The organism is Rhizobium sp. SRDI943, from assembly GCF_057653695.1.
Genome location: NZ_CM172787.1, coordinates 392,650 through 450,320 on the forward strand (window position 1 = coordinate 392,650; position 57,671 = coordinate 450,320).

Consider the following 57,671-nt stretch of genomic DNA (forward strand, 5'->3'; position numbering starts at 1 on the left):
CGGGCCGAATTCTCACTTTCTGTTAAAGATCGGCTGCTACCTTTTCCCTGTCAATTTATGAGGGGGATAAGCAGGTGGCCGCTTCCAATCCGTCACAGCCAAAATCTCATTTCCTGAGCAAGGAAGAATCCTTCATGTATGACCGCGAGGCGCGGTTCAAGATGGAGGACACCATGAACGCCGCGCGCATCGAATATACGGAAAAGGGCGTCATGCACGCGGCTTCGCGCCGCTGCGACATTGTCCGGATCTCGATGAGCAGCGCGACGCTCGCGATCCTGACCCAGTTCAGCCTGCCGAAGCAGTTCTATCTGGATATTCCGGATGCCCGCATCACCAAGGTCGGATGCCTGCTGATGAAGGTCAACGCCAACAACACAGTGGAAGTTCGCTTCTTGCGCCTGCTGACGCAGAAAGAGCTGAACAAGATCTTCGTCTACAGCACCCATCCGGCGCACCGCGACTACGTGCTCGATATTCGAGCCTAAAGTCGCGCGTTCACCAGGACGCATTGAAATCAAAACCCGTGGGCGCTTCAGGCTCCCGCGGGTTTTTGTTTGCCAGAAGCCACCCGCTCAGTGGTGGAAGAGCACGCTCGCACCCTGGTCCGAAGGCCCGACGGCGCGGCGGAACGGCGCGAAGAGCTCGCGGCCCATGCCGAATTCATTGTCGGAGAGATCGACGACGACAGGTTCACGCTCGGCCATGTCGGCCGCATCGACGAGCACCTCGAGCGTGCCCTTGATCGCGTCGAGGCGAATGATGTCGCCCTCGCGAATACGGGCGATCGGACCGCCGTCGACCGCTTCCGGCGTGACGTGAATCGCGGCCGGCACCTTGCCGGATGCGCCGGACATGCGCCCGTCGGTGAGCAGCGCCACGCGGAAGCCGCGGTCCTGCAGCACGCCGAGCGGTGGCGTCAGCTTGTGCAGTTCCGGCATGCCGTTCGCCTTCGGGCCCTGGAAGCGCACGACGGCGATGAAATCTCGGTTGAGCTTGCCATCCTTGAAGGCATCCTGCAGCGCCTGCTGGCTATGGAAGATGATCGCCGGCGCCTCGATGATGTGGCGCTCCGGCTTGACGGCGGATATCTTGATGACCGCCTTGCCGAGATTGCCGCGCAGCATCTTCAACCCGCCATTCGCCTGGAACGGCGTCTCGATGCTGGAAAGCACTTTGGGATCGACGCTTTTTTCCGGCGACGGCTCGCGCATGACGGCGCCGTTTTCGCCGAGACGGGCATCCACCGTATAGGCTGCGAGGCCCTGGCCGAAGACTGTGCGCACGTCGTCATGCACCAGGCCGTGCTTCAAGAGTTCCTTGATGAGGAAACCCATGCCACCGGCCGCCTGGAAATGGTTCACGTCGGCGAGCCCGTTCGGATAGACGCGGGCAAGCAGTGGGACGATTTCCGAGAGCTCGGCAATGTCCTGCCAGGTAAGATGGATGCCGGCCGCCCGCGCCATGGCGACGAGGTGCAGCGTATGGTTGGTCGAGCCGCCGGTCGCATGCAAGCCGACGACGCCGTTGACGACCGAGCGTTCGTCGATCATCTCGCCGGCCGGCGTGAATTCGTTGCCGAGCGCGGTGATCGCCAGCGCCCGCTTGGCGGCTTCGCGCGTCAGCGCTTCGCGCAGCGGCGTGCCGGGATTGATGAAGGACGAGCCGGGCATGTGGAAGCCCATGATCTCCATCAGCATCTGGTTGGAATTGGCGGTGCCGTAGAAGGTGCAGGTGCCGGGGCCGTGATAGGATTTCGATTCCGCCTCCAGCAGCTCGGCGCGTCCGACCTTGCCTTCGGCGAAGAGCTGGCGCACGCGTGACTTCTCGTCGTTCGGCAGGCCTGTGGTCATCGGACCGGCCGGAACGAAGATCGACGGCAGGTGTCCGAAGGACAATGCCGCGATCACCAGGCCGGGCACGATCTTGTCGCAGACGCCGAGGAAGAGGGCGGCATCGAACATGTTGTGCGACAGGCCGACGCCCGCCGACATGGCGATCAGGTCGCGCGAGAACAGCGAGAGCTCCATGCCCGGCTGTCCCTGGGTGACACCGTCGCACATCGCCGGCACGCCGCCGGCCACCTGCGCCACGCCGCCTGCCTCGGCCGCCGCCTCGCGGATGATCGCCGGATAGGTCTCGAATGGCTGGTGGGCCGAGAGCATGTCGTTATAGGCGGTGATGATGCCGAGATTGGGGATGCGGTCGCCGGCGAGCGCATCCTTGTCGGCGGGGGAACAGACCGCGAAGCCATGGGCAAGGTTGGCGCAGCCAAGCACCGAGCGCGCGACACCCTTGGAAGCGGCGGCGCGCAGGCGTTCCAGGTAGCGCTCGCGGCTTGGCTTCGAGCGTTCGACGATGCGATCGGTGATCGCAGAAATGCGTGCGTGAGCGGACATGGAAAATCCCTGCCTTGTTCGTTGTCTTTATCTGTTTCGGCGGCTCTGGCCTGAATCTCAATCCGGATGACGGTGGATCAGGGAGCCCAGTAGATCTCGACCGGGGAAGTGGCCCGGCGCAGAACGGCGCGGATCGGCATTTCTGCCTCGTCACCGCTGCCTTCCGCCTTGACGAGAACGTCTTTTTTGCCTTCGCCCTCAATATGGAGAACCAGGAGTGCGGCATCCTCAAGACTGGAGAAGGTGAAGGTCAGGCGCGGCTCGCCGGCTCCTTCCGCTTCCATGGTAATGATGCCGCGCGGCGTCGACGCATCGATCGCCTTGGCAAGATTGCTGCCGCCGGGAAAGAACGAGGCGGTGTGTCCATCGCCACCCATGCCGAGGATGACGATGTCGAAGGGTGAACTGATCGCCCTGGTCTTCTCGGTTGCGAGCCTTGCCGCCTCCTCCGCGGAGGCAGCATCCTGATAGAGCGGCAGGAAGCGTGCCGCCTTTGCCTTGTTCTGCAGCAGATTGGCATCAACAAGCAGATGGTTCGAGCGCGGATTGTCGGCCGGCACGAAACGTTCGTCGACAAGCGTGATCGTCACCTTGTCCCAGGCGACGTCGCGCGTCGAAAGCGTCTGGAAGAAGACCTTCGGCGTGGAGCCGCCGGAAACGGCGATGGACGCCGTTCCGCGGGCGGCAATCGCCGCCGAAAGCGCATCGGCGACCTTGTCGGCGAGACTGCCGGCGAGGTCTGCGGCGCTGGCGAAGGAATGCAGGGTCGATGCCATCGATTTCGTCCTAGATTTCGTCATGCCAGGTGCGGCCGTCACGCTCGATCAGCGCGATGGCCTGGCTCGGCCCCCAGGTGCCGGCCGTATAGCCCTGCACCTGCTGGCCGGTCGTTTCCCAACCCTTGAGGATCGGATCCACCCATTTCCACGCGGCTTCGACTTCGTCGCGGCGCATGAACAATGTCTGGTTGGAACGGATCACGTCCATCAGCAGGCGCTCGTAGGCGTCGGGATTGCGGACGTTGAAGGCCTGGGCGAAGCTCATGTCGAGCGAGACGTTGCGCAGGCGCATGCCGCCCGGACCCGGATCCTTGATCATCAGCGACTGCTTGACGCCCTCATCCGGTTGCAGGCGGATGATCAGCTGGTTGGCGTTGATGCGCCCGGCCGCCTGGTCGAAGATCGCGTGCGGGATCGGCTTGAAGGTGATGACGATCTCGGACATACGCCCGGTCAGACGCTTGCCGGTTCTTATATAGAAGGGAACGCCCGCCCAGCGCCAGTTGTTGATCTCGGCCTTGATGGCGACGAAGGTTTCGGTGTTCGAGACGCCGCCTTCGAGTTCTTCGAGGTAACCCTTGACCGGTCCGCTGCCCGATGCGCCGGCGCGATACTGGCCGCGAACCGTCGCCTGCTCGACGTTGGAGGCATTGAGCGGCTTCAGCGCCCGCAGCACCTTCAGCTTCTCGTCGCGCACGGCTTCCGAATCCATCGACGAGGGCACTTCCATCGCCGTCAGGCAGAGCAGCTGCAGGATGTGGTTCTGCACCATGTCGCGCAGTGCGCCCGCCGTGTCGTAGTAGCCGGCGCGACCTTCGAGGCCGACCGATTCAGCCACGGTGATCTGCACGTGGTCGATGTAGTTGGCGTTCCACAGCGGCTCGTAGAGCGCGTTGGCGAAGCGCAGCGCCATCAGGTTCTGCACCGTCTCCTTGCCGAGATAATGGTCGATGCGGAAGATCTGCTCTTCCTTGAAGGCACGGCCGATCGTGTCGTTGAGCTGCAGCGCCGAGGCGAGGTCGCGGCCGATCGGTTTCTCGACGACGATGCGGGTCGATTTGGTGATCAGCTTGTGGTCGTGGATCTTCTGCGAAATATCGCCGAAGATGCCCGGAGCGACGGCGAGGTAGAAGGCGCGCACACGATCCTTGCCTTCGTCGAGCAGCTTCTTCAGCTGATCCCAACCGGCATCCGTGCGGGCGTCGACCGAGACGTAGTAGAGGCGGGCACAGAATTTCTCCACCTCCGCCTCGTCATATTCACCCTTCTTCAGGTGCTCGTTCAGCGCGTCCTTGGCGAATTTGCGGTATTCCTCGTGCGTCAACGGGCTGCGCGAGGCGCCGATCACGCGGGTCGGTTCGCTGAACTGGCCTTCGATCTGGCGATGATACAGCGCGGGCAGAAGCTTGCGTTCTGCAAGGTCGCCGCTGCCGCCGAAGACGACATAATCAAAGGGCTCAACGGGAATGATTTGGCTGCTCATGAGCTTGTCTCTCAATCAGGCTGGTTGGCGGCCCTTTTAATCTAATCGATTTAAAAAAGCCAGTGTGCAGTGCAATGAATCTCTCAGGAACTGGTTTTAGAGCGAATTTCCGGAAGAGGAAATCCGCAATCGGACTAAAACTTGTCGCGAAGTGCAAACCACGACAAGGCGAGGAAAAGCAACGGTGCGCGCATCCGGGCTCCGCCGGGAAAGGCGGGAATATCGAGCGATGTGAAGAGATCGAGATCGCCGGATTTTCCAAGCACGGTTTCCGCATAGAGCTTGCCACAGTAGTTTGACAGCATGACGCCATGGCCGGAATAACCGCCGATCGAGATGACCCCGGGCATGACCTCGCGCACGAACGGCTGGCGCGGCAGGGTTATGCCGACGCTGCCGCCCCAGGCATGGGTAATCTCGATGTCCTTCAGCTCGGGATAGATCTCGGCGATCTGCCGGCGGATGTGCTCTGAAATGTCGCGCGGATTGTCCGAGGTATAGGCCTCGCGCCCGCCGAACAGCAGGCGGCCATCGCCGAATTTGCGGAAGTAGCGCACGACGAAGCGCGAATCGGCCACGGCCTCGCCCCCGGGAAGCACACCGGCATGCCCGTCGAGCGGCGCGGTGGCGCCGATGAAGGAGCGGATCGGCATGACATGGCTCGCCGTCACCGGTTCGAGGTCGCCGATATGGCCGTTGCAAGCGATCAGCGCGCGCTCGGCGGTCATCGTTCCCCTTTCGGTTTCGATCGTCACCTTGCCGCCGCTTTGGTGGATCGCCGTTGCCTTGGTCATCTCGAAGATTTCAGCACCGGCATTGGCAGCGACCCGCGCCAGCCCGACCAGCAGCTTCAGCGGATGAATGTGGCCGGTGCCGACATCGCGCACGCCGCAATGGAAACGCTTCGAGCCGAGCCTCTCTTGCGTTTCCTCTTCGTCCATGAAGCTGAGATGCGGATAGCCGTAGCGTAAGGCGGCGATTTCGGCATTTTCGTAATAGTCGCGTTTGTAGCTCGCCTTATGTGCGACATTGAGCTGGCCGGGCACATAGTCGATCTCGATCTGATGCTCGCGGGCGAAATCGATGAGATGGCGCTTGGCCGCTTCGGCAAGATCGAACAGCGCCTTCGAGCGTTCGTAACCGATCTTCTCCTCGAGTTCTTCCGGCCACCATCGCTGGCCGGTGCCGAGTTGGCCGCCATTGCGCCCGGACGCCCCGTCGCCGAAGCGGCAGGCCTCGATCAGGACCACCGAAACGCCTGACTTGGCAAGATTATAGGCGGCCTGCAGGCCGGTATAACCGCCGCCGATTATGGCGACGTCACATGTTCTCGAGCCGTCGAGAGCGGGGTAGGTGGGCCGCTCCCCGACGGTTGCCTGATACCAGGACAGCCCGGGCGCGATCGGGCTCTGCCACGTCTCCTGCGATGCCATTTGATGCTTGCCTCACACGTTGAGCAGAAGGAATTCCCGCTCCCAGGGGCTGATCACCTGCATGAAGGTCTCGAACTCGCCGCGCTTGACGCCGGCATAAAGGCCGATGAACTGCTTGCCGAACATCTCCTCGAAAGCGGGTTCGTCCTCGAGCAGCGCCACGGCTTCCAGCAGGCCGCGCGGCAGGTCGATCGATCCCTCATTGGCCGAATCCTCGGTCGGCGCCGTCGGCTCGATCTGCTTCATGATGCCGAGCAGACCGGAGGCGAGCGAGGCGGCGAGCGCGAGATAGGGGTTGGCGTCCGAACTCGGCAGCCGGTTTTCCACGCGCCGCGCCTGCGGATCGGAGACCGGGACACGGAAGGCGGTCGTCCGGTTGTCGTAACCCCAGGCATTGTTGACCGGGCAGGACATATCGGGCTGCAGGCGCCGGTAGGAATTCACGTAGGGCGCCAGCATCGCCATCGCGTTCGGCACGAATTTCTGCATGCCGCCGATGAAATGGAAAAATTCCTTCGAGGCCGAGCCATCGGCATTGGAGAAGATGTTCTTGCCGGTCTCGATATCGACCACCGACTGGTGGATATGCATCGCCGAGCCCGGCTGGCCCTGCATCGGCTTGGCCATGAAGGTCGCATAGATGTCGTGTTTCAGCGCCGCCTCGCGGATCGTCCGCTTGAACAGGAATACCTGGTCGGCAAGTTCGATCGGATTGCCGTGGCGCAGGTTGATCTCCATCTGCGCCGGTCCCTCTTCATGGATCAGCGTATCGATCTCCAGCCCCTGCTTCTCCGAGAAATGATAGACGTCGTCGATCAGTTCGTCGAACTCGTTGATGCCGGCGATCGAATAGCCCTGGCCGCCGAGGATCGAGCGGCCGGACCGGCCTTTGGGCGGGTGGAGCGGATAGTCGGGATCGTCGTTTTTGGCGACGAGATAGAATTCGATCTCGGGCGCCACGATCGGTTTCCAGCCGCGCTCATGATAGAGGCTCATGATCCGCTTCAGCACGTTGCGCGGCGTATAGGGCACTTCGCCGCCGTCCGAATCGACGATATCGCAGATCACCTGCGCCGTCGGGTCGGTCTCCCAGGGCACGACGGACAGCGTCGAAAGGTCGGGCATCAGCTTCAGGTCGCTGTCGCGCGGCTCATAGCGGAAGCTCTCCGTCTCGTCGGGATATTCGCCCGAAATCGTGTGCCGGTAGATCGCCGAAGGCAGCGCCAGCGAGGTGTTGGAGGTGAATTTCGAGCTCGGCATCATCTTGCCGCGCGCAACGCCGGCAAGGTCCGGCGTGATGCATTCGATGTCTTCGATGCCCCTGTCCCTCAGCCACCGCGCTGCTTCCTTCCAGTTCGCAACGCCACGCAGGGATCCGGGTTCCGGGGGAGTTTTCTTCGAGGCGGGTACGTTTCTGGCAGGCTTCAGCGTCGTCTTTTTTGGGGACATGACACACCGGTTTGTATTGATCGTGGCGCCATCATAACCAGACTTTGCCAATTGGCGAGGGGTGGCAAACGTTGACTTTCGCCCTTTGATGGAAAAAGAAGACGCGGGTTTGATCGGGGAAACGGGTTTGCAGCGCAAAAGCGACGTTATCGTCATCGGCGCCGGAGCGGCGGGCATGATGGCGGCCATCCGCGCCGGAAAACGCGGCCGCTCGGTCGTCATCCTCGACCATGCCAGGGCGCCTGGCGAGAAGATCCGCATATCAGGCGGCGGCCGCTGCAATTTCACCAATATCCATGCCGGACCGAAGAACTTCCTGTCCGCCAACCCGCATTTCTGCAAGTCGGCGCTTGCCCGTTTCACGCCCGCCGATTTCATCGCCATGGTCGACAGTCACGGCATTGCCTGGCACGAAAAGACGCTCGGCCAGCTTTTCTGCGACGATAGCGCCAAGGATATCATCCGCATGCTGCTGGCCGAGATGCGCATGGCCGGTGCAGTGCTGCATCTCGGCACCGAGATATCAGGCGTCGAAAAGACCGAAGCTGGGTTCCTGATATCGACGAGCGAAGGTCACTATGAAGCATCGTCGCTGATCGTCGCCACCGGCGGCAAGTCCATCCCGAAGATGGGCGCCACCGGCTTTGCCTATCGCATCGCCGAGCAGTTCAGCTTGGCCGTGCTCGAAACCCGACCCGGCCTCGTGCCGCTGACGCTCGATCCCGGCCTGCTGGAAAGCATTGCGCCGCTCGCCGGCATTGCCGCCCCGGCCGAAATCCGCCACGGCAGGACCGGCTTCCGCGAAGCGCTGCTGTTCACCCATCGCGGGCTGAGCGGCCCGGCCATCCTGCAGATTTCCTCCTATTGGCGCGAGGGCGACGAGATCGTGGTCGCGATCGAACCGGATATCGACATTGCGGCGCATCTGAAGATGGCAAAGCAGCTTAATGGCCGTCAGTCGCCGCAGACGGCACTCGGCGATATCCTGCCGAAGCGGCTGGCACAATTTCTCGTCGAGCGCGAGAAAATCTCCGGCAACATGGCCGACCTGCCCGACAAGGCGCTGCTGCGTCTTGCCGCCGGCGTCCAGAACTGGGCAGTCAAACCCTCCGGCTCGGAAGGCTACCGCACCGCCGAAGTGACGCTCGGCGGCATCGACACGGCAGCGCTCGATTCCCGCAGCATGGAAGCAAAAGCCGTGCCCGGCCTCTATTTCATCGGCGAATGCGTCGATGTCACCGGCTGGCTCGGCGGTTATAATTTTCAGTGGGCCTGGGCTTCCGGTTTCGCCGCCGGCGAATGCGTCTAAAGTTCCTAGTTTTGATGCATGTCGTCGGGCCAAAACCGCTGCAATTTTTTTGACATGCCTTGGAAATATCCGGAGATACCGATTCAAGACTTTTTAATAGAGGTGCGCCATCCTGTCTCAATTGGCGGTTTGTAAGGTCGTTCCTAAATTAAGCTTTACCGGCAAGCCGTTTTGTTGGATTGTTGTTGTGTCAGAGAGAAGTGAGGTTTCGACCATGAACAGAAACGCACGACGCGCCCGCGCCATCGCAATTGCCGAGGCAAAGCCGAACGCTCGAATGGTCGCCCTGCGCTATCTGATGCTTTCAGCCGGCGCCACCGCCGCCAGCCTCGCGCTGCTGCTCTCGCACTTCATCTGATCCCGTCCGCAGGCCTGGAGCAAACGTTCCGGCATGGTGATGACCTCACCGCGACGACGCGGCCCATAATTTTGCAACTATTTCACTGCCTTGGCTTAACCCGCCATCACTGCTTATCCGAAAATTAATATCTAATCTGACACAATTGCCCGCGAATATTTGGGCATCTCCAAGTTGTTTGGACATGAACTGGCAATGACTGCCGCCTGGCTTCCGGGTTCCCCAATGTAAAATAAGAACAGCTCGATGTGCACCCGGCTGGCGCCATGTGGCCGCCTGCGGGAGGAGTGGTGTATGAAAGGCCCGGAACGCCATGTTGATTGATAAGATTCTTTCCCGCTTCAGGATCAAGACGAAGGTTCTGATCTTCGTTCTGCCTTTCGTCGTCACCATTTCGGCGGTGGGCCTGACCGGCCTCTACGCTTCGGGACTACTGCAGGGCCGCATGGAAATATCCAACAGCGTGCTGCAGTCGCTCAGCGGCTTCAAGGATCTCTATGGTTCGATGGATGATTTCCTGCGCGTCACCAGCCCTGAGGCGCGCGACAAACTGAGCGCGGATTTGAAGATCCAGCAAGGCGTGCTCGACCAGACGCTGAGCCAGGTCGGTAACGAAGCCGCTGGCCGCGACAGCCTTGCGGAGGCATCGCGCCGCACCAAGGAAATTTCGGGCGTCGTCGACAAGCTCTGGGCCCTGCACGAGCAGGAACAGGCATTGCATGAGCAGATCGACGCGGCCCAGAAAAGCGTGATCAGCACCCGTTTCACCGTGTCCTACCAGGCCGAGCAGTTGCAGAGCACCGTCCAGAGCGACGAGAGCGCCGCCACCAGCACCCTTCGCACGGCCGACCGCCTGCTGAAGGGCGGGGATTTCCTCGGCACCGTCGCCAGCGGCTTCAGTAAGCCGCAGACACCGCAGGACAAGATCGCCTTCATCAACGAACAGATGCCGGAGATCATCAAATCGCAGCGTCTGATCGCCATCTCGGTTCCGACCAATCAGAAGAATGTCATCGAGGCGCTGGCTGCGACCATCGACGGCATCAAGGCGATCATCCAGACACCCAATCCGACCGACGAGACGGCCACCGAACTCGGCCGCCTCGTTTCGCGCTTCCGCCAGACGTCGACCTATACGCAGCTCACCGCAACGCAGAAGATGCGTGACGCGACCCAGGAATTCGCGGCGCTCGACGGCCGGATTGCCCAGGCCAACTCGGTCCTGCAGGATACGAGGCGCCTCGAAAATTCCGTCTATTCGCTGCAGATCGTTCTTTCCGACTTTCTCGCCGACTCCAGCAAGGAAAATCTCGTGCGTCTGCAGCAGCAGGCCGGCACGCTCGGCAAGGACATGCAGGTGCTGGTCACCAGCGCCAAGGGCATGGGCTTTGCCGAAGGCATATCCGGCGCGATCCAGCCGGCGCTCGACGTCATCTCCGGCGGCGGCTCGAAGATCGTCGACACGATCGGCGAGCGCGTCACGGCCTATGCCGCCGCCCGCCAGGAGCTCGACCAGATCTGGAAAAAGCTGACCGATTTCGCCGAGCTGCAGAAGCAGACGGCCGGCACCGAGCGCACTCAGGCAAACAGCATTTCCGTCATGACCACCGGTCTCGGCATCCTGCTGTCGATCCTCGGCGGCATTGCCCTGGTGCTGACGCTGCAGCGCCCGATCAGCCACATCACCGCCGCCATGCGCCGCATCGCCGAAGGGGCGCTGGATACCAGCATCTCCGGCGAGCAGCGCCACGACGAAATCGGCGACATGGCCCGCGCGCTCGGCATCTTCAAGGAAAATGCCATCTCGAAGATCCGCATCGAGGAGCAGAGCGACGAGGAACGCGCCGCCGCCGAACATGAGCGCCTGCGCAACGACGCCGAAAAGCGCGAGATGGATCGCCAGATCGAATTCGCGGTCAACGCGCTCGCCGCCGGCCTCGAACGCATGTCGCAGGGCGATATCTCAACGACGATCGAAACGCCTTTCATCGGCCGCCTCGAACAGCTGCGCCAGGATTTCAACGGTTCGATGATGCGACTGCAGGCGACGATGAGCCAGATCCGCGACAATGTCGAACTGATCCAGGGCAACGGCAACCAGATGGCCCAGTCGGCCGAGGATCTCTCCAAGCGCACTGAACAGCAGGCTGCCTCGCTCGAAGAGACCGCGGCTGCCGTCGATCAGATCACCGTCACCGTCCGCTCGTCGGCCGAACGCGCCAAGGATGCCGACCAGATCGTCCGCCAGGCCAAGCGCAGCGCCGACGATTCCGCCGTCGTCGTCAGCAATGCGATCGACGCGATGAGCCGCATCGAAGGTGCCTCGCGCCAGATCGAGCAGATTATCGGCGTCATTGACGAGATCGCCTTCCAGACCAACCTCCTGGCGCTCAACGCCGGCATCGAGGCGGCGCGCGCCGGTGAAGCCGGTAAGGGCTTCGCGGTGGTCGCGATGGAAGTCCGCGAACTGGCCCAGCGCTCCGCAGCCGCAGCGCAGGAGATCAAGGGGCTGATCAACAAGTCGACCAACGAGGTCAATTCCGGCTCGCAATTCGTGCAGGAGACCGGCACGGTGCTCGCCAAGATCAGCGCCCAGATCGTCACGATCAGCCAGCATGTCGAGATGATCGCTCGCGCCAGCCACGACCAGTCCAACGCGCTGCAGAGCGTCAACGCGACGGTCAACCAGATGGACCAGATGACGCAGCAGAACGCCGCCATGGTGGAGGAAACGACTGCCGCCAGCCGCGAACTGGCCGACGAGGCCGGTTCGCTGCGCCGGCTCATTCAGCAGTTCAAGATCGACGGCGAAGCCACCAGTGCGCCGGTCTATCGCGCCGCCTGATCATCGACCGACCCGCCCTTCGTGCGAGCGGCCCCGGAGTTTCCGGGGCCGTTTTTCTTTATTTCGCAGAAACCGCGCTCCGGTCGGATTGCGAGTGGCGGCGTGGCCATCACGCAGAGACGGTCCGTCCGAAAACGAGGCCGATGAATACCTCCGACAACCCTGATTTACGGAGAATCTTCCTTAACGCTTTTAATCTAATTTAACCTCGGTCTATCTCCCGGGGGTCTCGATGCTGCGCCTATTCTCTACGTCGATCGTACGCCAGATCGTTGCGATCACGCTGTTTCTGCTGGCGATCAGCACGGCCGCCATCGTTGGCGTGACCTATTACAATTTGAGCCATCAGGTCATGGACGGGGCCGTCTCCGATGCGAATGACGCCGCCCGTGCGATGGCTGTCCTCTACGGCGCGGCTGATCAGGCTGCAAAGATCGAACTGAAGGACAATCAGCTCTTCGCCGTCACCGAAGACGCCATCCCGGCCCTTGCCGATCATTCGCTGGTCGACCGCACCGCGCAGTCGATCGCTGGTGTCGCGACCATCTTCCAAAAGCAGGGCGGCGACTACGTCCGCATATCCACCAACGTCAAGAAGGAAAACGGCGACCGCGCCGTCGGCACCAAGCTGATAGCCGAGCACCCGGCCCAGCCGGTTCTCGCCAGGGGTGAGGCATATTACGGTCCGGCGGAGCTTTTCGGCCGCAAGTTCATGACCGGTTATTTCCCCATCAAGAATGCCTCGAACGCCAATGTCGGCATTCTCTTCATCGGCATTCCGATGGAGGTCTATTACCAGCGCATGTATGAGCTGCAGATGCTGGTTCTCGGTGTCGGCGCCATCGTCATGCTCATCGTCGGCGTTCTCGCCTTTTATGCGATCCGCCTGTCGGTGAAGCCCTTGCAGGCGCTGACAGCGAGCGTGCACTCGATTTCCGCGGGCGATCTCGAAGGGGCGATCCCCTGTGTCGAAAAGAAGAACGAGTTCGGCGACATCGGCCGGGCCTTGGCGCTTTTCAGCGACAGTGCCCGCGCAAGGCGCGACCTGGAAACCCAGGCTGCCGAACAGCGCGAATTGAGCGATGCCGAACGGGCCAGGAACGATGCCGACAAGCGCTCGCTCGACGGCCAGATCGACTTTGCCGTCAACCAGCTTGCCGCCGGCCTCGGGCGCCTGTCGCAGGGCGATGTCTCGCAGACGATCGGTACGCCCTTCGTTGGCCGGCTGGAGCAGCTGCGCGTCGATTTCAACGCTTCCCTCTTGCGGCTCCAGGATACGCTGTCCGGTATCCGTGACAGCGCTTCGACGATCCAGCGCAACAGCGGCGCCGTCTCCGTCTCTGCCGGCGAGCTTTCGAAACGCACCGAGGCGCAGGCGGCGAACCTCGAGGAGACTGCGGCCGCGGTGGAAGAGATCACCGTGACCGTTCGTTCGTCCGCCGAGCGTGCCCGTGAAGCCAACAATGTCGTGGCTGCGACCAAGAAGACGGCCGACAGTTCCGGCGCCGTCGTCGGCGATGCCGTTGCTGCCATGGATCGCATCGAGCAGGCATCACAGCGTATCGAGCAGATCATCGAGGTGATCGACGACATCGCCTTCCAGACCAATCTTCTGGCGCTGAATGCCGGCATCGAGGCGGCGCGCGCCGGCGAGGCGGGCAAGGGTTTTGCCGTCGTCGCCCAGGAAGTCCGCGAACTCGCCCAGCGCTCGGCCGATGCGGCACGCGAGATCAAGTCGCTCATCGAGACGTCGAGCCGCGAAGTGACGGCAGGCTCCGAACTGGTCCAGAAGACCGGCAGCGTCCTTGCCTCGATCAGCCAGGAGATCATCGCGATCAGCGGCCATGTCGAGACCATCGCCACCGCCAGCCGCGATCAGTCGGCCGCGCTGCAGGAAGTCAACGGTTCGGTCAACGCCATGGATCAGATGACCCAGAAGAACGCGGCGATGGTTGCCGAGACGACGCAGGCAAGCCGCCTGCTTGCCGGCGAAGCCGATACGCTGATGGCGCTGATCGAGCGCTTCCGCATCGTCGCAGAATCGGCACCGGCTCATCTCGGAGCAAGAAGAGTCGCCTGAACCGCGCAGTCGCAGCCGCTGCGGGATTGCGCCGCGGTCTTGCGGTGCCTTCTGAGGTCGAGGTCGAGCGACGTCAGCCAGGCAGCGAAGCCAATGAGGCTATTGTTTCCGAACTCGGCATAGAACCTGTCCTCTTCCGCCTTGCAACCGCTTCGCTTGGGATAGTGCCGATAGCCGATGGTGCCCGCGATGGTGAGCATGTCGATCATGACGATGTCCTTTCCTGTATAAGACATCACCTGATTTAGGCGTCGAATTTCTCTTTATAAACGGGAAAAATCCCGCTATGTTTTTCATTGATGAAAAACGCGAGTTGGGATTCCTATCAGCTTTTTCTGCAGGTGGCCCGGCTTGGCGGGCTGACGGGGGCAAGCACCGCAAGCGGGCTCAGTCCTGCGACCGTCGGCCGGCGCATGCTCGATCTCGAGCAGGATATCGGCCGCGCATTGTTTTCGCGCAGCCAGACCGGATACCGCCTGACCCAGGATGGCCAGGCCCTGCTCGATCACCTGCAGGAAATGCAGGCCGCCGCTCGCAAAGTAGCGGCGTGGCGGCAATCCGGCGAGGGCGGCACGACCGTCAGGGTCGCCGCCGGCACCTGGCTCGCCTGGCTGCTGACCGAGAATTTCGCCGCAATCCGCATGCCGGGCGATGCCTTCGCCATTTCGCTCACCATTGGCGAGGCGCGGGCAAGCCTTGCCTATCGCGACAGCGATATCGGTATTCGCGCCTTCGAGCCTGAGGAGGCCAATCTTGCCGCACGGCTGCTCGGAGAGGTGGCCTATGCCGTCTATATCAGGCGAAACGCCGCCGAGACCGACGAGCGCTGGATTGCCGTTGCTGAGGAAGAGGCGATATCGGCCTATCTGCGCTGGCCGCACGCCCATGCCGCAACAGGGATCGTCGCTACCGTCAATCGGCCGCGTTCGCTGCCGGATCTGGTGCGCGCCGGCGCCGGCAAGACCGTGCTTCCCTGTTTCGTCGGCGATCTCCATCCCGAATTGCAGCGGCAGGGCGGCGAGTTGCCGGAATTGCGCCACCGGCAATGGATCGTCATGAATGCCGAGGACCGCCACCGCCCGGAGATCCGGACCGTCGCCGACCGCATGACCAAGCTCATCAAAAGTTATGCCGATCTCTTCGCCGGAAAACGACCGAGCCGCGGCTAGAGAGCCTAGGTCCAATCGACATTCAGGATTCCCAAATCGCTTGATCGCTGATTCATAGAGCACCGTGTTAGTCACGGAGGTCGATGATGTCGATTAGGCGGTATGAACTGAGCGACGCTCAGTGGCTCAAGATTGCATCCTTATTGCCTGGTAAGATTGGCGACCCGGGGCGTAGCGGCTCGGACAACCGTCTGTTCATCAATGGTTGCCTGTGGGTTTTGCGCTCCGGCGCACATTGGCGCGACCTGCCGGAGCGCTATGGCAAATGGAAGACGGTGCATAAGCGTTTCAGCCGCTGGTGCCATGCCGGCGTATGGGAGCGGGTGTTCGAGGCGCTGACAGCAGACCGCAACAACCAGTATCTGATGATCGACAGCACGATCGTTCGCGCCCATCAGCAAGCCGCCTCCGGAAAAGGGGGGCCAAGGATCAGGCGTTGGGGCGTTCCCGAGGCGGACTGACCACCAAGATCCATATGCTGGTTGATGCCCTTGGCCGACCGCTGCGTTTCATCGTAACCGCCGGTCAGGTGGGCGACATCACGCAAGCGCCGGCTCTTCTGAAGGGACAGAGCGGCGATGCCGTGCTGGCTGATAAAGCTTATGACAGCAATGCCTTGCGGGAAACAATCACCAGCATGGGAGCCGAAGCAGTCATCCCGTCAAACCGCTCGCGCAAGATCATCATCCCCCACGACGAAGCCGCCTACAAAGATCGTAACCGCATCGAACGATGCTTCAACCGTATGAAGCACTTCCGACGTTTCGCCACTCGATACGACCGCAGAACAATCCATTTCGAAGGATTCGTCTATCTCCTCGCCGCAATGATCTGGCTGCGGTGAATGTCGATTAGTCCTAGGGCATCAGCCAGCGCACCAGCGCCCACCGCGCTCGCCTAAGCGCATATCCGCGTACATCCTCCCGACCGCTGGGCGAATTTGTCACTTCGCGTGACCATTTGAGAGAAGTAATCGGCTTGCAAGATCGGCAATTCCGATAACTCCAGCCCGTTCAGCCAGTTTAGCGGGTACTATGTTCGATCTTATGGCAGAGGGGACTTGAATGCTGACATCGCGAACCAGATCGAGATAGCCTTCGGCGAGGCCGACACCACCTCCAATCACAATCTCCGCGGGATCGAGTATAAGTTGAATATCCCGGCAAAGCATGGCGATCCCACGCGCAGATCGTGCAACGATCGCTTTCGCCCAAGTTTCGTCGTTCCGCGCAGCATTAAAAATGTCGGGGGCGGGCATGGCGCCAGATCCCTGTCGCGCGGCTTCTGCCTGCATCCAGCGCCCGGACACTTGGTCCTCCAGATAGGAGGAGCTATCACCAAAACTTTGCATCAAGCCAAAATGTCCGGCAAGGCCGCCGAGGGGCTGGCCGTTGACCACGATGCCTCCGCCCACGCCCGTCGATACCGTCAGGAAGACAAGATCGCCGCCTGAGCCGGCGCCATAGCGATACTCACCCCACGCTGCCGCCTGGGCGTCGTTCATTGCGAGCGCGCGCACGCCAAACAAAGCCGATGTCTTTTCGACCAGCGGGTAGTTTTCGGGTATCCCCAATGTCTCTGGGTTCATGGCGGACCAAAGCCCATTGCGGATGAACCCAGTCACCGCAAGGCCGATTGCATCATATTCACCATACCAACGCTCCGCGGCAGCGCGGGCGTTGGTGAGCCAGGTATCCGGTCCGTCAGAACGCTGTGTTGGAACGGTCACCTCCTCAAGGACCTCGGCGTCAGACACGAGCGCCGTCATCGTTTTTGTTCCACCGATATCGATGGCAAGCACCGGCCTCGTCACGCGTCAATCTCCAACGCCAGTATGCGATCAAGCTCGTGGGCGGCATCCCTGTCCAGCACAATGGTCGTACGGGCATGGCGTGCGAGCGCGGAGCCGGGAACGGCATCTGCTATTGGCCCTGCAAGGCTTACCGCAACGGCGCTGGCCTTCTCGATGCCGGTCGCCAGAACAACGATACTCCGCGATTCTAGAATAGTGCCGATTCCCATCGTGATGGCATGGGTGGGTTGGCGTGAGCCCGGCTCGAAATAGCGCGCATTGGCTTCCATCGTCGAGGCTGACAGCGCAACCCGCCGGGTGCGGGTGTCATGCGGAGATCCCGGTTCGTTAAAGCCAATGTGGGCGTTGCGGCCAAGGCCGAGAAACATCAGGTCGATGCCACCACGCGCTGCAATCTGCGTTTCGTAGCGCGTGGCCTCCGCGCTCGCATCCGCAGCTGAACCGTCCGGAATATGGATACTTCTCTGCATGAAATCGATGTGCCGGAACAGGTTTTCACGCATGTAGAAGGCATAGGATGCAGTGTCGGAGCCCGAAATCCCAAGATACTCATCAAGATTGAAGGCGTGGGCACGATTGTAGCAACCACGGCCGTTCCGAAAGTCCTCAATCAGACGAGCGTACACCCCAAGGGGCGTCGCTCCCGTCGGCAAGCCGAGCGCGCTGTCCGGCTTTTCTTCGACTTGCCGGATCAGAATTTCCGCGACGATGGCAGAGGCTTCGTCGACTGTATCCTTGACGATGATTTCCATGGTTTTTCCGTTCAATTCAGGCGTTGTCCAGTCGCGGCGTCGAAAACGGACGCTTTCTCGGCCGCTATCTGTACCTTGATCGTCTGCCCAGGAGCGGTGCTCCCGGTTTCCAGCCTGGCTGTCGCCGTCTGTCCGTTGATCGATAAAGTGACGTTGTCCTCAGGGCCTGTCGACTCGACCAGGTCGACGATGGCGTCATGACCCTCCTCATCGTGACGGGCCAGCTTTATGTGTTCCGGCCGCAAACCGAGGATGACGTCTCCCGAAATGCCTTCGGAAAGTCCTGGGAGCGGAAGAGGCAGTTTCCAATCCTTTCCATCCGTGAAGATCACTGTAGTCCCATCCATAACCAGGCGGCCGCTGATAAACTGCATCGACGGCGAGCCGACGAACCGGGCCACGAAGGTGTTGGCGGGTTTGTGATAGATCTCATAGGGCGAGCCGATCTGCTGAATATCGCCCTTGTTCATCACGACAATTCTGGTCGCTAGCGTCATGGCCTCGATCTGGTCGTGGGTCACATAGACCATTGTCTTGCCGACGCGCTCGTGCAGTCTCTTGATCTCGGCGCGTGTCTCGACACGCAACGTCGCATCGAGATTCGACAGCGGCTCGTCAAAGAGGAAAATCTTCGGGTCGCGCACAAGAGCCCGTCCGATGGCAACACGCTGGCGCTGGCCACCGGAAAGCTCGCGCGGCTTCCGCTCGAGAAGCGGTTCAATTTGCAAGAGGCGCGCGACCTCCGACACCCTTTGCGAAATTGTCTCACGCGAGAGTTTGCGCATCCGCAGCGGAAAGCCGATGTTCTGCGCAACCGTCATGTTCGGGTAGAGCGCGTAGGATTGGAACACCATCGCGACATCACGCTCCCGTGTCGGGATGTGTGTCACTGGTCGACCCTCGATCACGATTTCTCCAGCGTCGATTGGATGCAGACCCGCGATCGCATGCAGCAGGGTGGATTTTCCGCAGCCGGAGGGGCCGAGAAGGACGACGAATTCGCCTTCATCGACCTCGACATCAATCCCTTTCAGCACCGAGATCGGGCCATAGGATTTCGTGATTTTCCGTAGGGAAAGCGAATGCTTGCTGGCCTGGGTCATGCCGGTCATCCTTTTATACTTCCGAGTGACATGCCACGTACGACCTGGCCTTGAACCAACATGCCGAGAACGAGCATCGGCAGCATGACAAGTGTTGCGGCTGCCGTCAGCGGTCCCCACTGCACCCCCTGAAAAGTCAGGAACGAGGTGATACTGACGGGCAGTGTCTGGGTGTCCCGCCCGGTCAGGACGAGGGCGATGAAGAACTCATTCCAGGTAAACAGCACACACAGGATCATCGTCGCGACGATGCCGCCCTTGGCAACCGGCAGGAACACGTTCCAGAAGATCGTCAGTTCGCGCGCGCCGTCCACTTTTGCCGCGTCACGCAGCTCCTTCGGTATATCCTCGAAGAAGGTGATGAGCAGCGATATGGCAAAGGGCACGTTGATGAAGGCGTAGACCGCAATGATCACCCAGTGATTGTTGAGCAATTTCAACTGCGCGGCTAGAAAATACGTGGGAATGATGAAGATCAGGGGTGGTGCTATCCTGAGGCTCAGCACGAACCGTTCATTGCTGCGGCGCACCGGTTCTTCCTGTGCCACGAGCCCATAGGCGACAAGCGCACCGATCGCCACCGATATGGCGCTTGCAGTAATGGAGATAAGGACGCTGTTCATGAAGGCGCGAATGAAGACGCCATTGTTGAGAACGCGTTGGTAGTTCTCCCAGGTCGGTTCGAAGAACCAGACCGGCGGGATCGCAAAGGCGTCCTTCGTCGTCTTTACCGATGTGACGACCACCCAGTAGAGCGGAAACAGCACGACCACGATGAGGGCGAGGATGGCGATATAGAAGGCCATTTTGCGCATCATACGGCTCCCCGCGCTTGAGCCTTGAAGGCCAGGTTGTACAGCAACAGCAGCGCGACATTGGTGAAGATCGTCAACACCATGGCAACGGTCAGGGCGTAGGAAATGTCGAAATTGGTGAATGCCGAAATATAGCCGTAGAGATTGAGTGTTTCCGTCGATAGCGCTGGCCCGCCGCGGGTCATGATGTAGAAGATGTCAAAGGTCTTCACACTGTCGATGGCGCGGATGAGGGCGACGACAAGAAGCGCGCGGTGAAGCGCTGGCAAGGTGATGTGCCAGAGAACCTGCCACTCCCGAGCGCCGTCGACACGCGCGGCGTTTTGCGGATCGCCCGGCAGCGCTTCCAGTGACGCCATCGTCAAGAGCACGACAAAGGGTGTCCATTGCCAGATGTCGGCAATCATCACTGAGAACAGGGCGACGTTTGGATTGCCAAGCCAATCGACCGGACCGAGATGAAGCAGGGACAGGAGGTAGTTCGCCATACCGCTCGACGGGTCGAACATGAAACGCCATGTCAGCCCGACGACGATGGGCGTCATGACGATGGGCACGAGCATGATAGCCCGCGCAATCCTCTTGCCATGAAATTCCCGGTCGAGCAGCAAGGCGACGAAAAGGCCGATGATCAGTTCAATGGTCGTGGCCAGCACCGTGAAGAGGACCGTGCGCCAGAGAGCATTGAGGCCGCGTGGGTCGAGCAGAAGCCGCAAGTAGTTATCCAGTCCGATGAACCGTTCCTGTCCGGGCCGCATCAGGCTGATATCGTGGAATGTCAGCCACACGACATAGATCGTGATGACCACCGAGACCGCGCCGAAAAAGGCAATCACCGGCTGATAGAAAAGCTTTGTCGCGTCGTTGAGCATAATAATCCCCGCAGTCTAGCCACGTCCGGATAATCCGGACGTGGCGCCCGTTTGTTAGCGGGCGAGTGCTGCGTCGTTGGCCGCGTTGGCTTCCGCCAGTGCGTCCTTTGCCGAAGCGGTGCCGGCGAGCGCCTTGGATACGGCGATGCCAGCATTGTTGATGATTTCGTTCGCAGCGGTAACCGTCGGCAGATATTGCGGATTGCCCTGGTTGATCGAAGCCAACATCGCTTCCTTGAAGGCTCCGTAGCGCTTGTTGAATTCATCCGAATTCAACGCAGCTTCGGACGTCACACCAGAGTTGGGCGCGATGCTGAACGACTTGATTTGCTGCTCCTTTGCCGTTGCCCACGACGCAAACAGCCATGCCGCTTCCTTCTGGGCGGAGGCCGACGTGATATAAAGGCTGTGCACAGCGAGGGACGATGAGCCACCCTTCAATGCGTCGGTCTGTTTGGGAACCGGCACGTAGCCAACCTTGTCGACCACTGATGACACAGCCGGGTCCTCGTTGAATGCTCCGTTGACCGTTGCATCCATTGTCATGCCGGCCTTGCCCTGCTGGAAGAGAACGTGGTTTTCTTCCCAACCGAAATTGGCAGCGCCGACGGGACCGTAGTCGCGCAGGATTTTTGCAAAGGCATCGAGCGAGGCGGCGGCTTCTGGCGTTCCAAGGGCCGACTTTCCATCCTTGGTGAGGAATTCGCCGCCGTAACCCCACAGCCAGCCTGCCCAGACATAGACGTTCTGGATACCTTGGGCGCCACGCATGGTAATGCCTGCGATTTCGCCGTTGGACTTTTCCTTGATGGTCTTGGCCGCGCTGATAACCTCGTCAAAAGTCTTCGGCGGGGTGAGGCCGTATTGCTCGAACAAATCCTTGCGATACATCAGGAACGTGCTCTCGCCATAAACCGGCAGGCCGTAGAGGTTGCCGTCGACAATATTCGTGTTGAGGTAGCCGGGCACGAAATCGGCGCGGTCGAGATATTTGGGCAGCTTTTTCGCAAGATCGTCGAGTGGATCGATATATCCGGCCTTAACGAAGCCCGGAATATAGATGATGTTGTTCTGGACGACATCATAGCGGCCCGAGCCGGACGAGAACTCCAGGAGCATCTTGGCGGTGATGTCGGATTCCGGGATGACCTCGAGTTCCACTTCGATGCCGGTTTCCTTGGTGAATTCCGGCAACAGCTTTTGGATGCCATCGGTGGTCGGGTGACCTTCCATCAGAACCGCAATATGCGTTCCTGCGTATGGCTGGTTGGCGTTCTGTGCGATCGCCGGCAGGGCCGAAGAGGTCGCAAGTGCAAGCGTGAGTGCGAGTAGTTGGCGTCGTTTCATGTCATTCCCCTTTTTTTGAACTATCCATGCGTTGCGTCGAATTGCTTGATCGATGATGCGCTAGAGTCTCTCCACCTCGCCGCTTTCGGCCGAGCGGATGAGGGCTCGGGTCAATTCCAACGAGCGAATGGCTTCTTCGCCGCTGGCCACCTGAGAGGGGCCGCCGTCGAGCCATTCGAGAACGCTGGCAAGCTGGAGCTTGAGGTCGCCGCCAACCCGATTTTCGACGATCGGCCAATGCTGGGTGTCGATCTCGCGCGATGTCTGGTTGTCTGCGAAATAAAGGCCGCTATCGCCGCACTGCACTTCGAATGAACCCTCGGTGCCGATGAGTTCCAGGCGTGCGTCGATCATGTGGCGAGCGCCGGCAGGCAATGACCAGGCGCTTTCAAACGTCACGACGGTCCCGCCCGAGAAGCGTACGACCGCCGCGATCGTATCCTGCGTGCCGAGCGATCCGAGGAGAATGTCAGTCTGCTGGGCGTAGACGGAAACCGGGGTCTGGCCCTCGAGCATCCAAAGCACCATGTCGACATCATGCACTGTGACATGCAGTGCGAGCGGCAAGGTGCCGCCATAGCGCTTGGGGCCTTCGGTGCGGGCGCTGTTGCGGCGGGCATAGATGTGAATAGGCGTGCCGATCTTGCCCGACGTAATCAGCTCGCGCGCCTTGTAGTAGCGCGGGTCGAACCGAAGCAGATAGCCGACCCCAAGCCTGACGCCCGCCGCCTTGCACGCCGCGACGATCTTGGCTGCGTCTTCCATGGTCGAGGCGATCGGCTTTTCAACGAAGAGATTTATGCCCTTTGCCGCAATGGCGAGCGCCGGATCGAGATGAAGGTGATCCGGGGTGCAGATACTGACCAGGTCAAGCTCTTCGGCAGCCAGCAGTTCCTGATGGGAGCTGTAGGCTTTGACGTTGCCGCGCAACTCACCTGCCAGCGCAGCGGCGCGTCCGATGTCGCTATCGACGACGGCGACGAGTTCAGCGCGGGGTTCGTTTGCGAAAATCGAAGCGTGCATCGAACCCATGAAGCCGGCTCCGATCACGGCAACGCGAAATTTCCTTGTCATCTGCTTTCTCCATTGAATTCAGGCGTTTGCCGTGCACCGGCCACAGCGTCCGCAAACCGTCGTGTGATCACATCCGGACGGGTGATGGCAGAACCGACCACGACAAACGCGGCACCATATTCGATAGCTCTGCGTGCATCGGCTGGTTCCCAGATCCGGCCCTCGGCCACGAACGGGATGCCTGCACGGAAAAGATCTTGCATCAGCTTAAAATCCGGCGCCTCGCTCTGTGGCGAATAGGGCGTGTATCCAGACAGGGTCGTGCCCGCGAAGTCGGCACCTGCGGCAACCGCTGCCCGCCCTTCGTCCAAGGTGCTGATATCAGCCATGGCGGTCCGGCCCGCTTGATGCACCGCCTCGACAAGGGCAGCGACGCTGCAGGGTCTTGGTCTAGCAGTGGCGTCAAACGCCACGATGTCTGCGCCCGCCTCGCAAAGCTGGCGAACGTCCTCCAGCGTCGGCGTGATGTAAATCTCGGAATCCGGATGCTCGATCTTGGTAATGCCGATGACAGGGACGCTGACGGCATTTCGCACGGCCGACACATTTGTGACGCCCTCGATACGAACCGCCCTCGCGCCGCCCAACACCGCCGCCTTGGCAAGTGCGACAATGTGATCTGTCGGCTGCAAGGGGCTGCCGTCAGCCGCTTGACAGGAAACGGCAAGTGTTCCGCGCAAGGCTTCAAGGATGCTCAAGTTCCAATACCCTTCGTCTCAAATTCGAGATCACGGTATCATAGTGAAATAAACCGTCAAGAAATTATTTATGATGAAAATTTCCGCCAAACAGTAAGAGCAAAAATCAACCCGGTGAAAAGGGGCGCTCGCAGGGGTCTTAAATGTTGCGGTCGGTAACGCTTTGGGCGGTGTCGAGAATGGTAATCAGACGGTCCGGCTCAGCCATCGTCATATAGGACGCCAGAGCATCGACAATCAGTAACTGGCTGATCTTCGAGGGAAAGGCGCCCCCGGTGAGCGGTGTCTCCGGCCAGGATGCCAACAGCACATGCGTGCACGTGGCTGCCAGCGGGCTTTTCGATCGATTGGTGATTCCGATCACGCGTGCGCCCCTCGCATGCGCAAGCTCGGCAATCTTGACCGTATCAAGGGTCGAGCCCGAACTTGAAATCAGGAAGTAGACATCAGCGGGATTTGAGGTGGCAGCGGCCATAGTTGCCAGATGCGCGTCACGGGCGATATGGGAATGCACACCCAGGCGTGCGAGCTTGTATTCCAGATATTGCGCTGTGATCGCCGAAGCGGCGACGCCAAAAATCTCGATGTGTTTTGCCTGCAGCAATTCCTGGGCTACGGCTTGTATTATGCTACGGTCGAGCAGCCGCTCCGTTTCATCGAGGGCCGTTCTTGCGGTCTCCACAAGATTCTGAACCGGATCTCCCGTTGATATCGGGACGCTGGTCTGGCTCTGTGTCGCCAACTCCTGCGCCAAAGCCAGCTTGAAATTCTGGAACCCGGTGAATCCCAGTTCACGGCAGAACCGCATCACGCTGGCTTCCGAGGATTGCGCGTCTTCTGCAAGCTCGGTGATACTTTTGTAAAGCACCGCCTGCGGGTCTTCCAACGTGTAATCTGCGACACGCTGTAGCGCGCGCGTCATGTTCGGAGCGCGTGAGCGAATACTCGCGACGAGAGCCATATGCGGTGTCGGATTCACGTGATGTCCTTAAAAATGTTCTCCGACCCAGGGGGACGGGCCGGAAAATATGCGGTCGCATGCCATTACGCCATCACGATCACCGTTTATCCACCCTGCTCTTGCAAGAAAACTCGCGGAGCGAAAGCCGCTATAGAGTGTTGCAAGATGTTCACTTGCGATTTTCACGACGGGTGAGCCGGCTTCATGTGTTCGGCAATACGGTGTGCCGTTTTCGATGGAGAGCGATAGCGTCTCGACCTGATCGCCCGTCATTATCTCTAATGTGATCTGCTCGGTCACGGAGTTGTAGCCACGCGCCAGAAGCGCGTCCCTTGCGGAAAGGACCCGCATTAGAAACTCCTCCTGGTGGACCAGACGCCATCCCTTGTCCGGCATCGCGAAGACCAACTTGTCCTGCGCCGAACCGTGCCACCGCACCCGCGGGTATACGGTCGAGAATGTCCCCAAAAACCGCAATATGCACCGAGCCGCCCGCCCGGACAACGCCGCCCAATCCCGAATGGCCAGACATTCGGGATTACTCGTATCGATGATCACATATGCGACGTCATCGTCGCTGTCGAAGACGTAAACGGACGTCGCGGGATCGGGCCACGTCAAAAGAAGGGACCATTGTGTTGCACTGCGCCGCAGATTACCCGCCTCCACTGCGCATTGTCGCTCATGAATAGAGGCCAAGGTCGGCAACGCGGCAGATAGCGTCAGCTCGCGGCAACGGTACTTTTCCTTGATTTTATAAAGCTCTGACGTTTCCGCTTCGTAGATGATTTCCGATCCAGCCAATTCATATCCGCCTCTTCGATAGACGGGGCGGGTTGATGCAAATAAGGTTGTGAGAAATGCACCTCTGCTGGTAGCGATCGCACCCGCATCCTCCAGGATAATTTCTGCGAGACCCATGCCGCGGTATTCGGGTAGAATGGCCACATGTGCAATGTTGCATGCTGGCACGGCTCTGCCACCGAACCAGTGCCCGGTGGTGATGAGAGCGAAGACCGCCGCCGGCCTATCCTCATGGTCGGCGATATAGAAATTTTCGAGGCCCACCTTGCCCACATAGGCTTCAGTCTGTTGCACCGTAAACCCGAAGGACGTTGCATAGGCCTTCACGATGAAATCCGCATCCTGTGTTACTGCAATACGTGACGCCATGGTTCGCCTTGGTGATAATTGCCAGAAAAATTCCAACTCTGAAAAATATTTTTATACGAACGATGCGCAGCTGTCGAGGCCGCCAACCTATCGGCTCCGTCATTTCCCGGAACACCGACTAGGCGGCGGTGACAATTGCGGCAAATTGCAAAGAGCAGTGGTGCGCGCAAACCTAAATCGGGACGAGTTTTCAAAAAGGATGAGCGCCCACACGTCAAGTTGACATGCAGGCGCTCTGATTGAGCAACGGGCCGCCACCGTCGGCCCGCTGCCGGTCGTCAATGCCGGTTGGTGACGACGACGGGGATCAGCAGGTCGCCCCAGTGGCCGTCGCCGCCGTGATGACGGGCCGAGCGCACCAGTTCGACCGAGACACCGGCCTCGACGGCTTTCATGACCGATTGGTTCAGCCGATGCAGGTCGTTGGCGAGCATGCGGATCGTCGTCTGCTGATCCTCGCTCATGCTGCTTGCCTGCTCCTCGGCCCGTTCCCTGACGCGTGTGATGGATGCCATGATCTTCTCTCCTCTTCTTTGGGTTATTCCGCAGCCGGCTTGAACTGCGCATGTTCGGTCGAGCCGTGCATCGCGGTGGTCGACGACCGACCGCCGGTGATGGCGAGCGACACGGCGTCGAAATAGCCGGTGCCGACCTCGCGCTGATGTTTGGTGGCGGTATAGCCATTGACCTCGGCGGCGAATTCCGCCTGCTGCAGCTCGGAATAGGCCGACATCTGCCGCTGCCGGTAGCCGCGCGCCAGTTCGTACATGCCGTAGTTCAGCTGGTGGAAGCCGGCGAGCGTGATGAACTGGAACTTGTAGCCCATCGCCCCGAGTTCGCGCTGGAACCTTGCGATCGTCGCTTCGTCGAGGTTCTTCTTCCAGTTGAAGGAAGGCGAGCAATTATAGGCGAGCAGCTTGCCGGGATGGACCTTGTGCACGCCTTCGGCAAAACGTCGCGCCTGATCGAGGTCCGGCTTCGAGGTCTCGCACCAGATGAGATCGCAATGCGGCGCATAGGCGACGGCGCGCGCGATGCAGGGCTCGATGCCGTTTCGCACCTGATAGAAACCTTCGACCGTGCGGCCGGCATCGTAGTCGACGAAGGGTTGGTCGCGCTCGTCGATGTCTGAGGTCAAGAGCTTTGCCGCTTCCGCATCGGTGCGGGCGATGACCAGCGTCGCAACGCCCATGACGTCGGCGGCAAGCCGTGCGGCGTCGAGATTGCGGATATGGGCGGCCGTTGGGATCAGCACTTTGCCGCCGAGATGGCCGCATTTCTTCTCCGAGGCGAGCTGGTCCTCGAAGTGAACGCCAGCGGCGCCGGCCTCGATATAGGCCTTCATGATTTCGAAGGCGTTGAGCGGTCCGCCGAAGCCTGCTTCCGCATCGGCAACGATCGGTGCGAACCAGGATTCGACGGAAAGCCCCTGGGCTTCCGCAGTCTCGATCTGATCGGCGCGCTGCAGCGTGCGGTTGATGCGTTTGGCCAGTTCCGGACCGGCATTGGCCGGATAGAGGGACTGGTCGGGATACATCGCCGATGCCGTATTGGCATCGGCCGCCACCTGCCAGCCGGAGAGATAGATCGCCTTCAGCCCGGCGCGCACCATCTGCATGGCCTGGTTGCCGGAAAGTGCGCCGAGCGCATTGACGAAATCCTCCTGATGCAGAAGCCGCCACAACCGGTCCGCCCCCATTTCGGCCAGCGTATGGCTGAGCGCCACCGAGCCCCTGAGCCGCCGCACGTCATCGGCCGAGTACGGTCTCTCGATGCCGTCGAAGCGGCTGGCTGATGCATTTGGAACAAGCTTGTAAAAATCCGTCATGCTGCTCTCCTCACTAAAAGCCCGACAAAGGTGCCGCATGACAAGATTGACAATATGAGCCGTTATGACCAGAAAAACCTTTGATCTCCTGTCCGGAAAGAGGTTAAGATGAGGAGGATTGACAGAGTGGCGCTGTGAATTTGTAAAATTTTGTAAATATGAGCGCTCCTTGCTGTCAAAGGGTGTGACATGGCGGAACGAAAGATATTTGCAGGCCCGAAAGTCAGGCGCATCCGCAATGCGCTGGCGCTGACGCAGACCGCCATGGCCGAAGCGCTTGAAATATCGCCGTCCTATCTGAACCTGATCGAGCGCAACCAGCGGCCGTTGACGGTGCAGCTCCTTCTCAAGCTTGCAAGCGTTTACAGGGTCGATCTGGAAGAGTTGCGGGGACAGACCGGCGGCAGTCTCGGCCAGCTCAAGGAGATCTTTGCCGATCCGCTGCTTTTGGGCGAACTGCCGGGTGATCAGGAATTGGTGGAGGTGGCCGAGGCAGCACCCAATGCCGCAAGCGGCATGATCAAGCTCTACCGCGCCTATCGCGAGCAGGCGGCAAGGCTCTCCGATCTGACGGCGCTGATGGCCGCCGAAGGGCATGCGCCGGTCGCCGCCGGCCGCTTGCCGCTGGACGAGGTGCGCGAGACGCTGGAGCGCAGGTCCGGCTATTTCGGACAGATCGAGACGGCGGCGGAAGCCTTTGCTGCAACACTCCCCGGCGGCCTCGATCTTGCTGCCGGGCTGAAGGACTGGTTGCGTTCCGAGCGCGGCATCGCGGTGCGTGTCTTGCCGGTCCACGTCATGCCGGATCTGCGCCGCCGTTTCGATCGCCACTCGATGCGGCTTTTCATCTCGGAGCGCCTGTCGCAGGCCGACCGTGCGCATGAGATATCAATCGAGGCCGCGACTCTCGCTTTGCTGCCGGCAATAGATGCCGAGCTTGCCGATCTCCCTCTCTCCTCCGCCGAGGCGCGCCGCATCGCCCGCTTCGAGCTTGCCCGTATCGCGGCACTGGCGCTTGCAATGCCCTACGAGGCCTTTCTCTCGGCAGCGAAGGCGACGCGCTACGATATCGATATTCTGCGTGCGCGTTTCGGCGTCTCTTTCGGCCAGGCGGCTGCGCGCCTTGCCATGCTGCAGCGCCCCGGGGCGGCCGCCATTCCTTTCTTCCTGATCGAGATCGATGCCGCCGGCCACCGGCTGCGCAGGGCCGGCGCCCAGGGCTTTCCGCAAGCGCGTTTCGGCGGCGGCTGTCCGAAGCTCAATATCCATGCCGCCTTCCTGCAGCCGGGCCAGATCCTCGCCGAAACGGTCGTCATGCCGGATGGCGCATCCTTCCTGACGGTCGCCCGCACCCTGGAGGGACCGAGCGTCGAATTCGGCGAAAGGGTCAGGCGGACCGCGATCCTCATCGGCTGCGACGCTGCCCTTGGCGAAGGTGTGGTCTACGGGCAGGCGACGGCGCTCGAGCCGGTCGCGGTCGGTCCGGCCTGTCGCCTTTGCGAGCGGCGCGGCTGCCTTTCCCGCGCCGAGCCGCCGGTGACGAGACCGCTCGGGCTCGACGAGATGGTAGCAGGCCTCAGCGCCTTCGACTTCCAGTGATTGTGAAATCATTGAGCGCGCAGGATTTTGCGCTTGTGGGCTTAGAAATTCCTTCTTAGTCTGCGTCGAAAACCAGAGGGAAAAGATGCCCGGGGTGCGGAACTTTTGAAAAAACAGGAGAAGTCATGAGGTCAACCATTCTATGCGTGACGGCCGCCGCCGTTACCGCACTCCTTGCTGCCGCGCCGGCCATTGCGCAGGAGCGCGTGGTCAACGTTTACAACTGGTCGGATTATATCGACGACTCGATCCTGACCGACTTCACCAAGGAAACCGGCATCAAGGTCGTCTACGACACCTTCGATTCCAACGAGACCGTGGAAACCAAGCTGCTTGCCGGCGGCACGGGTTATGACGTCGTCGTTCCCACTGCCGACTTCCTGCAGCGCCAGATCCAGGCCGGCGTCTTCCAGAAGCTCGACAAGTCGAAACTGCCGAACATTTCCAACATGTGGGATGTGATCCAGCAGCGCACCGCCGAATATGACGCCGGTAACGAACACGCGGTCGACTACATGTGGGGTACGGACGGCATCGGCTACAACGTCAAGAAGGTCGCTGAAATCCTCGGCCCCGATGTCAAGCCCGGCCTTGAAGTGATCTTCGATCCGAAGGTCGCCGAAAAGTTCAAGGATTGCGGCATCTACGTTCTCGACACACCGAAGGACGTCATCTCCACGGCGTTCCGTTATCTCGGCCTCGACCCGAACTCCACAAAGGCTGAGGATTTCAAGAAGGCCGAAGAGCTGCTGACGGCTGTGCGTCCCAATATCCGCAAGTTCCACTCGTCCGAATACATCAATGCGCTTGCCAACGGCGACATCTGCATCGCCTTCGGCTATTCCGGCGACATGCTGCAGGCTCGCGACCGTGCGGCTGAAGCCAAGAACGGGGTCGAAGTCAATTATTCGATCCCCTCGCAGGGCGCCCAGATGTGGTTCGACATGATGGCGATCCCCGCCGATGCGCCCCATGTCGCGGAAGCCCACGAGTTCCTGAACTACTTGATGAAGCCTGAGGTCATCGCCAAGGCGAGCGACCACACCTTCTATGCCAACGGCAACAAGGCTTCGCAGCAGTTCGTCAGCAAGGAGATTCTGGAAGACCCGGCGATCTATCCGACCGAGGAGGTGATGAAGAACCTCTTCACGGTCAAGCCGTGGGATCCGAAAACGCAGCGCCTGGGGACGCGCCTCTGGACGAAGGTCGTCACCGGCCAGTAATTCAGCCTTGGGCCCGGACGGAAACGTCCGGGCCTTTTAATTACCGGCCGGGGTGGAGGCCGGCAGAACCTTGTATTTCGGGGAATAATATGAAGTCTCTCGGCAATATCCGCCGCGCTTTTGCGCCTTGGACCGATCCGTCTGCAAAACCCTTCATTGCTTTCAAGAATGTCACCAAGCGCTTCGGCGATTTTACCGCCGTCGACGATCTGTCGCTGAACATCTATCACCGCGAGTTCTTCGCGCTGCTCGGCGCTTCGGGTTGCGGCAAGTCGACGCTCCTGCGCATGCTCGCCGGTTTCGAGCAGCCGACCTCGGGCGAAATCGTGCTCGACGGCACCGATATGGCCGGCACGCCGCCCTACAGGCGTCCGGTCAACATGATGTTCCAGTCCTATGCGCTTTTCCCGCACATGACGGTCGAGAAGAATATCGCCTTCGGCCTGAGGCAGGACGGCATGTCGAAGGACGAGATGACTGACCGCGTCTCGCAGATGCTGAAGCTGGTCAAGCTTGAGCAGTTTGCCTCCCGCAAGCCGAACCAGCTTTCCGGCGGCCAGCGCCAGCGCGTGGCCTTGGCTCGCTCGCTTGCCAAGCGCCCGAAGGTGCTGCTGCTCGACGAACCGCTCGGCGCGCTCGACAAGAAGCTGCGCGAGGAAACCCAGTTCGAGCTGATGGACCTGCAGCAGAACCTCGGCCTCACCTTCGTCGTCGTCACCCACGACCAGGAAGAGGCGATGACCATGGCCGACCGCATCGCCGTCATGAGCCATGGCAAGGTCGTGCAGGTGGCGACACCTGCCGAAATCTACGAGGCGCCGAATTCCCGCTTCGTCGCGGATTTCATCGGCGACGTGAACATCTTCGACGGCAAGGTCGCCTCATCGGGCAACGGTACCATCGAGATATCAATCGACAGCGGCTTCAGCGTTCGTGTCGCTGCCGCCGAGACACCCTCGGCCGGCAGCGCCGTCGGCTTCGCCATCCGGCCGGAAAAGATGCGGGTCGGGCGCACGCCTCCCGCCAACGCTTCGGTCAACGCCGCCAGGGGCGAACTCTGGGACATCGCCTATCTCGGCGACATGACCGTCTTCCATGTAAAATTGCAGAGCGGCACTATCGTCAAGGCCTCGTCCCTCAATGCGCAGCGCTCCGTCGACGACCCCTTCACCTACGATCAGGAAGTCTGGGTCTCCTTCGATGAGAATGCCGGCATTCTGCTGAAGGATTGACATCATGGGCAAGCTCACGTCCGGCCTCTACAATCGCCTCGTCATCGCCATCCCCTATACTTGGCTGCTGCTCTTCTTCCTGGCGCCCTTCTTCATCGTCTTCCGCATTTCGCTGTCGACGACGGCGATCGCCATGCCGCCTTACGAGCCGGTCTTCGCGCTTGCTGATGGTTGGGCCGGGCTCTGGAGCAAGATCGGAGAGCTCTCCTTCGACAATTACAGCTACCTCACCGAGGACGCGCTCTATTTCAATGCCTATGTCTCGAGCGTGGTGATTGCCGGGATCTCCACTTTTCTCACGCTGCTGATCGCCTATCCGATTGCCTATGGCATGGCACAGGCGCCGCGCAGCATCCGTCCGACGCTGGTGATGCTGGTCATCCTACCGTTCTGGACGAGCTTTCTGATTCGCGTCTATTCCTGGATCGCGATCCTGAAGCCGGAAGGGCTTCTCAACCAGCTTCTCCTGTCGCTGCACATCATCGACAGCCCGCTGATCATTCTCAACACCAATACCGCCGTCTATATCGGCATCGTCTATTCCTATCTGCCCTTCATGGTGCTGCCGCTCTATTCGGCTCTGGAAAAGATGGACGGTACGCTGATCGAGGCGGCGCAGGATCTTGGTTGCACGCCGATCAAGGCCTTCTGGCGGGTCACCTTTCCGCTGTCGATCCCTGGCGTGGTGGCCGGCTGCATGCTGGTCTTCATTCCCGCCGTCGGTGAATTCGTCATTCCCGACCTGCTCGGCGGTTCGCAGACGCTGATGATCGGCAAGACGCTCTGGAACGAATTCAACGCCAACCGCGATTGGCCGGTCTCCTCGGCGGTCGCAACGATCCTGCTGATGATCCTGGTGATCCCGATCGTCTTCTTCCAGAATGCCCAGGCCAAGGCCGAAGAGCGGGGGAAATAAGTCATGCTGAAATGGACCCGTTTCAACATCATCTCCGTCACGCTCGGCTTTGCCTTTCTCTACCTGCCGATCGTGCTGCTGGTGATCTTCTCCTTCAATGAATCGAAGCTCGTCACCGTCTGGGGCGGCTTCTCCACCAAGTGGTATGTCTCGCTGCTCTCGAACCAGGGCCTGCTCGACGCCGCCTGGGTGACGATCCGTGTCGGCCTGTTGTCGGCAACGCTCGCAACCATTCTCGGCACGATGGCGGCGTTGACGCTGGTGCGCTACACACACTTTCGCGGCCGCATGCTGTTTTCGGGTATGATCTACGCGCCGCTCGTCATGCCTGACGTCATCACCGGCCTGTCGCTGCTGCTGCTCTTCGTCGCGATCGGTTTCGACCGCGGCTTCTGGACGATCACGCTCGCGCATACGACGCTGACCATGTGCTTCGTCGCCGTCGTCGTGCAGTCGCGCCTGTTGAGCTTCGATCAATCGATCGAGGAAGCGGCGCAGGATCTCGGCGCACCGCCGGTGCGGACTTTCTTCGAGATCACCCTGCCGATCATCGCGCCGGCTGTGCTCTCCGGCTGGATCCTTGCCTTCACCCTGTCGCTCGACGATCTGGTGATTGCCAGTTTCACCTCGGGGCCGGGCGCCACTACGCTGCCGATGAGGATCTACAGCCAGGTGCGTCTCGGCGTGACGCCTGAGATCAATGCGGTGTGCACGATCCTGATCGCGATCGTGGCCGTTGGTGTCATCTGCGCCTCGATCGTCACCAAGCGTCAGGAAATCCAGCGCCAGCGGGACGAGCGTGCAGCCGCCGCCGGCGCCTGATGCCGTGCAACGCGCTTTATTGCGCCTGAGGCGTATTGCCGAAAAGCGGAACCGGCGAGATCACCGGGTTCGGCCATGAACCGCCGATGAAGAACGGCAGAAGCGGCAGCTCCGCCGCCTTGGCAGGATCGGTCGCCGCCAGCGATCCGGAAAGCGCCAGCCCGTTCGACTGATAGGTGATGACGCCGGAAAGCGTCAGCGTCTGTGTGGCACCGGCGATTCGGGCGTCGTGCATCTCGGCGGAACCGTTGGCGAAATCGGCCTGAAGGTTGAGCTGGTTGAAGGCGAAGGCACCGCCTGCCGCCGCGCTCAGCGGAAAGAACGGTTTTTCGGCCGCCTGCGTCCGGAGCGCTGCGGCGTCGATGCCGGGGATCGTGCCTTCCCTCGTCCAGAAGTGCAGCCTGCCGGTGACGTCGGCAAGACCGGTCGTCCAGATCGCCTTCGGCGACTGCAGGTCGAGATCGAGCGATCCGGTTGCAAGCGGCAGCGGACCCTTCAGCTGCAGGCGCTCGGCAAGGGCTGCGAAGTCGGCATTGCGGATCGACAGCTGCAGCTTGCCGCCGCCGTCGAAGTCGCGCTGCGTCGCTTCCAGATGCGCGGTCATTTCACCGCCTTCGAACTGGCTGTCGCCAATATCGAATTTCGCCTCGCCGCCGGCAACGATCATGCTGGCGCCGACATCGGAAAGCTCGAAGAGACCCATCTGCGCGCGCCGCGCCGAAAGCCTGACGTCGACATCGAGCACCCGCAACGGTCCGCTGATGCCGGCGGAGATTTCCTCCGCCTCGCCGGCGGCGAGCCTGAGCGCGAAGGCGTCGAGGAACGGCTTGAGGTTCATCTGGTCGAAGGCGAGCGTGCCGCCGATTTTCGGTCGTTTGCCGGGTTGGGTGAAAAGGTCCATCACCCCGGTGGCGCTCGCTTCGTTCAGCGAGAGGCTGAGATTGTTGAAGCGCAGCCCGTTGCCCGACGACATGATGTCGGATTCCAGCGAGGCGCTCTTCAGTGTTGCGATGCCGGCGATCGATTTACCCGACCATGTCAGAAGTGCGGGCACATCGGGAATGCTGGCGGTGATATTGCCGGAAAGGGCCGAAAGATTGGCGATACTGGCGATGCCCTGGAAGTGCGCGGTCAAAAGGTTTGATGTGAGCGACGTCCGTGTCTCGGCATTCCTGCCGGCAAAGGCGAGCAGCGGCTGGCGCGAGGCGAAATCGACTTTCAGGTCCTCGCCGTTGATACGGGCGATGACCACCGCCGAGATCGCGCCGGATAGTCTCGGCCAGGCGATATCGGCGGTGACGCTGTCGAAATGATAGGTCGTGGCGGACTTGATGTCGGTGACCACAAGCGTGCCGTCCTCGACGGTCACCGCGCCGATCTCGGCATCGAGATCGGGATCGAGCACCTCGGCTCCGTTTTCGTAACGTACGCCGCTGATCGCGCGTGCCAGCAGGCCGGCATAACTCCAGTCGATCAGCCCTTTTTCGTCGCGCGTCAGTGCCAGGTTGGGGCGCACCAGGTGGAATTCGTGGAAGCTCGTCCGGCCTCTCAACGCGTCGATGAGGCTGAAATCCGCCGACAGGCTTTCGATGCTGCCGAGCAGCTTGTCGCCGCTTTCGCGCGGTTGGCGGATGGTGATCTGGTTCAGCGTGATGCGTGGCGTCGGCCAGAATTCGAGAACCGGACTACCTTTGATTTCGGCATGGTAGCCGGTCCATTTGGACAGCGTGTCCTCGATGCCGGAGCGCACGAAACCGGTCGAGATGAGATAGGGTGCGGCAACCCTGAGCGCCACGAAAAGCGCCAGCGCGATCAGCAGGAACACCGTCGACAGGCGGGCAAAGGCCGGAAGCCAGCGCGAAACGGGTCCGATCTTCCTGCGCCACCTGCGATGTCTTGACGTGCTCATGATCTCCGCCGGCAAATTCAGCCGGTCATCCCGTTATGCGCTGATTTCGCCGGATATAGGAAATATCAGGCATATGCAAATCCCTACAGCGCCACACGTCTTTTCAGACGCGCAAAGGACGCTGTAGCACTTTCAATTGAATAGTTGGAGCATGATGTCGTCCGAAAATCGCTCACACTTTTCGACATCATACTCTAGGCGTCGGATCGCGTCGGTTCCACGCTTTATAATGCAATGCAGCATGATATAAGGACGGCATTGGGGAGGAGGATTGAATGCAGGATAACAGACCACTTTGGGTGCCCTCGGCGGATGCCGTTGCAAAAAGCCCGATCCATGCCTTCATGGAGCGCTGCAATGCCGATTTCGGGCTTTCTCTTTCAGGCTTTGAGGATCTGCATGCATGGTCGGTGGCCGAGCGGGAGAATTTCTGGTCGACCGTCTGGGATTTCTGCGGCGTCAAGGGAGAGCGTGGCGCAGAGGTGTTAGCCAATGGCGACCGCATGCTGGAAGCCTGCTTCTTTCCCGATGCGACGCTGAACTTCGCCGAAAACCTGCTGTCGGGCCGCGGTGAGGGTGATGCAATCATCTTCCGCGGCGAGGACAAGGCCGAGGACCGCTGGTCGTGGGACCGGCTGCGTGTGCTGGTCTCGAAGCTGCAGCAGGCCTTCGCAGCACGCGGCATCGGCAAGGGTGACCGCATCGCCGCCATGATGCCGAACATGCCGGAAACCGTCGCCGCCATGCTCGCCGCCGCCTCGATCGGCGCCATCTGGTCGTCCTGTTCTCCTGATTTCGGCGAGCAGGGTGTGCTCGACCGCTTCGGCCAGATTGAGCCAAGGCTCTTCATCGCCTGCGATGCCTATTGGTATTCCGGCAAGCTGCAGGATGTCGGCGCAAAGGTCGCCACAGTCGCAAAAAGCCTGGGTGTTCCCACGATCATCGTCCATTACGCCGGCGATGCCAAGGCGGTGGCGCGGGCAACGCCGGAGGCTTCGACGCTTGAAGCCTTCGTCGCGCCCTATGAGGCAAAGGAAGTCGAGTTCACGCAGCTTGGCTTTTCGCACCCTCTCTACATTCTCTTTTCGTCAGGCACGACAGGCGTGCCGAAATGCATCGTGCATTCGGCCGGCGGTACGCTGCTGCAGCACCTCAAGGAGCAGCGGCTGCATTGCGGCCTGCAGGCGGGCGAGAAGCTGTTTTATTTCACCACCTGCGGCTGGATGATGTGGAACTGGCTGGTCAGCGGTCTCGCCAGCGGCGCGACGCTCTGCCTGTTCGACGGTTCGCCCTTCGCCCCCGATGGCAACGTGCTGTTCGACTATGCCGAGGCCGAAAAATTCGCCATCTTCGGCACCTCGGCGAAATATATCGACGCGGTGCGCAAGGGCGGGCTGACGCCGCGCGTCAGCCACGATCTCTCCAGCCTGCGGCTGATGACCTCCACCGGTTCGCCGCTGTCGCCGGAAGGGTTCACCTTCGTCTACGAGGGTATCAAGGAAGACGTACAGCTCGCCTCGATCTCAGGTGGCACCGATATCGTCTCCTGCTTCGTGCTCGGCAATCCGCTGCAGCCAGTCTGGCGCGGCGAGATCCAGGGGGCCGGCCTCGGCCTTGCCGTCGACGTCTGGAACGATGACGGCAAGTCGGTGCGTGGGGAGAAGGGTGAGCTCGTCTGCACCAAGGCCTTCCCCTCGATGCCGGTGATGTTCTGGAACGACCCCGATGGCGCCAAATATCGCGCCGCCTATTTCGACCGGTTCGACAATGTCTGGTGCCACGGCGATTTCGCCGAATGGACGGAGCATGGCGGTCTTGTCATTCACGGCCGTTCGGATGCGACGCTCAATCCCGGCGGCGTTCGCATCGGCACGGCCGAGATCTACAATCAGGTAGAGCAGATGGAGGAGGTGGCCGAGGCGCTCTGCATCGGCCAGGACTGGGACGACGACGTGCGCGTCATCCTCTTCGTCCGCCTTGCCCCGGATGTGACGTTGACCGAGGATCTCGTCAAGGCGATCAAGACCCGCATCCGCACCGGCGCCTCGCCTCGGCACGTGCCGGCGAAGATTATCGCGGTTGCCGATATTCCCCGCACCAAGTCCGGCAAGATCGTCGAGCTTGCGGTGCGCGAGGTCGTTCACGGCCGGCCGGTGAAGAACCAGGAAGCGCTTGCCAATCCAGAGGCGCTGGGGCTCTTCGCCGGGCTAAGCGAGCTGAAGGATTGACAGCGATCGTAGATTACAAGCTTTCACCCTTTATCAATCTCCTGTCATGGAAACCTTTCGTTAAGAAAGGTTTGTCAAAGGTGAAGCTAACTTGGGGGCCGCACATGAACGATGCGGCCTGGGGCCTTCCGGCCTCCGAAACATGACGTTGATCGACTGAGCTCTTGTTGAACAGCACCAAATTCAAAGGCGGCCTCTTGGCTGCCTTTTCTTTATCAACCGGCCAGCACCCGCTGCGACGGGAAGGTGATCTCGACGAGCGTGCCCTCGTTCGGCGCCGAATTGATCGAGAAGGTCGCCCGGTTGGCATCCACCATCGCCTTGGTCAACGGCAGGCCGAGCCCGGTGCCGTCGCCGCGGTGACGCGATTGGGTCGAGGAGACCTGCCGGAACGGCTTCATCGCTTGGTCGAGCTCGCTGCGCGTCATGCCGATGCCGGTATCGCGGACCCTGAGGACAACGCTGCCATTCGCCTCATAGGACGTGGAAACGACGATCTGCCCGCCTGACGGGGTGAAGCGGATGGCGTTCGACAGGATGTTGAGCGCGATCTGCTTGATCGAGCGCAGATCCGCCACGACCTCGGGCACGGCATGCGACAGCGCCGTGCGGATGATGACGCGCTGGCCGTTCGCCTGCGGTTGCACCAGAGCCACGGCCTCGGAGACCGCCTCGTTGAGGCCGACGGCAGCAAAATCGAGATCCATCTCGCCCGCCTCGATCTTCGAAATGTCGAGCAGGTCGTTGACGATATCGAGCACATGCCGGCCGGAGCGGCCGATGTCGTTGGCATATTCGATATAACGCGGATGGCCGATCGGCCCGAAGCGCTCACCGGCCATCATGTCGGAAAAGCCGATGATGGCGTTGAGCGGCGTACGGATCTCGTGACTGACGCGGGCGAGGAAATCGGTCTTGTGGGCGTTGGCGGTTTCGGCCGCACCCTTGGCGTTGCGCAGTTCGTCCTCGGTGCGCTTCCATTGGGTGATATCGCGGATGACGGCGCAATAGCCGTTGGAAGAGGTGAGCTGGCCCATCGTCATGAACAGCGGCACGAAGCCGCCGGCGGCCTCGCGGCCGATCACTTCGCGCCCGTCGTTCAACACGCTTGCCACGCCATGGTCGGAGAGGCCGTTCAGATAGTCGATGACTGCCTTCTGGCTCTCATGGGCAAACAGCATGACGAAGGGTTTGCCGCGCGTCTCCTGTTCGTCGTAATTGAAAAGCGCGCTGGCCGACCGGTTCATCGAGCGGATGTCGCCCTCCGTGCCGATGACGACGACGCCGTCGGTCGCCGTTTCCAGGATCGAGCGCAATTCTTCCACTTCGACCTGGAGTTTGGCGACCTTCTCGACCATCCGCTCGGGGCGGCCTTCAGAGCGGCCGTCGGACCGGCCATCGGTCCGGTTTGCGTCACTGCGGCCATCTTCCTTGCCTTCCACCGGCATCAGCGCCAGCATCAGGGCGTTGGCGTCTTCCCAGCGCACCGACTGCAGCCGCGCGGTTACCGGCGCCAGCGTATCGTCGGCCTTGACGAGCATCATGGTGCCGGAGCCTGCGGCATTCTCCTCAAGGTCGCGGCGCTGCAGCAGGGCCTCGATGCCGCCCACTTCGCGCAATGCCTCGAGCGAACCGTAGCCCGTCAGCCGCATGAATTCCGGATTGGCATGGATCAGCGCATCGCCGATATGGATGAGCACGGCAACAGGCAGTTGGTCGACCGTTCCCACCGAAAGTCCGTCCGTCATCTTGATGCGCGGCGGGATGAAGCTGGTGAGAACCTCGATCTGGCTGGCCGTCTCCTCAAGCCCTTCCGTCGCCTCGTCCTCGGCGATGACAGCCGGTTCTTCGGCGGCGCCATCGTCTTCGCGCTCCGCCTCGACGGCATTCTCGAAGATCGCTTCCTGCGGCGCGATCTCCTCGAGCGACGGTATGTCTGCGTCGTCGGCGGTGGGTGTTTCGCCCTCGAACGCTTCGAGGCTGGAGGCCTCGTTGAAGCCGGCCGTTTCCGTGGCGCTGGGTTCCATCGGCGCCGGGGCGGCAGGCTCTTCCTTGCGGGTGCCGAAGGCTTCGAGCCGCTTGGCGATCTCGCGGAAATTGGCCTGTTCGGCAGCCGTCAGTCCGGCGCCGCTGTTGTGGAGCTGAACGATCTTGTCGGAGAACCGGCGATTGGGCGTTTCCGAAATCCGAAGCGCCGGCGGCTCTTGCGAAAATTCCGCTACCGGCTCGGCGGCGGAAACGTCGCCGGCATCGGCGCTGCCTTCCGCTTTTTCTGCAGCACTTTCCTGGGCAGGTGTCTCGATGGCCGCCTGCTCGGTAGAAATCTCTTCCGGCTCTGGCTCCGTCTGTGGTTCGCTTGCCGTAACCGCCTGATCCTCGACCTCTTGCGTCGGGGCGAGATCGATCAGGGGCTCTTCAAGCACTGTCTCCGCTTCGTGTGCCACCTCGGCATTGGCCTCGGCGGGTGGGCCGAGGCTCGCTGCATCATGGCCGATACCATCAGGGCCGAGCGTCAGGCCGAGCGCCAGCGGATCTTCCTGCGCATCGGAAAGCCGCACGACGCCGAAGCCGCGGAAGCCATCGAAGTCGCGGTTGCGGGTATAGGTCGGCAGCGCCGCCAGATCGACCGGAACGACGAGGCTGGTGCCTTCGACCGGCCAGAGGATCGTCTTGCCAGACCATGTGTCGCGGCGGGCGAGCGCCTCGGAAAGTTTGCCGTCGGGATCGAGATTGAAGAGGGCAGCGACATCGCCGAAGGCAGATCCGATGATGTCGGACGCATGCGGACCGACGGCCTCGGCAAATTCGTGGCTGACCTCGTTGAACCGGCCTTCGGCGTCGATCTTCCAGACGAAGCGCGTGGCGCGGCTGTTCGGCCTGAAGACGAAGCCGGGCTCAGCCTCAAGCTGAAGGGCAGGGGTGGCGTCGGCGACTACAGGCGTTTCGCTGGCGGGTTCGTGGGAGACCACTTCCGGCGCGTCTTCGATAGGCGTTTCGCTGGCTTCGGCAGGCGCTTCCGTCGTCGTCGTTTCCACCGTCTCGGCAATGGAGGTCACATCGTCCTCGATGACCGCGGTGGGCTCGGTGGTCTCATCCGCGCGGCGATCGATCATGCCGCCGTCGCTCTCCGGCTCCGCATTCGCGGCAGGATGCGTCTCTTCAACCATCTCGTCTGTGGATGCTGCGGCTGTCTCGGCCGGCTGTTCGCTTTCGCCGGCGATCTCTTCCAGCGTCTCCTCGACCTCTTCGATCCCCGAGACCGCGTCGATGATCTCGATGAAGCCTGCGGTGGCGAGAGGCTCGTCCTGAAGCGCTTCGGCCGGCGGCGCGCTTTCTTCCTGTGCGGGCGCATCGACTGGATCGAGCGTGGGCGCATCGACCGGGTCGAGCGCGGGCGCGTCCAGCGGGTCGAGAAGACCGATCGCGGTCTCCACTGCAAAGAGCAGATTGAGCGCCGGATCGTCGCTGAGCTTGCCGACCGCGGCCGGAAAATTGCCTCTGCCGGTGGCGACAGGTCGCTTCACCAATCGGTCGGGATGGGCGCCGGCAAGGTTGATCAAGGTCTTTGCCGTCTGCTCGGAGATCCCGAGCGAGGCAAAGCCCGGCGAAGCCGCGATGACCTCGCCATTGGCGCCGATCACCGCCATATGCGTGTCGGGATCATCAAGTCCCTGCAGCATCTGGGCCGCCGATGCGCCGGCCGCGAGCGGCTTTGCCGAGACCGGCACCGAAAACAGGATGGCCTTTTCGCCCTGGGAAAGCCGGATCAGTTCGGCTGCCGCCTGCACCTGTGCACGCTGGAAGCCCTTCGCAACGCGGATCATCAGGCTGCGGCTGTCGCCGATATCGGTCAACTGGCGTGCCGCCGTTTCCAGCTGGCGGAAGGTGATGTCGGTGCGCTCGACCCCCTGATCGAGCAGGTCATAGACTGCCGAATGGCCGAAAAGCTCCGCACCCGCACCGTTCGCCCAGAGCAGGCGCGCAAGATCGGCCGAAAACAGCACCATGGCCTCGCCGCGTGAAAAGCGTTCCCGCACCCGTGCATGCACGGCGATATCGATGAACGGATATTGGACTGCGGGCATGTTCGAACCTTGTCGCTGTCGGCCTTCTTAAATTAACGGCTTATTAATAACTGCGAGGCGCATGCCGGTCCAGAAGAGGAGGGGGTTTTCGGCCGGAAAGGTTAACGTCTTGTGCGCTGCACAATAATTGTTGCAATGCACAATGAAATGTCTTATATAAGCATCATCCAACTAACGCAGGCAGCGGCTGCCTCAACCCAAAGGATGCGACCCATGGCTACCATAAAGACCGACGACGTTTTTTCAATCGCTTCTTTCGACCCGTCCAAGTTCACGGAATCCTTCCGTGAATTCGCCGAAAAGGGCGCTCAGCAGTCGAAGGATGCCTATGCCAAGCTGAAGACCGCTGGCGAGGAAGCCGGCAAGACGCTCGAAGCCACCGTCCAGACGGCACAGGCCGGCTCGGTCGAGATCGGCCTGAAGGCGATCGACATCCTGCGCATCAATTCCGAGAACTCGCTGTCGCACTTCGAAGCGCTGCTCGGCGTCAAGTCCCCGGCCGAATTCTTCGAGCTGCAGACCTCGTTCATCCGCAAGCAGGCCGAACTCACCGTCGAGCAGGCGAAGTCGATCCAGGAAACCACCAAGCAGGTGGCCGAGAAGCTCGCAAAGCCTTCGAAGGACGCAGCCGAAAAGGCCATGGCTTCCTTCAAGGTTGCCTGATCGGTCTTTACCGATCGGAGATAAAAGGCTGGACCTCGCGTCCAGCCTTTTTGTATATTGACGAGGAATGGGGCTTGAATTCATCTCCAAGTCCTCGTATGTGACCCCCGTCGCGCCAAGCGCGATATATGCGGTTGTAGCTCAGTTGGTTAGAGCGCAGGTTTGTGGCACCTGAGGTCGGAGGTTCGAGACCCCCCAACCGTACCATCTCCCACTTGTCCATATCGAAGACATAGGTAACAGATCGTCCCTAAGACATGGGTGGCAACCTCGTGCAGAAACGGGTCGTCGATCGATCGCAAAGTCCTTTGCTTGACGGCACGCGCACATCGCTGGGTAGGCGCTTGACCAGCAGTTCTCCGAGCTTCCTGGCACCCCAATGCGGCTTCTTTTGCCAGATGATCATCGCCTCGACCGGCTGAGGTAGTTGGTTGGCGCAACGCACCGGGCGCAAGACAGATCCGTCAGGGCTTCCAGGCCGTCATCTTTGTAGCAATTGAAGATTTTGTAGCCGGTCGTGCCCGAGATGGCGAATTCCGTTCGCGCAGTTGGTCAATCGCATGAAAACGACTCTCGCTTGATTATGTCGCTGCCAACTGTTCCTCTAAGGGTCTCCAGGTGCCCTTCGCAAACCATCTTGACTAGTTCGAGCAGTAACGCAGTTTGTTCAGCGAGCCAGCCAAGCGCTTCCTCGCTTATCTCGTAATGTTTCGAATAGCGCGCCTTCACATACGCCTCGTTCAGCGTGTTGAACCAGGCGCGTTCCTTGTGCTGATCACGCGGAAAGGCTTCGGCCAACCGACGGTCCTGTTCCTCGGCGAGTGAGCGCAGGAACTTGATGTTGTGCGATGGCGGTCCGTAGTTGGTCAGAGTGAGAAGAACGCAGGAAAAGGCCTGTTCGAGGGATTGATGCAGTTCGAAAGCGGCATTCTCTGCATATCCACGATCTATCGCTAGGCTGCCCATTTCCAGGAAACGAGTTGCCGCTCTAAACCGCTGCTCAAAATGCTCCTTCGCGACGCGGAGCCGATCATCCATCGAAAGTGGTTCGGGCTCAGCCAGCGGCTCATCGTCCAGCTCATAGAGAACGATGCCCTCCCTGCGGATGTCGGAGAAGAAATATTGCCCCTCCTTGAGGTAGGTGTTCACCTCCCGCCTGGAGTGGACGATGAAGCTCACCGGCGTTTCGATCGAGGCTTCGTGGATCAGCCGGTCGGCTGCCTTGTGCCAGTATTCGGCGAACTCGCAGAGCTTGCGATTGTTGACGATGATCAGCAGGTCGAAATCGGAACGATATCCCTTCATGGTGAAAGGTTCATCGACCCAACCACCCTTGGCGTAGGAACCGAACAGGATGATCTTCAGGATCCTGCCGCGCTTCTTGAAATCGGCCGTACCTTCCTTCAGCGCGTCCTCGAATTCCTCGTGGAGGATTTCCAGGACCCGGCCGAGTTCTCGCTGCTTGCGAAGGGGCATATGATCGAGCGACGATTTCATGAGCAATCGATAGGTGAAAGATCCAATATGGTCTACTGGCAATTTTAGCATCGCTCAACTCCAGTTTTGCCCTTATGTCTCGTTAGGTTGCCAACATACGGTAGAGATTTATGAAAAATTTCAAGCGCGTAAGGACGAGGATTGTCTGAATTCGGCGTAGTTGGAACGCCGTGCCCTAGAGCGAACAAAGCATGAAATAGGGTTCAGATTATACTGTCTTGAATAAAACAGTTAAATCGCTTATTTGTCGCAGTTGATGGACCCGCGCGAAAACCGGAGACAAGCGCGGAGCGCGTCAGTCGCTCGGTCTGACTATTGTGAAAGAGCGATTTCGCTCGTTGGTGCAACTGCTCCGAATATGCGAGGACAATCATGGCGATCATGTTCGTCAGAGCGCAGGTGATCAGCCGGGGAGCGGGACGCAACATCGTCGCGGCCGCCGCCTATCGTCATCGCACTAGGATGATGGACGAACTGGGCGGCACGTCGTTCAGCTATCGGCGCGGCGCCTCCGAGCTGATGCACGAGGAATTGGCCCTGCCGGATCAGGCGCCGGATTGGCTGCGGTCGGCGGTTGAGGGGCGTTCGGTCGCTGGTGCCAGTGAAGCGCTGTGGAACGCTGTTGAAGCTTTCGAGAAACTGGCAAACGCGCGGCTGGCGAGAGAGCTGATTATCGCGCTGCCGGAAGAGCTGACGCGGGCCGAGAACATCGCACTGGTGCGCGAATTCGTCGGTGATAATTTCACGTCCGAGGGAATGGTTGCCGATTGGGTCTACCACGACAAGGACGGCAATCCGCACATCCATCTACTGACGACCGTGAGACCGCTGACGGAGGAGGGCTTCGGGCCAAAAAACGCCCCTGTTTTGGGAGAGAATGGCGAGCCACTGCGTTTTGTCACGCCCGGGCGGCTCACGGGTCGGATTGTCTATAAGTCCTGGGGCGGCGACAAGGAAACCTTGCAGGCATGGAAGGTCGCCTGGGCGGAGACGGCCAGCCGGCACCTGGCGCTTGCCGGCCATGAGATCCGGCTCGACGGCCGCTCCTATGCCGAGCAGGGGCTCGATGGCATCGCGCAAAGACATCTCGGGCCGGAAAAGGCAGCCATTTCCCGCCGGGGCGCCGAGATGTATTTCGCGCCGGCCGATCTCGCCCGACGGCAGGAGATGGCCGACCGGTTGCTCTCCGAGCCGGAGCTTCTGCTGAAGCAGCTCGGCAACGAACGTTCGACCTTCGACGAGCGCGATATCGCCAAGGCGCTGCATCGCACTGTCGACGATCCCGCGGACTTTGCCAATATCCGCGCGGCTGATGGCGTCGGACGATCTTGTCATGCTGAAGCCGCAACAGGTCGATGCCGAAACGGGGAAGGTGGCGGAACCCGCTGTCTTCACCACGCGCGAGATACTGGGCGTTGAATATGACATGGCGCGGTCGGCGCAGGTGTTGGCGGAGCACGAGGGTTTTGCCGTTTCCGGTCGGGCGGTTGCGGCTGCGATCAGACACGTCGAGGCCCGAGATACGGAAAACCACTTTAAGCTCGATCCGGAACAGGTGGACGCGGTCCGTCATGTTACGCGGGACAATGGCATTGCCGCCGTGGTCGGTCTTGCTGGTGCCGGCAAATCGACACTGCTTGCCGCCGCACGCGTCGCCTGGGAAAGCGATGGCCGCCGGGTGATCGGCGCGGCCCTTGCCGGCAAAGCCGCTGAGGGGCTGGAAGACAGCTCCGGCATCAGGTCGCGAACACTCGCCGCCTGGGAACTGGCCTGGGCCAATGGACACGAGACGCTTCATCGCGGCGATGTGGTGGTTGTCGACGAGGCCGGCATGGTGTCGTCGCAGCAGATGGCCCGCGTGTTGAAGATTGCTGAAGAAGCAGGGGCGAAAGTCGTGCTGGTCGGCGATGCGATGCAGCTTCAGCCGATCCAGGCGGGTGCGGCGTTCCGGGCGATCACTGAGCGGATCGGTTTTGCCGAACTTGCCGGTGTGCGCCGCCAGCGGGAACCGTGGGCGCGAGAGGCATCGCGGCTTTTTGCGCGTGGCGAGACGGAGAAAGGTCTCGACGCCTATGCGCAGCAGGGCCACCTTGTCGAGGCAGAGACGCGAGACGAAGTCATCGCGCGGATCGTCGGCGACTGGACGGAGGCGCTCCGACAGGCAATCCGGAACTCTGCTGCGACGGGCAATGACGGCCGTCCTCGCGGCGACGAGCTTCTCGTGCTCGCCCACACCAATCAAGACGTGAAGCGTCTGAACGAAGCGCTGCGATCGGTGATGACGGGAGAGGGCGCGCTGGGTGAGGGCCGCTCATTCCAGACCGCACGTGGTGCACGGGAATTCGCTGCCGGCGACCGCATCATCTTCCTGGAGAATGCCCGTTTCCTCGAGCCCCGTGCTCCCCGCCTCGGCCCGCAATATGTGAAGAACGGCATGCTCGGTACGGTCGTTTCCACCGGGGACAAACGCGGTGATACACTGCTTTCGGTCCGTCTCGACAATGGCCGTGACGTCGTCATCAGTGAGGACAGCTATCGCAACGTCGATCATGGCTACGCCGCGACCATCCACAAATCTCAAGGTGCCACCGTCGAGCGAACCTTCGTGCTTGCCACCGGCATGATGGACCAACACCTGACCTATGTGTCGATGACCCGACATCGCGACCGCGCTGACCTCTATGCCGCGAAGGAAGATTTTGAGGCGAGGCCGGAATGGGGGAGGAAGCCGCGTGTCGATCATGCTGCCGGCGTGACCGGTGAGCTCGTGGAAACAGGACAAGCCAAATTCCGGCCGAATGACGAGGACGCCGACGACAGTCCTTATGCCGACGTAAAGACGGATGACGGAGCCGTCCATCGTCTCTGGGGTGTGAGCTTGCCGAAGGCGCTCGAAGAAGGTGGTGTCTCCCAGGGCGACACGGTGACCCTGCGCAAGGACGGTGTCGAGAAGGTCAAGGTTCAGGTTCCGATCGTCGATGAGCAAACCGGCCAGAAGCGATTCGAGGAAAGAGAAGTCGACCGCAATGTCTGGACCGCCAGTCGGGTCGAAACCGTCGCAGAACGCCTGGAGCGCATCGAGCGGGAAAGCCATCGGCCGGACCTGTTCAAGCAGCTCACCCTGCGCCTGTCGCGCTCCGGCGCCAAGACGACGACGCTCGATTTTGAGAGCGAGGCCGGCTACCAGGCCCATGCCGACGACTTCGCCCGGCGTCGTGGGCTCGACACTCTTTCTCAAGCTGCCGCCGGGATGGAGGAAGGTGTCTCCCGGCGGTGGGCGTGGATTGCCGAGAAGCGCGAGCAGGTGCCAAAGCTCTGGGAGAGGGCCAGCGTTGCGCTCGGATTTGCGATCGAGCGGGAACGGCGCGTTTCCTACAATGAGGCGCGAATTGAAACGCAAACTGTCGCGGATGCAGATGCCGGCCGTGCGCGGTATCTGATCCCATCCACCACGGGCTTCACCAGGACCTTGGAGGAAGACGCGCGCCTGGCTCAGCTTTCGTCCCCGGCGTGGACGGAGCGGGAAGCCATCCTGCGGCCGTTGTTGGAGAAGATCTATCGTGACCCGGATGCGGCGATTGTCGGCCTGAACGCCCTGGCATCGGATGTGAAGATCGAACCCCGCAGGCTCGCCGACGATCTTGCTGTTGCACCGGAGCGGCTCGGCCGCCTGCGTGGTTCCGATCTGATCGTCGACGGCCGTGCGGCACGCGACGAACGCGGCGTGGCAACGGTGACCCTGGAAGAGTTGCTGCCGTTGGCCCGCGCTCATGCAACGGAGTTCCGAAGAAACGCCGTGCGGTTCGAAAGCCGCGAGCAACAACGCCGCGCCCGTATGTCATTGCCAATCCCGGCGCTCTCCAGAAAGGCGATGGCACGTCTCGTGGAGATCGAGGCAGTGCGAGAGCGGGGTGGTGACGACACCTACAAGGCCGCCTTTGCGCTTGCCACCGAAGACCGCTCGCTCGTCCAGGAGGTCAAGGCGGTCAGCGAGGCGCTGAGCGCCCGCTTCGGCTGGAGCGCGTTTACCTCGAAGGCCGATGCGGTTGCCGAACGCAACATGATCGAGCGTATGCCGGAAGACCTCGCGAGCACCAGACGCGAGAAGATGACCCGGCTGTTCGAGGCCGTGAAGCGTTTCGCCGACGAGCAGCATCTCGCCGAGCGGCGGGATCGTTCGAAGATTGTTGCCGGCGCAAGTGCCGATCCCGAGAAGGAGAATGTCCCCATGCTCGCCGCAGTCACCGAATTCAAGACCGCGATCGGTGAGGAGGCGAGATCGCGCGCGCTAGCCACGCCGCTGTATCGCCAGCAGCGAACTGCGCTGGCCGACATGGCAAGTACGATCTGGCGAGATCCGGCCGGTGCCGTCGGTAAGATCGAAGAACTGCTTGCCAAAGGTTTTGCCGCTGAGCGCATCGCCGCAGCGGTGACCAATGATCCGGCCGCCTATGGTGCGCTACGCGGCTCCGATCGCCTCGCGGACAGGATGCTGGCTTCCGGCCGGGAGCGGAAGGAGGCGGTGCAGGCCGTGCCTGAAGCCGCCGCCCGCTTGCGCGCGCTCGGTTCGGCCTACGTCAATGTGCTCGATGGCGAACGCCAGGCTGTTGCCGAGGAGCGACGGCGCATGGCAGTCGCCATTCCCGGCCTGTCGAAGGCGGCGGAAGATGTGCTCATGCGGTTGACCACCGGGGCGAAGAACAACGGTCGCAAGCTGAGCGCCCTTCCGACTTCGCTCGATCCCGATATTCGCCGGGAGTTCGACGCCGTCAGCCGGGCGCTCGACGAGCGCTTTGGTCGCAATGCCATCCTCCGAGAGGAGAAGGATCTCATCAACCGCGTCCCACCGGTGCAGCGCCGCGCCTTCGAGGCGATGCAGGAAAGGTTGAAGGTCCTGCAGCAGGCGGTGCGCAAGGAGGGCAGCGAGCAGATCATTTCGGAACGGCGCCAGCGGGCTGTCAGCCGTGGGCGCGGCATCGATATGAATGGCCTATAAACAAACGAGAGAGGCCATTTCTGTTGATCTGGCTGGGAAACGAACGGAAGGCAAAGAAGATATCGCAGCTCAGGCGAGCAGAACGCAATTATCCAGACGCGTAGGCGATAAGGGACGTGCCAGCGAAAATGCCAAGCGACTAGACATCTAATTCAGGTTGAAGCGGGATGCCGCTGAAATACGGTTCCTAACGTTTCGATGGAACCCGTGCCATCTCGGACCGTTCTCCGTGTTAACGGGAGAATATGCATGTCGAAAACCCTTCTCTACGGTGCAACGAAGATCGACGACACCAACAGCGCTTATGCGCCGGCCGAAAGCCTCGCCCAGTTCCAGTGGAGGAACCGCGTCTTCATTGTTTTCGCCGACAGGGATAATTCCCGCGCCGCCCGGCAGGAAAATCAGCTGCTCGCCAACCGCTCGGCCCTCGACGATCGTGACCTGGTGGTGCTGAAGATTTCCGGCGCCGGCGTTCGACCGCTCTTCGGTGAGGCCGACGGTCTCGACGGCGAAGCGATCCGCCGCGATCTCGACGCGCCGGAGGTCGGCGAATTCGCCGCTTTCCTTCTCGGCAAGGACGGCACCGTCAAGCTCAAGGCTAGCGAGCCGATTACCGATGGCGAGCTCTTCGCCATCATCGACAGCATGCCGATGCGCGCTGCCGAATCGCTGAAGCCGGACAAGTTGTCCTGATATCGCTGAGAACCAAGATCACGAAGCAGAACCAAGATCATGAAAGGGAGGCGGTCATGTCCGTGCCCAACGAACCCATTCCAGACCAGCCGCCGATGCCCGGGCCTGGCTGGAAGCCGGTGCCGCCGATCAAGGAGCCGGAGCCGGACAGGCTGCCTGACGAGGCACCCGTTCCCAATCCCGACGAGAACGACGAGCCGGCAAAACATGCTTTCGAGACCTAAAGAAAAATATGCCGTTCGGCGCTGACGAGTTCCTGGAGGAAATCGGCGACGCTCCTCACGCGTAGCAGGTCGCGCGCCGTTTCGTGATAGGTTGTCCAATAGGCGCGCCGGATCGAAACCTCCGGCAGGATACGCTGCAGTTCCGGATACTGCCTGGCGATATAATCATGCAGGATGCCGATGCCGGCGCCCGTTCGCACCGCCTCCGTCTGTCCGATCGCCGTCGAAATCTCGAAGCCTGCATCCCAGCTCCGCATCACTGCGCCGGAAAAATTCAGGGATGCGGTGAAGATCAGGTCTTCGACATAGCCGATGCGGCGATGCGCCTTGAGCGCGTCGATATCGGCAGGTGTTCCCTGGGACGCCAGATAATTTCGCGAGGCATAAAGGCCGAGCGTGTAATCCGTCAGCTTCGAGGAAACGAGCCGCCCTTGGTCCGGTCGCTCGAGCGTGATGGCGATATCGGCCTCGCGCAGCGAGAGCGAGAAAGAGCGCGGAACCGGCACGAGCTGGATCTTCAGTTCCGGATGGCGCTCGATCAACCTGCCCATGCGCGGCGCAAGAAAGGAAACACCGAAGCCGTCGGGCGCGCCGACGCGCACGGTCCCGGCAATTGCCGTATCTGTGTGGCCGAGGCTGGCCTGTGCTGCGAGCATTTCCGTTTCCATCCGCTCTGCGGATGCCAGGAACACTTCTCCTTCGGCCGTCAGCTCGCAGCCATTCGTGCGGCGGATGAAAAGCCGCGTCTTCAGCGCCTCTTCGAGCGAAGTCAGTCGGCGCGAGAGCGTGGCGTGATTGAGGCCCAGCCGCTTCGAGGCGGCAAGGATTTGTCCGGTGCGGGCGACAGCGAGGAAAATACGGACATCGTCCCAGTTCATGGCTTGGCACGCATTGCGATCGGATCGACCTCGATAAGCGTCAGCGATGTGACCATGTGCGCCGTCTGGTTTTTGTACTTAAGGAAATGCGGTGTTCGCAGATGGGCCTCGTATGCTTCCTGGTCGGCGTAGACCTCAAGGATACGGATCCGGTTTGGGTTGTCCCTGATGGAAACAGCGCTCAGGGAAAGGACGCCGTCTTCCAGCGCTAGGGATGCTTCGATTTCTTCCGTGAGCAATGCGCGATAAGTTTCAAGCGTGTCCGGATCGATCTCCAGCTCCGCCATTCTGACAACGGGTTTGCGGCTCATCGGTTTGACCTCCCCCAGGGTTTGACTTGTCGGCGTTTGACTTGTTGGCGTGCCGTGCCAAGTTTGGAAGCAGCGGCAGCGCCTGATGCAACGATAGAGCTATAATTTGCGCACAACGGTTGCTTATATCAGCGCATTGATTTGTGCAAATTGAAGTGCGATTGTCGGCCATCCAAAAACAGGAGGAACACCCATGCGTGAGATCGGTCATTTCATCGGCGGCAAACAGGTTGCCGGCACCAGCGGCCGCCTAAGCAACGTCTACAATCCGGCAACCGGCGCAGTCCAGGCGACGGTCGCGCTCGCAAGCGTCGAGGAATTGCGCGCCGCCGTCGAAAACGCCAAGGCTGCGCAGCCGAAATGGGCCGCCACCAATCCACAGCGCCGCGCCCGCGTCTTCTTCAAGTTCGTCGAACTCCTGAACAAGCATATGGATGAGCTTGCCGAAATCCTCTCCAAGGAGCACGGCAAGACGATCGAGGATGCCAAGGGCGACGTCATCCGTGGCCTCGAAGTCTGTGAATTCGTCTGCGGCATTCCCCATCTCGCCAAGGGCGAGTTCACCGAAGGCGCCGGGCCGGCGATCGACATGTATTCGATCCGCCAGCCGGTCGGCATCGGCGCCGGCATTACGCCCTTCAATTTCCCGGGCATGATCCCGATGTGGATGTTTGCGCCGGCGATCGCCTGCGGCAACGCCTTTATCCTGAAGCCCTCCGAGCGCGATCCCTCCCTGCCGATCCGTCTCGCCGAACTGATGATCGAGGCCGGCCTTCCGGCCGGCATCCTCAACGTCGTCAATGGCGACAAGGGTGCCGTCGACGCCATCCTCACCGATCCCGATATCGGCGCCGTCTCCTTCGTCGGCTCGACGCCGATCGCCCGCTATGTCTATGGCACGGCGGCGATGAACGGCAAACGCGCCCAGTGCTTCGGCGGCGCCAAGAACCACATGATCATCATGCCGGATGCAGACCTGGATCAGGCCGTCAACGCGTTGATGGGCGCAGGCTACGGTTCGGCTGGCGAGCGCTGCATGGCGATCTCGGTTGCCGTTCCGGTCGGCGAAGAGACCGCCAACCGCCTCGTCGAGAAGCTGACGCCGAAGATCGAATCCCTGCGCATCGGCCCTTATACCGACGACAAGGCCGACATGGGCCCGCTCGTTACCAAGGAAGCCTATACCCGTGTTCGCGGGTTGATCGACCGCGGCATCGAGGAAGGCGCCAAGCTCGTCGTCGACGGCCGCGATTTCAAACTCCAGGGCTATGAAGACGGCTACTTCGTCGGCGGTTGCCTGTTCGATCACGTCACGCCTGACATGGATATCTATAAGACCGAGATCTTCGGACCTGTCCTCTCCGTCGTTCGTGCCCAGAACTACGAGGAGGCGCTGTCGCTGCCGATGAAGCACGAATATGGCAACGGCGTCGCCATCTTCACGCGTGACGGCGATGCCGCCCGCGATTTTGCCTCACGCATCAATATCGGCATGATCGGCATCAACGTCCCGATCCCGGTTCCGCTCGCCTACCACTCCTTCGGCGGCTGGAAGGCCTCGAGCTTCGGCGACCTCAACCAGCACGGCACGGATTCGATCAAGTTCTGGACGAAGACCAAAACCGTCACCGCCCGCTGGCCCTCCGGCATCAAGAGCGGCGCCGAATTCGTCATGCCGACGATGAAGTGATCTTCACGACATTCCGATCTGCAATCTGCAATTCGGGGGCCTTTCGGCCCCCGAATTTCTCCTCGTTATAGTGACTGCCGGCGATTATCGGTCCGGCGTCGAGGATGTCCTGAGACAAGCGCGCGGTCTGCTCGCCATCGCCTATTTTCCCCAGCGCCGAGGATCAAACTGATGCGCAAGGCACGCCCGAGCGCAAGCAGGCGATTCTGGATTACGTCGAGATCCTGGAGCGGGATTGACGTCGCGGCAAATGACCTCATAAGCTGAATGCGAATTTCATATTTTGGAATTGTTCAAAACTAGCAAACCGCCTATATAGGTCTGAACAGACGAGTCAGGAGAATGGCATGCGGTTGACGAAGCAGACGAACTATGCGGTTCGCATGTTGATGTATTGTGCTGCCAACGACGGGCACTTGAGCCGGATTCCGGAAATCGCCAGGGCCTATGGCGTTTCCGAGCTCTTTCTTTTCAAGATCCTTCAGCCGCTGAACAAGGCGGGTCTGGTCGAAACCGTGCGCGGTCGCAACGGTGGCGTGCGCTTGGGCAAACCGGCTGCCGATATTAGTCTTTTCGACGTCGTTCGGGTGACGGAAGACAGTTTCGCCATGGCCGAATGCTTCGAGGACGACGGCGAGGTCGAATGCCCCCTGGTCGACAGCTGCGGTTTGAATTCGGCGCTGCGCAAGGCGCTCAACGCTTTCTTTGCGGTACTTTCGGAATATTCCATCGACGACCTCGTCAAGGCGCGTCCGCAGATCAACTTCCTTCTCGGAATCACCGGCGAGCCCGCCTATCGCAAACCCGCGATCGTTGCCCCCGCCGCCTGATCAAAAGACCAGGATGAACTTCTGAACCGCGGTTGCCCCCAGCAACCGCGGTTTTTGTTTTTGCGGGCATCTCTCATGGCCTCCGGAACGGCGAAATGCCGGCTGCGTGTCGCGATGGGCGCGTTTTTATACCAAATGCGACAAAATTTCGGTCTTTTTTGTGCGAATATTTCCGAATGAGGCTGATTTTTGCCGGAAAATTTCTAAAATTGTCCAGCTGGAAAAATTTTCTGCGTAGCCCGTTGCTTTCAGTAAATAAATATCGTTCCATCGAGCGTCGATCGAGATGGCAATCTACGGTCTCCAAACATCAAAAAAGAACAACCGGGAAACAATATTATGAAAAAGATCTCTGTCCTGCTGGCAGCGACGGCCTTGATTTCCGTCATGGCGACGTCGGCCTGGTCCAAGACCCTTGTTTATTGCTCCGAGGGCTCGCCGGAAGGCTTCGACCCCAGCCTCTATACGGCAGGCACGACCTTCGACGCGTCGTCGCGCACGGTCTATAGCCGCCTCGTCGAATTCAAGCATGGCGGCACCGAGATCGAGCCGGGCCTGGCCGACAGCTGGAGCGTTTCGGCCGACGGCACGGAATACACCTTCAAGCTTCATCCTGGCGTTAAGTACCAGACCACCGACTTCTTCACGCCGACGCGTGACTTCAATGCCGACGACGTCATCTTCTCGTTCGAGCGTCAGCTCAAGGCTGACAATCCGTGGAACAAATATGTCGAGGGCGGCTCTTACGAATACGCCGCCGGCATGGGCTTTCCCGAGCTGATCAAGTCGATCGAGAAGGTCGATGACCTCACCGTCAAGTTTGTCCTCAATCATCCCGAAGCGCCGTTCCTTGCCGATCTCGCCATGGACTTCGCCTCGATCGTCTCCAAGGAATATGCCGACAAGCTTGCCGCCGACGGCAAGATGGCGCAGCTCAACCAGCAGCCGCTCGGCACCGGCCCGTTCACCTTCGTCGCCTACCAGCCGGATGCCGTCATCCGCTACAAGGCGAACGAAACCTATTTCAAGGGCAAGGAAAAGATCGACGATCTGGTTTTCGCGATCACCTCTGATGCTGCCGTCCGCGCGCAGAAGCTGAAGGCCGGCGAATGCCACCTCATTCCTTATCCGAATGCGGCCGACGTCTCCGAACTCAAGAAGGACGAGAACCTGACCGTGCTCGAGCAGGCCGGCCTGAACGTTTCGTATCTCGCCTACAACACCTTGATTGCTCCCTTCGACAAGGCCGAAGTCCGCAAAGCGCTGAACATGGCGATCAACAAGCAGGCGATCGTCGACGCCGTCTTCCAGGGTGCCGCAGCCGTTGCCAAGAACCCGATCCCGCCGACGATGTGGTCCTATAACGATGCCGTCGTAGACGACAAGTACGATCCCGATGCGTCGAAGAAGATGCTGGCAGATGCCGGCGTCAAGGATCTGAAGATGAAGATCTGGGCGATGCCGGTTTCGCGTCCGTACATGTTGAACGCGCGCCGCGCCGCAGAGTTGATGCAGGCCGACTTGGCCAAGGTCGGTGTCGATGCAGAAATCGTCACCCATGAATGGGCCGAATATCTGAAGCTCTCGTCCGACAAGAATCGCGACGGTGCCGTCATCCTTGGCTGGACCGGCGACAACGGCGACCCTGACAACTTCATGGATACGCTGCTTGGCTGCGATGCTGTCGGCGGCAACAACCGCGCTCAGTGGTGCAACAAGGAATTCGACGATCTGATGACGAAGGCCAAGCTGACGGCCGACGTCGCCGAGCGCACGAAGGCCTATGAGCAGGCTCAGCTGATCTTCAAGAAGGAAGCTCCCTGGAATACGCTCGACCACTCATTGGTCTTCGTTCCGATGAGCAAGAAGGTCTCGGGCTTCTTAATGGACCCGCTCGGAATTCACCGCTTCGACGGTGTGGACATTTCCGAATAATAAAAAATCTGTAAACTGCCCGGTCAACGCCGGGTGCGGCCGGCGGTCAGGTTCCCCTGACCGCCGGAAACTATTGGAAAACCTGCTATGTTGCGTTTTTTCATCGGCCGCCTCGCGGTGCTGATCCCGACATTCCTTGGCGTTTCGCTGATAGCCTTCTCGTTCATCCGCATGATCCCCGGCGACCCCGTGATGCTTTTGTCGGGTGAACGTGTGATGGCGCCGGAACGCCACGCCCAGATCATGCACGATCTCGGCTTCGACCGGCCCATATATGTGCAGTATTTCGATTATCTCGGAAAAGTGCTGCAAGGCGATCTCGGCACCTCGATCGTCACCAAGCGGCCCGTTCTCGGCGAGTTCTTCACATTGTTCCCGGCAACGCTGGAGCTTTCGCTCTGTGCCATCATCATCGCCGTCTGTCTTGGCGTGCCCGCCGGCGTCTTTGCGGCCGTCAAGCGAGGCACGTGGTTCGATCAGAGCGTGATGGGTGTTGCCCTCATCGGTTATTCCATGCCGATTTTCTGGTGGGGTCTGCTGCTCATCATCTTCTTCTCCGGCTATCTCGGCTGGACGCCGGTTTCCGGCCGCATCTCGCTGATGTATTTCTTCAAGCCGGTTACCGGTTTCATGTTGATCGACAGCCTGCTGTCGGGGCAGAAGGGAGCCTTCGCCTCGGCCGTCAGCTACCTCATTCTGCCGACCATCGTGCTGGCGACCATCCCGCTCGCCGTCATCGCGCGCCAGACGCGTTCGGCGATGCTCGAGGTTCTGGGTGAGGACTATGTCCGCACCGCGCGCTCGAAAGGCTTGAAGCCGCTACGCGTCGTCGGCGTGCATGCGCTGCGCAACGCGATGATTCCTGTCATCACCACGATCGGTCTGCAGATCGGCGTTCTTCTTGCCGGCGCCATCCTCACCGAGACGATCTTCTCTTGGCCGGGCATCGGCAAATGGATGGTCGATTCGGTCTTCAAGCGCGATTATGCCGTGGTCCAGGGTGGTCTTCTGCTGATCGCCGGCGTCATCATGCTGGTCAATCTGATTGTTGATGTTCTCTACGGCTTCATCAATCCGCGCATTCGTCATTAGGAGCGGTTCATGAGCACGGTCACCGTCAAAACCGGCCAGCCATCCGCTCTTGCGGAGTTCTGGCATTATTTCTCCCGCAACAAGGGCGCCGTCATCGGCCTCGTGGTGTTCACCATCATCCTGGTCGTCGCAGTCCTTGCGCCGCTCTTTGCGCCGCATGCGCCGAACGAGCAGAACCGTGCGGTGCTGCTGGCCGTGCCGGCCTGGATGGAGGGCGGCAGCGCCTCCTTCCCGCTCGGAACGGACGCCGTCGGCCGCGATATCCTTTCGCGCCTGATCTACGGCGCGCGGTTCTCGCTGTTCATCGGCGTCGTCGTCGTCACGCTTTCGGTCATTTCAGGCGTCCTGATCGGCCTCGTTGCCGGATTTTTCCGCGGCAAGGTCGATACCGCAATCATGCGCCTGATGGATATCATCCTGGCCTTCCCGTCGCTGCTGCTCGCTCTCGTTCTGGTGGCCGTGCTGGGACCCGGTCTCACCAACGCGATGATCGCGATTTCGCTGGTCAACCAGCCGCATTTCGTCCGGCTGACACGCGCCTCGGTCATTTCAGAGCGCGAGAAGGAATATGTCATCGCCTCGCGCGTCGCCGGTGCCGGCACCTTCCGGTTGATGTTCAAGACGATCCTGCCGAACTGTCTTGGGCCACTGATCGTTCAGGCGACGCTCGCCTTCTCGGCGGCGATTCTCGATGCCGCCGCCCTCGGCTTTCTCGGCATGGGCGCCCAGCCGCCGACACCCGAATGGGGGACGATGCTGGCCGAATCCCGTGAGTTCATCTCGCGCGCCTGGTGGGTGGTGACGTTTCCGGGTCTTGCCATCCTCATCACCGTTCTCGCCATCAACCTGATGGGCGACGGCCTGCGCGACGCGCTCGATCCCAAACTGAAGAGGTCGTGATGCCACTCCTCGAGATTGAAAATCTGACGGTCGAATTCCAGACCTCTTCCGGTCTCTTCCGCGCCGTCGACGGTGTGTCGCTTGCCTGCGACAAGGGTGAGATCCTGTCGGTCGTCGGCGAATCCGGCTCGGGCAAATCCGTTGCCATGCTGGCCCTGATGGGGCTTCTGCCCTGGACGGCGAAGATCACCGCCGACCGGATGCAGTT

General features: G+C 60.8%; 44 protein-coding genes, 1 tRNA gene and 3 pseudogenes (1 of these 48 running past the window's edge). 24 read left to right on the plus strand and 24 right to left on the minus strand.

The window, feature by feature from the left end; translation table 11 throughout:
• Positions 1-134 precede the first annotated feature (134 nt).
• Positions 135-488 carry a hypothetical protein gene (locus AC245Y_RS01990; RefSeq protein ID WP_003545591.1) on the plus strand — a complete coding sequence of 118 codons (354 nt, stop codon included), beginning with the start codon at positions 135-137 and terminating at the stop codon, positions 486-488.
• Positions 489-575: 87 nt separating this feature from the next.
• Here the strand turns inward: AC245Y_RS01990 and edd are convergent, their stop codons facing one another.
• The 5 genes from edd to AC245Y_RS02015 form a co-directional block, all read right to left on the minus strand.
• Positions 576-2,399 (minus strand): phosphogluconate dehydratase, encoded by a 1,824-nt coding sequence (gene edd / locus AC245Y_RS01995; RefSeq protein WP_017992957.1) that lies wholly within the window; start codon positions 2,397-2,399, stop codon positions 576-578.
• A gap of 77 nt (positions 2,400-2,476) precedes the next feature.
• On the minus strand, positions 2,477-3,175 hold the full coding sequence (gene pgl, locus AC245Y_RS02000; protein ID WP_017992958.1) for a 6-phosphogluconolactonase: 699 nt from the start codon (positions 3,173-3,175) through the stop codon (positions 2,477-2,479).
• Positions 3,176-3,185: 10 nt separating this feature from the next.
• Positions 3,186-4,661, minus strand: coding sequence for a glucose-6-phosphate dehydrogenase (zwf, locus tag AC245Y_RS02005; protein WP_012756097.1), 1,476 nt, complete (start codon positions 4,659-4,661; stop codon positions 3,186-3,188).
• A 134-nt stretch (positions 4,662-4,795) separates the two neighbouring features.
• Positions 4,796-6,094 carry an NAD(P)/FAD-dependent oxidoreductase gene (locus tag AC245Y_RS02010; protein ID WP_017992959.1) on the minus strand — a complete coding sequence of 433 codons (1,299 nt, stop codon included), beginning with the start codon at positions 6,092-6,094 and terminating at the stop codon, positions 4,796-4,798.
• 12 nt (positions 6,095-6,106) lie between these two features.
• Positions 6,107-7,543 carry a glutamine synthetase family protein gene (locus AC245Y_RS02015; protein ID WP_017992960.1) on the minus strand — a complete coding sequence of 479 codons (1,437 nt, stop codon included), beginning with the start codon at positions 7,541-7,543 and terminating at the stop codon, positions 6,107-6,109.
• 88 nt (positions 7,544-7,631) lie between these two features.
• On the opposite strand from AC245Y_RS02015, the gene AC245Y_RS02020 reads away from it, so the two are divergent.
• The 4 genes from AC245Y_RS02020 (at position 7,632) to AC245Y_RS02035 (ending at position 14,135) form a co-directional block, all read left to right on the plus strand.
• On the plus strand, positions 7,632-8,852 hold the full coding sequence (locus AC245Y_RS02020; protein WP_026157252.1) for a BaiN/RdsA family NAD(P)/FAD-dependent oxidoreductase: 1,221 nt from the start codon (positions 7,632-7,634) through the stop codon (positions 8,850-8,852).
• A gap of 214 nt (positions 8,853-9,066) precedes the next feature.
• Positions 9,067-9,210: a hypothetical protein gene (locus AC245Y_RS02025; protein WP_017992962.1), complete on the plus strand. Its 144-nt coding sequence runs from the start codon at positions 9,067-9,069 to the stop codon at positions 9,208-9,210.
• A gap of 313 nt (positions 9,211-9,523) precedes the next feature.
• Positions 9,524-12,055: a methyl-accepting chemotaxis protein gene (locus AC245Y_RS02030; RefSeq protein ID WP_017992963.1), complete on the plus strand. Its 2,532-nt coding sequence runs from the start codon at positions 9,524-9,526 to the stop codon at positions 12,053-12,055.
• A 232-nt stretch (positions 12,056-12,287) separates the two neighbouring features.
• The gene (locus AC245Y_RS02035; protein ID WP_017992964.1) at positions 12,288-14,135 is read left to right on the plus strand and encodes a methyl-accepting chemotaxis protein; all 1,848 of its coding nucleotides are present in this window, start codon (positions 12,288-12,290) and stop codon (positions 14,133-14,135) included.
• On the opposite strand, the gene AC245Y_RS02040 is transcribed toward AC245Y_RS02035, so the two are convergent.
• Positions 14,108-14,344, minus strand: coding sequence for a hypothetical protein (locus AC245Y_RS02040; protein ID WP_020486911.1), 237 nt, complete (start codon positions 14,342-14,344; stop codon positions 14,108-14,110). The genes AC245Y_RS02035 and AC245Y_RS02040 overlap by 28 nt on opposite strands.
• A gap of 90 nt (positions 14,345-14,434) precedes the next feature.
• On the opposite strand from AC245Y_RS02040, the gene AC245Y_RS02045 reads away from it, so the two are divergent.
• Both AC245Y_RS02045 and AC245Y_RS02050 read left to right on the plus strand, forming a co-directional pair.
• On the plus strand, positions 14,435-15,304 hold the full coding sequence (locus tag AC245Y_RS02045) for a LysR family transcriptional regulator (RefSeq protein WP_017992966.1): 870 nt from the start codon (positions 14,435-14,437) through the stop codon (positions 15,302-15,304).
• An 86-nt stretch (positions 15,305-15,390) separates the two neighbouring features.
• Positions 15,391-16,148: pseudogene (locus AC245Y_RS02050) on the plus strand (IS5 family transposase).
• 99 nt (positions 16,149-16,247) lie between these two features.
• Here AC245Y_RS02050 and AC245Y_RS02055 read toward each other — a convergent pair.
• The 12 genes from AC245Y_RS02055 to aceA form a co-directional block, all read right to left on the minus strand.
• Positions 16,248-17,105 carry an ROK family protein gene (locus AC245Y_RS02055; protein ID WP_487762861.1) on the minus strand — a complete coding sequence of 286 codons (858 nt, stop codon included), beginning with the start codon at positions 17,103-17,105 and terminating at the stop codon, positions 16,248-16,250.
• 8 nt (positions 17,106-17,113) lie between these two features.
• Positions 17,114-17,869 (minus strand): glucosamine-6-phosphate deaminase, encoded by a 756-nt coding sequence (gene nagB, locus AC245Y_RS02060; RefSeq protein WP_017992968.1) that lies wholly within the window; start codon positions 17,867-17,869, stop codon positions 17,114-17,116.
• 11 nt (positions 17,870-17,880) lie between these two features.
• Positions 17,881-18,981 (minus strand): ABC transporter ATP-binding protein, encoded by a 1,101-nt coding sequence (locus AC245Y_RS02065; protein ID WP_017992969.1) that lies wholly within the window; start codon positions 18,979-18,981, stop codon positions 17,881-17,883.
• Complete coding sequence (locus AC245Y_RS02070; RefSeq protein WP_017992970.1) at positions 18,978-19,787, minus strand: carbohydrate ABC transporter permease; 810 nt, start codon at positions 19,785-19,787, stop codon at positions 18,978-18,980. The genes AC245Y_RS02065 and AC245Y_RS02070 overlap by 4 nt, the downstream gene beginning before the upstream one ends.
• Complete coding sequence (locus AC245Y_RS02075; RefSeq protein ID WP_017992971.1) at positions 19,787-20,659, minus strand: carbohydrate ABC transporter permease; 873 nt, start codon at positions 20,657-20,659, stop codon at positions 19,787-19,789. The genes AC245Y_RS02070 and AC245Y_RS02075 overlap by 1 nt, the downstream gene beginning before the upstream one ends.
• A 54-nt stretch (positions 20,660-20,713) precedes the next feature.
• Positions 20,714-22,006, minus strand: a complete 1,293-nt coding sequence (locus AC245Y_RS02080; RefSeq protein ID WP_017992972.1) for an ABC transporter substrate-binding protein — start codon at positions 22,004-22,006, stop codon at positions 20,714-20,716.
• 60 nt (positions 22,007-22,066) lie between these two features.
• Positions 22,067-23,080, minus strand: a complete 1,014-nt coding sequence (locus AC245Y_RS02085; RefSeq protein ID WP_017990306.1) for a Gfo/Idh/MocA family protein — start codon at positions 23,078-23,080, stop codon at positions 22,067-22,069.
• Positions 23,077-23,778 (minus strand): N-acetylmannosamine-6-phosphate 2-epimerase, encoded by a 702-nt coding sequence (locus AC245Y_RS02090; RefSeq protein WP_017990307.1) that lies wholly within the window; start codon positions 23,776-23,778, stop codon positions 23,077-23,079. Before AC245Y_RS02090 ends, AC245Y_RS02085 begins: the two co-directional genes overlap by 4 nt.
• A 139-nt stretch (positions 23,779-23,917) precedes the next feature.
• The gene (locus tag AC245Y_RS02095; protein WP_245274036.1) at positions 23,918-24,700 is read right to left on the minus strand and encodes a MurR/RpiR family transcriptional regulator; all 783 of its coding nucleotides are present in this window, start codon (positions 24,698-24,700) and stop codon (positions 23,918-23,920) included.
• 66 nt (positions 24,701-24,766) lie between these two features.
• Positions 24,767-25,912, minus strand: coding sequence for a GNAT family N-acetyltransferase (locus AC245Y_RS02100; RefSeq protein WP_017992974.1), 1,146 nt, complete (start codon positions 25,910-25,912; stop codon positions 24,767-24,769).
• Positions 25,913-26,190: 278 nt separating this feature from the next.
• Complete coding sequence (locus AC245Y_RS02105) at positions 26,191-26,427, minus strand: SMc00767 family acetate metabolism repressor (protein WP_003545603.1); 237 nt, start codon at positions 26,425-26,427, stop codon at positions 26,191-26,193.
• Between the two features lie 23 nt (positions 26,428-26,450).
• Positions 26,451-27,740, minus strand: a complete 1,290-nt coding sequence (aceA, locus tag AC245Y_RS02110; RefSeq protein WP_017992975.1) for an isocitrate lyase — start codon at positions 27,738-27,740, stop codon at positions 26,451-26,453.
• Positions 27,741-27,929: 189 nt separating this feature from the next.
• Between aceA and AC245Y_RS02115 the strand changes: the two genes are divergently transcribed.
• From AC245Y_RS02115 to AC245Y_RS02135, 5 genes are all read left to right on the plus strand, one after another.
• Entirely contained in the window at positions 27,930-29,339 is a 1,410-nt protein-coding gene (locus tag AC245Y_RS02115) for a helix-turn-helix domain-containing protein (protein ID WP_017992976.1), read from the plus strand.
• 125 nt (positions 29,340-29,464) lie between these two features.
• Positions 29,465-30,562, plus strand: a complete 1,098-nt coding sequence (locus tag AC245Y_RS02120) for a polyamine ABC transporter substrate-binding protein (RefSeq protein WP_003545606.1) — start codon at positions 29,465-29,467, stop codon at positions 30,560-30,562.
• 89 nt (positions 30,563-30,651) lie between these two features.
• On the plus strand, positions 30,652-31,794 hold the full coding sequence (locus tag AC245Y_RS02125) for an ABC transporter ATP-binding protein (RefSeq protein ID WP_017992977.1): 1,143 nt from the start codon (positions 30,652-30,654) through the stop codon (positions 31,792-31,794).
• A gap of 4 nt (positions 31,795-31,798) precedes the next feature.
• Positions 31,799-32,710, plus strand: coding sequence for an ABC transporter permease subunit (locus AC245Y_RS02130; protein ID WP_017992978.1), 912 nt, complete (start codon positions 31,799-31,801; stop codon positions 32,708-32,710).
• A 3-nt stretch (positions 32,711-32,713) separates the two neighbouring features.
• A complete protein-coding gene (locus AC245Y_RS02135; protein ID WP_017992979.1) occupies positions 32,714-33,532 on the plus strand; it encodes an ABC transporter permease in 819 nt (272 codons plus the stop codon).
• A 16-nt stretch (positions 33,533-33,548) separates the two neighbouring features.
• Here AC245Y_RS02135 and AC245Y_RS02140 read toward each other — a convergent pair whose 3' ends face one another.
• Positions 33,549-35,441 carry an AsmA family protein gene (locus tag AC245Y_RS02140; RefSeq protein ID WP_017992980.1) on the minus strand — a complete coding sequence of 631 codons (1,893 nt, stop codon included), beginning with the start codon at positions 35,439-35,441 and terminating at the stop codon, positions 33,549-33,551.
• 275 nt (positions 35,442-35,716) lie between these two features.
• Between AC245Y_RS02140 and AC245Y_RS02145 the strand changes: the two genes are divergently transcribed.
• Complete coding sequence (locus AC245Y_RS02145; RefSeq protein WP_017990315.1) at positions 35,717-37,669, plus strand: acetoacetate--CoA ligase; 1,953 nt, start codon at positions 35,717-35,719, stop codon at positions 37,667-37,669.
• A gap of 215 nt (positions 37,670-37,884) precedes the next feature.
• Here AC245Y_RS02145 and AC245Y_RS02150 read toward each other — a convergent pair whose 3' ends face one another.
• Positions 37,885-41,754, minus strand: coding sequence for an ATP-binding protein (locus tag AC245Y_RS02150; protein ID WP_017992981.1), 3,870 nt, complete (start codon positions 41,752-41,754; stop codon positions 37,885-37,887).
• Between the two features lie 213 nt (positions 41,755-41,967).
• On the opposite strand from AC245Y_RS02150, the gene AC245Y_RS02155 reads away from it, so the two are divergent.
• Positions 41,968-42,417, plus strand: a complete 450-nt coding sequence (locus tag AC245Y_RS02155; protein ID WP_003545621.1) for a phasin — start codon at positions 41,968-41,970, stop codon at positions 42,415-42,417.
• 130 nt (positions 42,418-42,547) lie between these two features.
• A tRNA-His gene (locus tag AC245Y_RS02160) sits at positions 42,548-42,624 on the plus strand.
• A 106-nt stretch (positions 42,625-42,730) separates the two neighbouring features.
• Here AC245Y_RS02160 and AC245Y_RS02165 read toward each other — a convergent pair.
• Positions 42,731-42,954: pseudogene (locus tag AC245Y_RS02165) on the minus strand (helix-turn-helix domain-containing protein); the annotation flags it as partial.
• A 15-nt stretch (positions 42,955-42,969) separates the two neighbouring features.
• Complete coding sequence (locus AC245Y_RS02170; RefSeq protein WP_017992983.1) at positions 42,970-43,965, minus strand: nucleotidyltransferase and HEPN domain-containing protein; 996 nt, start codon at positions 43,963-43,965, stop codon at positions 42,970-42,972.
• Positions 43,966-44,286: 321 nt separating this feature from the next.
• Between AC245Y_RS02170 and traA the strand changes: the two are divergent.
• The 3 genes and pseudogenes from traA to AC245Y_RS02185 all read left to right on the plus strand — a co-directional run bounded on the left by traA (position 44,287) and on the right by AC245Y_RS02185 (position 49,827).
• Positions 44,287-48,910 (plus strand): annotated as a pseudogene (gene traA, locus AC245Y_RS02175) (Ti-type conjugative transfer relaxase TraA).
• A gap of 249 nt (positions 48,911-49,159) precedes the next feature.
• A complete protein-coding gene (locus tag AC245Y_RS02180; protein ID WP_017992984.1) occupies positions 49,160-49,603 on the plus strand; it encodes a DUF4174 domain-containing protein in 444 nt (147 codons plus the stop codon).
• 56 nt (positions 49,604-49,659) lie between these two features.
• Entirely contained in the window at positions 49,660-49,827 is a 168-nt protein-coding gene (locus AC245Y_RS02185) for a hypothetical protein (protein ID WP_017992985.1), read from the plus strand.
• Here the strand turns inward: AC245Y_RS02185 and AC245Y_RS02190 are convergent.
• Both AC245Y_RS02190 and AC245Y_RS02195 read right to left on the minus strand, forming a co-directional pair.
• Complete coding sequence (locus tag AC245Y_RS02190; protein WP_017992986.1) at positions 49,824-50,705, minus strand: LysR family transcriptional regulator; 882 nt, start codon at positions 50,703-50,705, stop codon at positions 49,824-49,826. The genes AC245Y_RS02185 and AC245Y_RS02190 overlap by 4 nt on opposite strands.
• Positions 50,702-51,016, minus strand: coding sequence for a putative quinol monooxygenase (locus AC245Y_RS02195; RefSeq protein WP_011650528.1), 315 nt, complete (start codon positions 51,014-51,016; stop codon positions 50,702-50,704). The genes AC245Y_RS02190 and AC245Y_RS02195 overlap by 4 nt, the downstream gene beginning before the upstream one ends.
• Before the next feature lie 193 nt (positions 51,017-51,209).
• Between AC245Y_RS02195 and AC245Y_RS02200 the strand changes: the two genes are divergently transcribed.
• The 6 genes from AC245Y_RS02200 to AC245Y_RS02225 all read left to right on the plus strand — a co-directional run.
• Complete coding sequence (locus AC245Y_RS02200; RefSeq protein ID WP_017992987.1) at positions 51,210-52,706, plus strand: CoA-acylating methylmalonate-semialdehyde dehydrogenase; 1,497 nt, start codon at positions 51,210-51,212, stop codon at positions 52,704-52,706.
• A gap of 347 nt (positions 52,707-53,053) precedes the next feature.
• On the plus strand, positions 53,054-53,536 hold the full coding sequence (gene rirA, locus AC245Y_RS02205) for an iron-responsive transcriptional regulator RirA (protein WP_003545647.1): 483 nt from the start codon (positions 53,054-53,056) through the stop codon (positions 53,534-53,536).
• Positions 53,537-53,875: 339 nt separating this feature from the next.
• Entirely contained in the window at positions 53,876-55,471 is a 1,596-nt protein-coding gene (locus AC245Y_RS02210) for an ABC transporter substrate-binding protein (RefSeq protein WP_017992988.1), read from the plus strand.
• An 87-nt stretch (positions 55,472-55,558) separates the two neighbouring features.
• A complete protein-coding gene (locus AC245Y_RS02215; RefSeq protein ID WP_003545649.1) occupies positions 55,559-56,563 on the plus strand; it encodes an ABC transporter permease subunit in 1,005 nt (334 codons plus the stop codon).
• 9 nt (positions 56,564-56,572) lie between these two features.
• Entirely contained in the window at positions 56,573-57,463 is an 891-nt protein-coding gene (locus AC245Y_RS02220) for an ABC transporter permease subunit (protein ID WP_003545650.1), read from the plus strand.
• On the plus strand, positions 57,463-57,671 hold the start of the coding sequence (locus AC245Y_RS02225) for an ABC transporter ATP-binding protein (protein WP_003545651.1). It continues 808 nt past the right edge of the window; 209 of the gene's 1,017 nt are visible here — the first part of the coding sequence; its start codon is at positions 57,463-57,465; its stop codon lies beyond the right edge, outside the window. Before AC245Y_RS02220 ends, AC245Y_RS02225 begins: the two co-directional genes overlap by 1 nt.

Excerpts from the sequence above, each read along its gene's own strand:
- AC245Y_RS01990 (WP_003545591.1), top strand. The coding sequence starts at position 135 with ATGTATGACCGCGAGGCGCGGTTCAAGATGGAGGACACCATGAACGCC.
- rirA (WP_003545647.1), top strand. The coding sequence starts at position 53,054 with ATGCGGTTGACGAAGCAGACGAACTATGCGGTTCGCATGTTGATGTAT.
- AC245Y_RS02035 (WP_017992964.1), top strand. The coding sequence starts at position 12,288 with ATGCTGCGCCTATTCTCTACGTCGATCGTACGCCAGATCGTTGCGATC.
- zwf (WP_012756097.1), bottom strand. The coding sequence starts at position 4,661 with ATGAGCAGCCAAATCATTCCCGTTGAGCCCTTTGATTATGTCGTCTTC.
- AC245Y_RS02145 (WP_017990315.1), top strand. The coding sequence starts at position 35,717 with ATGCAGGATAACAGACCACTTTGGGTGCCCTCGGCGGATGCCGTTGCA.
- AC245Y_RS02015 (WP_017992960.1), bottom strand. The coding sequence starts at position 7,543 with ATGTCCCCAAAAAAGACGACGCTGAAGCCTGCCAGAAACGTACCCGCC.
- AC245Y_RS02150 (WP_017992981.1), bottom strand. The coding sequence starts at position 41,754 with ATGCCCGCAGTCCAATATCCGTTCATCGATATCGCCGTGCATGCACGG.
- AC245Y_RS02085 (WP_017990306.1), bottom strand. The coding sequence starts at position 23,080 with ATGACAAGGAAATTTCGCGTTGCCGTGATCGGAGCCGGCTTCATGGGT.
- AC245Y_RS02080 (WP_017992972.1), bottom strand. The coding sequence starts at position 22,006 with ATGAAACGACGCCAACTACTCGCACTCACGCTTGCACTTGCGACCTCT.
- AC245Y_RS02010 (WP_017992959.1), bottom strand. The coding sequence starts at position 6,094 with ATGGCATCGCAGGAGACGTGGCAGAGCCCGATCGCGCCCGGGCTGTCC.
- pgl (WP_017992958.1), bottom strand. The coding sequence starts at position 3,175 with ATGGCATCGACCCTGCATTCCTTCGCCAGCGCCGCAGACCTCGCCGGC.
- AC245Y_RS02220 (WP_003545650.1), top strand. The coding sequence starts at position 56,573 with ATGAGCACGGTCACCGTCAAAACCGGCCAGCCATCCGCTCTTGCGGAG.
- AC245Y_RS02025 (WP_017992962.1), top strand. The coding sequence starts at position 9,067 with ATGAACAGAAACGCACGACGCGCCCGCGCCATCGCAATTGCCGAGGCA.
- AC245Y_RS02095 (WP_245274036.1), bottom strand. The coding sequence starts at position 24,700 with ATGACGCGCGCGCTACAGCGTGTCGCAGATTACACGTTGGAAGACCCG.
- AC245Y_RS02100 (WP_017992974.1), bottom strand. The coding sequence starts at position 25,912 with ATGGCGTCACGTATTGCAGTAACACAGGATGCGGATTTCATCGTGAAG.
- nagB (WP_017992968.1), bottom strand. The coding sequence starts at position 17,869 with ATGGAAATCATCGTCAAGGATACAGTCGACGAAGCCTCTGCCATCGTC.
- AC245Y_RS02125 (WP_017992977.1), top strand. The coding sequence starts at position 30,652 with ATGAAGTCTCTCGGCAATATCCGCCGCGCTTTTGCGCCTTGGACCGAT.
- AC245Y_RS02130 (WP_017992978.1), top strand. The coding sequence starts at position 31,799 with ATGGGCAAGCTCACGTCCGGCCTCTACAATCGCCTCGTCATCGCCATC.
- AC245Y_RS02040 (WP_020486911.1), bottom strand. The coding sequence starts at position 14,344 with ATGATCGACATGCTCACCATCGCGGGCACCATCGGCTATCGGCACTAT.
- AC245Y_RS02185 (WP_017992985.1), top strand. The coding sequence starts at position 49,660 with ATGTCCGTGCCCAACGAACCCATTCCAGACCAGCCGCCGATGCCCGGG.
- edd (WP_017992957.1), bottom strand. The coding sequence starts at position 2,399 with ATGTCCGCTCACGCACGCATTTCTGCGATCACCGATCGCATCGTCGAA.
- AC245Y_RS02180 (WP_017992984.1), top strand. The coding sequence starts at position 49,160 with ATGTCGAAAACCCTTCTCTACGGTGCAACGAAGATCGACGACACCAAC.
- AC245Y_RS02170 (WP_017992983.1), bottom strand. The coding sequence starts at position 43,965 with ATGCTAAAATTGCCAGTAGACCATATTGGATCTTTCACCTATCGATTG.
- AC245Y_RS02200 (WP_017992987.1), top strand. The coding sequence starts at position 51,210 with ATGCGTGAGATCGGTCATTTCATCGGCGGCAAACAGGTTGCCGGCACC.
- AC245Y_RS02210 (WP_017992988.1), top strand. The coding sequence starts at position 53,876 with ATGAAAAAGATCTCTGTCCTGCTGGCAGCGACGGCCTTGATTTCCGTC.
- AC245Y_RS02030 (WP_017992963.1), top strand. The coding sequence starts at position 9,524 with ATGTTGATTGATAAGATTCTTTCCCGCTTCAGGATCAAGACGAAGGTT.
- AC245Y_RS02115 (WP_017992976.1), top strand. The coding sequence starts at position 27,930 with ATGGCGGAACGAAAGATATTTGCAGGCCCGAAAGTCAGGCGCATCCGC.
- AC245Y_RS02135 (WP_017992979.1), top strand. The coding sequence starts at position 32,714 with ATGCTGAAATGGACCCGTTTCAACATCATCTCCGTCACGCTCGGCTTT.
- AC245Y_RS02045 (WP_017992966.1), top strand. The coding sequence starts at position 14,435 with ATGAAAAACGCGAGTTGGGATTCCTATCAGCTTTTTCTGCAGGTGGCC.
- AC245Y_RS02105 (WP_003545603.1), bottom strand. The coding sequence starts at position 26,427 with ATGGCATCCATCACACGCGTCAGGGAACGGGCCGAGGAGCAGGCAAGC.
- AC245Y_RS02215 (WP_003545649.1), top strand. The coding sequence starts at position 55,559 with ATGTTGCGTTTTTTCATCGGCCGCCTCGCGGTGCTGATCCCGACATTC.
- AC245Y_RS02190 (WP_017992986.1), bottom strand. The coding sequence starts at position 50,705 with ATGAACTGGGACGATGTCCGTATTTTCCTCGCTGTCGCCCGCACCGGA.
- AC245Y_RS02155 (WP_003545621.1), top strand. The coding sequence starts at position 41,968 with ATGGCTACCATAAAGACCGACGACGTTTTTTCAATCGCTTCTTTCGAC.
- AC245Y_RS02195 (WP_011650528.1), bottom strand. The coding sequence starts at position 51,016 with ATGAGCCGCAAACCCGTTGTCAGAATGGCGGAGCTGGAGATCGATCCG.
- AC245Y_RS02070 (WP_017992970.1), bottom strand. The coding sequence starts at position 19,787 with ATGCGCAAAATGGCCTTCTATATCGCCATCCTCGCCCTCATCGTGGTC.
- AC245Y_RS02075 (WP_017992971.1), bottom strand. The coding sequence starts at position 20,659 with ATGCTCAACGACGCGACAAAGCTTTTCTATCAGCCGGTGATTGCCTTT.
- AC245Y_RS02020 (WP_026157252.1), top strand. The coding sequence starts at position 7,632 with ATGGAAAAAGAAGACGCGGGTTTGATCGGGGAAACGGGTTTGCAGCGC.
- aceA (WP_017992975.1), bottom strand. The coding sequence starts at position 27,740 with ATGACGGATTTTTACAAGCTTGTTCCAAATGCATCAGCCAGCCGCTTC.
- AC245Y_RS02140 (WP_017992980.1), bottom strand. The coding sequence starts at position 35,441 with ATGAGCACGTCAAGACATCGCAGGTGGCGCAGGAAGATCGGACCCGTT.
- AC245Y_RS02120 (WP_003545606.1), top strand. The coding sequence starts at position 29,465 with ATGAGGTCAACCATTCTATGCGTGACGGCCGCCGCCGTTACCGCACTC.
- AC245Y_RS02065 (WP_017992969.1), bottom strand. The coding sequence starts at position 18,981 with ATGACCGGCATGACCCAGGCCAGCAAGCATTCGCTTTCCCTACGGAAA.